This window comes from Pseudomonas sp. RHF3.3-3 (genome assembly GCF_048069595.1).
In the GTDB taxonomy this organism is placed as follows: domain Bacteria; phylum Pseudomonadota; class Gammaproteobacteria; order Pseudomonadales; family Pseudomonadaceae; genus Aquipseudomonas; species Aquipseudomonas fuscovaginae_B.
Genome location: NZ_CP182250.1, coordinates 2,731,137 through 2,787,361, shown reverse-complemented (window position 1 = coordinate 2,787,361; position 56,225 = coordinate 2,731,137). Strand labels below are relative to the sequence as shown.

Genomic DNA, 56,225 nt, shown 5'->3' with positions numbered 1-56,225 from the left:
CTTTCACGTGCCGGGGGGAGGTTTTCCAGGGAGGATTGCGAAGGGTTCTAGCTGCGTCGGAACCGCTCGAACACCGCCATGTCCAGCTCCAGGCCGAGCCCGGTGCCGGCTGGTACCTGCATCAGGCCGTCCTGCAGCAGCCCCTTGATGTCATGCAGCCAGCCGTCGGTCTCGACATAGTGGAACTCCACCAGCGGCACATCCGGCTGGACCGCCGCCAGGTGCAGGGTCGCCAGCAGCCCGGGGCCGAAGTACGGACTGTGCGGCAGCACCAGGGTGCCATGCCGGCTGGCCAGCTCGGCGACGCGCAGGCACTCGCTGATGCCACCGACCTTGGTCACCGAAGGCTGGATCGAGTCCACCGCCCCCTGGCGTATGGCGCTTTCGAACTGCACGGCGGTGCACCAGTTCTCCCCCGCGGAGATCGGCACGCCGTGGCCACGCAGGCTGGCCAACGCCGGGAAATCCTCGGGCGGGAAGATCGGCTCCTCGAGCCAGGCCAGTTCGAGTTCCGCCAGCGCCGGCAGCCACTCGCGCGTGTCGTCCAGGCTCCAGGAGCAGTTGACGTCGGTCGCCAGCGGGATATCGCGGCCAATCGCCCGGCGGCACGCAGCGACTTCCGAGACCGTGTTCTCGTGCAGCTTGATGTGCCTGAAGCCCTCGCGCAGCGCGCGCTCGCACACCGCTGGCGCCAGACCGTCGGTGCCGTAGCGCACCAGGCTGGCGTAGGCGGGAATGGCCGCGCGGCTGGCGTTGCCGAGCAGGCGGTGCAGCGGCAACCCTTCGCGCCTGGCCTGCAGGTCCCACAGCGCCATGTCGACCCCGGAGAGGCCGAACATCGTCACCCCATAGCGACCGAAGATGTGCAGGCGCAGTTGCGCGTCGAGGTTCCAGGCCGGGATGTCGTGGATAGTCTGGCCGACGACCAGCGGCGCGATCAGCCGGTCGATCATCGCGCGCACCGAGTCCGCCACGAAATAGCCGAAGGCCTCGCCCCAGCCGACATTGCCCTGTTCGTCCTCGACGCGGACCAGGACGTTCTCCAGGGTGTGCCAGGTCAGCGGCGTGATGACCTTGGCCGGGCCACCATCGTGAAACGGGATCTCGACGACGAAGGTCTGGAGGCTGGCGACTTTCATGGGCGGGCATCCAGCAGGCTGACCAGCCTGGCTCCGGCGTAGGCGCCACCGACATGGTCGCGGCCGGAGGTAGCCGGGTCCATCGCCTCGTAGGGCAGGTAGCCTGGCGCAAGATGATCGCCCGCATTGTCCTGCGGTTGGTAACCCAGTTCCCGGGCACGACGGTTGTGGAACAACGGATCGGGGCTTTCGGAAACCCCATAGACCACCTCATGGCGCACCTGCGGGTTCTCCAGGCCGATGCGTACCAGTTGCGCCAGGTCGCGGGCACTGGTCCACATCCGCAGCCGGCGGGCATCGGCCACCAGCGGATCGGCGTTGCCGATGCGGATGACGAAGGTCGCCAGGTCGTAGCGCTGGCTGAAGGCGGCACAGGCTGCTTCGCCGAACACCTTGCTCATCGCGTAGTAGCTGTCCGGGGCGGCGGGCGCGTCGTCGAAAGTCTCGGCCACGTCGGTACGGTACTGCCCGACCACATGGTGGCTGCTGGTGAACAGGAAACGCCTGGCCTCATGACGCCGCGCGGCTTCAAGCAGGTACAGGGTGGCGTGGTAGTTCGGCTCCACGGTGCTCTGGAAAGTGATGTCGGTACCGTGGGCGCAAGCCAGGTGCAGGATGCCGAAGACACCCTCGACCGCACGCTCGACCAGCGCTGGATCGGTCAGGTCACCGACGATTTCGCTCTCCCCCGGCTGCAGGTCGCCGACCGGGCGGCGATCGAGCAGGCGCAGTTGATAGTGTTCGCGCAGCAGGGGCCGCAGGGCGGTGCCGACGATGCCGGCCGCGCCGGTGATCAACAGGGTTTGCATGGAATGGATATCCTCGTTCTACGGTCGGCCCTGCCGGTGGACCGGCACGGCCGTTGAATGATCAGGCCGCGATCAGGGCGGGGTTGGCCACGGTCCTTTCGGTGACGAAGATCGCCACGATCAGTGCACCGATGATGCCCAGCAATCCGGCCAGGGCGAAACCACTGGCGAAAGTGCCGGTGTACTGAATGATCAGCCCGGTCACGGTCGGGGCGACGATGCCGGACAGGTTGGCCAGGCCGTGCATGAAGCCGCCGGCGGTGCCGACCTGGTGATCCGGCACGGCGTCCTGGATCATCGACCAGTACGCCGGGGCGGACAGCATCAGGAAGCCGACCGCAATGGTCATCACCGCCACCGCGCCGGCGATGCTCTCCAGTTGTCCGGTCAGACCGACGCAAGTGGCGGCGACCAGCAGGCAGCAGACCAGCACCACCTTGCGCGAGAACAGCCGCCGACCGGTGCGTTTGAACACCCAGTCGATCAGCAGACCGCCGCCGATGAAACCGAAGGTACCGACCAGCCAGGGCAGCGCGGTGACCACGCTCATGGACTTGAGGTCGACGCCCTTGGCATCGATCAGGTAGCTGGGGAACCAGGTCATGAAGAAATAGAGGATGTAGTTGTAGCAGAACAACGACAGCCCCGAGATCAACACTGCGCGCTGGCGGATGACCTCGATCACCGGCGTGGCCGGCAGGTCACTGGCAACCTGCACCGGAGTCTCGCGATCGGCATTGATCAACGCCAGTTCCTCGGCGCTCACTTCGGGGTGTTCCTGTGGCGTCGACGTCGCCAGGCGCCACCAGGCAAGTGCCCAGACGATGCCGACCACGGCGATGACGATGAACGCCACGCGCCAGCCCAGCCAGATCGCCAGGAAGCCGACGATCGGGCCAGCCAATGCGCCACCCAATGGACCGCCAGCCTGGGCGATACCAATGGCGCGGGCCCGCTCGGCAATCGGGAACCAGCTGTTGATGGCCTTGTTCGCCGTGGTACTGACCGGCCCCTCGCCGATGCCGAACAGGGCCCGCACGATCAGCAGCGACCAGAAGTTGAAGGCCAGCGCAGTGGAGCCGCACAGCACCGACCAGAACGACATTGACCAGGTCAGTACCCGCTTGGGGCCGAAACGGTCGGCAAAGTAGCCGCCAACGAAACAGAACAGCGCATAGCCGAAGAAGAAACTGCTGAAAATCAGTCCCTTCTCGGCTGGGGTCAGGTGGTAATCCTGGGTAATGAATGGCATGGCAATGGACAACGCCGCGCGATCGACGTAGTTGATCACCATGGCGATGAACAGCATCGCCAGGATGGTCCAGCGAAAGGACTTCTTGTTCTTCATCGGTGTCTCCGCGCGCCCTCGTTGGGGCGCGTCTGTTGTTATTACGGTTATTGCGGCGAGCGATCAGGCGGTGTAGTCGACCGCCACCCACTCGAAATACTGCTTCAGGTCCTGGACCAACGCCTGGTGGGCCGGGTGAGGCAGGTAGCGCGCTACCGACTCGGCATCGTCGAAGCTGGAATCGAGCAGGTAATCCCAGCAGATCGGACGATCCAGCTCATTGGCCGCCACATGCCAGCCACGGATGAAGTCGATGCGCTGCGGCAGCAGGCGCATGCGTTCGACCAGCTCGGCCTCGAGTTCAGGCTGGGCGGGCACATCCGGCAGGCGGCGAAACATCACAAGATGACGCATCATGCTTTCACCCTCCCCTCATCCCTGGGCCCAGGCCGGCGCATCCTGCAACGCGACCGGACGCAGGAAACGCTCCAGTGCGGCATAGCCGACCGAAGTGGTCTGTGGCGCAGTGGACGATGGCCATGGCCCGCCGTGCTGCTGCGCCGCACAGACCGCAACACCGGTCGGCACACCCTGGAACAGCACGCGACCGGAAACCTGCCCGGCGGCTCGCGCCAGGGAACGGTTGGCCGGCGTGTCGTCACTGGCCCCCCAGAGGGTGGTGGTCAAGGTGCCACCGATCGCCGCCAGCACCTGCTCGACCTGGGCCATATCATCGGCGACCACGACCAGCGCAGCCGGGCCGAACATCTCCTCGCGCAAGGCCGGATTGGCGATGAACGCCGCCGCATCGGTGCGATACAGCCGTGGTGCCGGGCCCGCCGCAGCAGTCCCGGCGAACAGCGTGGTGGCGTGCCCGGCCACCACCGAACTGGCATGCTCGAACCCTTCGCGCATGGTCGGCGTCAGCATCGCATGGGTACGCACCGGTTCAAGCGCCGCGCCCAGTTGTGCGACGAAACGCTCGCTGGCCTCCCCCTTGAGCAGCACGATCACACCCGGACTGGTGCAGAACTGGCCGCAACCCAGGGTGATAGAACCGGCCAGGGTGTTGGCCAGACCCTGGCTATCCGCTTCCAGCGCGGCCGGCAGGGCCACCAGCGGGTTGATCGAACCCAGCTCGCCGAAGAACGGAATCGGTCGCGGCCGCTCGTTGGCTAGCCGCCACAGCGCGGTACCGCCCTGGTACGAACCGGTGAAGGCCACGGCGGCGATTCCCGGATGCTGCACCAGGTAGCCACCGGCACCACGGGAGGCGCCCTCGACCAGGGTCAGCACGCCTTCCGGCAGGCCCTGGGCCAACACCACCTGGCGCGCCAGGTCGAACACCGCCCGGGACAGGCGCGGATGACCGGAGTGGGCCTTGACCACCACCGGGCAACCGGCCGCCAGGGCCGAGGCGGTATCGCCACCGAGTACGGAGAAGGCGAACGGGAAGTTGCTCGCCGAGAACATCGCCACCGGCCCCACCGGGCGCAGGACGCGCACCAGACGCGGACGCCCGGCCGGCGGTGCGCCGGCCACCGCCTCATCCACGACGCTACGGATGGCACCGGATTCCAGTTGCTCGGCAAAGCCACGCAGTTGGAACGCGGTACGTGCCACTTCGCCATTCAGGCGTACGGCACCGAGATGGCTTTCCTCGTCGGCGATCGCCACCAGATCGGCCTGGTGTGCTTCCAGCGCCGCCGCCAGGCCGCGGAGCAAGCCGGCACGTACGGCCACGCTGGCCTCGGCCCAGGCCGCAGCGGCCTGCACCGCCAGGTTGACCGCCTGGTCGATCGGTTGATGCGCGTTATTCCCGGTCATGCCTGGTCTCCACGCGATTGCGGCTCAAGGTGATAACCACGGCCGGCATAGTCGAAATCGACCAGCTCGTTGATCGCGACGTTCTTGTCCGCAGGCGAGGCGTAGAACGCGCGAATCTCGCTGATCAGGCCGCTGTCCTTGTCGAAGATGTACCACTCGTCACCACGCAGGGCGGTTCCCAGCTTGCCTTTCCAGTGGGTCCACTCGATCACCGCCTCATCGCTGTCATGGCTGACCAGGATCTTGTCGATGGTCCACTGCGAGCCCAGGTTCTCGACGCACCAGACCCATTTGCGGGCGATGGTGTCGGCACTGCGCCATGGGACATCCGGCAGGCCGGCCGGGAAGTAGTGCACGGCATCGGGGGTGAAGCAGGACACCAGCTTGTCGTAGTCGCCTTCGTTGCAGGCGGCGAAGTAGCGGCGAATGGTCTGCGCGTGTTTATGCTCTGCCATGATCGGGGTCCTTATCGGGCGATGATCGAAGGGATGGCCGGGCGACCGGAGGCGACCCAGTCCTGGTAGGCGGCGATGGCCTCGGGGCTTGGCGGGTAGACCCCCCACAGCGCCTCGCCGGCGGCGATGCGCATGGCCAGGTAGTGCTCGATGTCGTCCTGTTCCAGGCAGACCTCGGCCAATTCCTCGGCCAGGTGCGCGGGGACCAGGGTCAGGCCATCGGCGTCACCGACGATCACGTCGCCCGGGTAGACGGCGATGCCGGCGCAGCCAATCGGCACTTGCAGGTCAGCCACGTGGTGGTAGGAGATGCGGGTGGTGGCGGTGATTTCGCGGGCATAGGCCGGCAGGCTCATTTCGGCGATCTCGCTGCCGTCGCGCAGTGCGCCGTCGGTGACGATGGCGCGGGCACCACGGGCCAGCAGGCGGGTCACCAGGATGTTGCCGGCGGACGCGGCGGCCGGGTCGTTGCGGCTGTCGATCACCAGCACGTCGCCCGGCTGGATCTGCTCGACACCCTGCCACTGCAGGTTGTCGCCATTGGGCCGGGTGGTCATGGTGCCGTAGGTGTCGATGTCCTCGCGGGCCGGAATGAAGCGCATGGTGAAAGCCCGCCCGGCGAACGGCTTGGCATTGCGGCTCATGGCTTTCAGCCCGACGAACGCCGGCTGGCGAAAGCCGCGCTTGAACAGTTGCGTGGTCAGCGAACCACTGGAGCAACGCGAGAGTTTTTCGAGGGTCGCATCGCTGACCGACACCTTGCGATTGGCGCTGTTGTCGTAGTCTTCGGCGTATTGGTGAATCGCCATTATTGTTCTCCAGGCTGAATGGGACGGCGGGCTCGTCGAGCCGGCAACTGGAGACCGATCCTAGGGGCAAGCCCGGCTGCGACAAAACGTCATCACCCGAGAACCGGGCCGCTTGTCCCACATGGCGAGAATCGCCCCTGGCGACACTGGCGGAAAAAAACCTCGCGAAGGCAGGTGGCGCTAGGCTGCGCGGGACTTTCCACCGGAGCCTTCGGCATGTCCGCCTACCCACTCGATCCCAACCTCGCCGCGTATGTGGCGCACAGCGCGACCTTCACCCCGGAGAACGACAGCCTGGCAGCTCGTCGCGCAGCCTTTGCCAGGGCCTGCCGGCATTTCACTCCGCAGCAGCCGGCGAACATCTGGGTCGAGGACGAACACCTCGACGGCCTGGCCGTGCGCCTCTACACGCCCCTGCAGCCGGCACCGGCAAACGGCTGGCCAACCCTGCTCTACCTGCATGGCGGCGGTTGGAACATGGGCAGCCACACCACCCATGACTGGTTCGCCTTCGCGCTGCTCAAGCGTCTTCCCGTGGCCATCGTCGCGGTGGACTACCGCCTGGCGCCAGAGCATCCGTTCCCGGCCCCGCTGGAGGATGCGCTGACAGTCTGGCACGCCCTGCGCCGCAGGCATTGGCCACAATGGGACTCGGAGCGGTTACTGGTCGCGGGCGACAGCGCCGGCGGTTCGATCGCCGCCGGCCTGTGCGTTGCCCTGCGCCAGCTCGGCTTGCCGCAGCCGCTGCTGCAGGCGCTGGCCTACCCGGTACTGACGGCGGACGAGACACTGGAGTCGATGCAGACCCATGCCCATGCGCCGATGCTGAGCACCGCCGGGCTGCGGGCATCGCTGGCCGGCCATCTACCGGATGCCGAGCAGCGGACCGACCCTCGCGCGCTGGCCCTGGCGATCGATGACGCCACCGGCCTGGCGCCGGCCTTCATTGGTGTCGCCGAGTACGATCCGCTGTTCGACCAGGGCCGGCAATACGCGCAAGCCCTGCAACGCGCCGGGGTTTCCGTCCAATTGCACATCGGCCGGGGCCTGGTGCATGCCAGCCTGCGAGCGGCCGGAGTGGCGGCGGTGGAACAGTTCTACGACGCCCTGGCCGAGGCCCTGGGCAAGGCGCTGGCCCTCTAGCGGCATCGCTTCGATTCCCACAGTGCGGGACGCAACGCCCCTCGGCCAGGCCGGCGCGATTGCAGCCCGCCACCCTTTTCCACACGCTGCGCCGCATTCCACTTCATCCAAAAATAATCAGGGGAATGCAACATGAAAGTCTTCATCACCGGCGCCAGCGGGCGCGTAGGCAGCCAGGTCGCCAAGGCGCTGATGCAGCACGGCCACACGATCAGCACCGTGGTACTGCCGGGCGACCGCAATCTCGCCGCGACCCGGGCCACCGGCATCGACTGCATCACTGGCGACCTGGCCGACCGCAACTGCGTCCGCCAGGCCATGGAGGGCGCCGAGGCGGTGTTCCACCTGGCGGCACTGATCTCCTTCCGCACAGAAGACCGCGACCGCCTCTGGCAAGCGAACGTCACCGGCAGCTACAACGTCTTCGACTGCGCCGCACAGCAATCGACCGAGCGGCCGGTGCGGCTGATCTTCGCCTCCAGCGACCAGGTTTACCCGACACGCTTCGCCCGCTATCGCCCAGTCGACGAACACCACCCGCGCGAGCCCTACAGCTTCTACGGCATGACCAAGCTGCTCGGCCAGGACCTGCTGGACTTCTTCGCCCGCACCCATCCCAACCTGAAAGTCACCACCGCGGTGTTCTCACACATCGAGGCGGCAGCCGAAGTGGTCGACCCGAATGGCGAATACTCGCGCCCGGCGTTCTCCCTGCAAGGGCGCATCGACAGTCTGCGCGCCGCCAGCAGCCACAACGCCAACTCGGCAGCCAGCGACGTGCAGCGCCTGCTGGATATCCTCGAACCGCTGGCGGGTGACGACGACCCGCTGCTGCTCGCTCGCGATGCCAACGGCAATGCCCATACCCAGGAGTTGACCGACGTGCGCGACATCGTCGACGCCCTGCTGCTGATGCTCGACAAGCCGGCGGCCATCGGCGAAACCTTCAACCTGGCGCCACCGAGCCTGGTCGGCCTGGACACCTTCATCCCTTACCTGGCCAAGGCCACCGGCCGGCGCTACGTCGAGGCCAACCTGCCAGCCGAACTCGGCCAGCCCCACAGCACTGCCGCCAAGGCGCGCGCCCTGCTCGGCTGGTCACCCCGCTACAGCCTGTTCGACATGGTCGACGAAGCCATGGCCGCGCAGAAGCGCTGAGGCCCCTCTCCTCCTCCACCTCCTCACGCAGGTCGTCCCGGCCTGCGTGTGCCTGCACAGGCGAACCTTCATGAACAAGAACAAAAGCCAATATCGTTGGTTCATCGTGACCCTGCTGTTCATTGCCATGGTCATCAACTACATGGATCGCGCCGCGCTGTCGGTTGCCATGCCCTTCATCACCCAGAGTTTCGAACTCACGCCCAGCGAAAAGGGCATGGTGTTCAGCGGTTTCTTCATCGGCTATGCCGCCTTCAACTTCATCGGCGGCTACCTGGCAGACCGCTACGGCCCCAAGCGCGTGTTCCTGTGGGCGATGTGCATCTGGTCCGGGCTGTGCGCGCTCACCGCCACGGCCTACAGTTTCTGGTCGCTACTGATCGTGCGCGCGCTGTTCGGCATCGGCGAAGGCCCGGTGCCGACCACGGCAAACAAGGTGGTCAACAACTGGTTCCCGATCCGCGAGCGGGCCCGGGCGGTCGGCATCAACCAGGCCGGAGGCCCGCTCGGCGGCGCGCTGGCCGGGCCGGTGATCGGCGTGCTCGCGCTGTCGCTGGGCTGGCAATGGTCCTTCGTCATCGTCGGGGCCATCGGCATGGTCTGGGCGATCGCCTGGAAACTGATCGCCACCGACCACCCGGCCCAGCACCCACGGGTGAGTGCCGATGAACTGGCCGATATCCAGGCCGGGCGCGACACCGCCACGACGACCGATGACGCCACGAACAAGCCGAGCCTGCTTTCCGTGCTGCTGCGCCCGGCCGTGCTGTGCACCGGGTTCTCGCTGTTCTGCTACAACTACACGCTGTACTTCTTCATGACCTGGTTCCCCAGCTACCTGGTGGACACCCAGGGCGTCAGCCTGCAACAGATGAGCTGGATCACCGCCTTCCCCTGGCTGGTCGGGGCCTGTGGCATGGCGGCCGGTGGCTTCCTGATCGATCGCATCTACCAGAAAACCGCGCGCCAGCTGTTCTCGCGCAAGGTGGTGCTGGTCAGTTGCCTGACCATCGCCGCAGCCTGTATCGGCATGAGCGGCCGCTCCGAGTCCACGCACCTGGTGGTGTTCTTCATGTCCATCGCGATCGGCTTCCTGATGCTCACCGCCTCGGCCTACTGGGCGCTGATCCAGGACACCGTGCCCAGTTGCTACGTCGGCACCGCCGGCGGCCTGATGCACGGCATGGGCAACTGCGCCGGGCTGTTCGCACCAACCCTGACCGGGTTCATCATCCAGATGACCGGCACCTACAGCGCGGCGTTCGTCGTCACCGGCGTGCTGGGCGTGGCCGGGGCGCTGGCGGTCGGCTTGTTCGTCCGTCAGCGCAATGAAGTGCCCAGCCAGCGGACGGTGACCACCGGCTAGGGGGTGTGCGGACGGCCACCGGCAGGCGCACAACGATGCCGTCATCGGTTAGACTCGCCGCCCACATTCGACAACAGGGAAGTCAGCATGAGTGTTCGAGGCAAGGATCGGCAGATCGACAACATCGAGTTCAACGTCAGCGACATCGCGCGCAGCAAGGCCTTCTATGGCGAAGTGTTCGGCTGGAGCTTCGTCGACTATGGCCCCAGCTACACCGAGTTCAGCGACGGCCGCCTGACCGGTGGCTTCACCACCGGAGAGCCGGTGCGGCCGGGTGGGCCGCTGGTGATTCTCTATGGGCAGGATCTCGAGGCGATCCAGCAGAAGATCGAAGCCGCGGGCGCGACCATCAGCCGGGCACGGTTCTCGTTCCCCGGTGGCAGCCGCTTCCACTTCATCGACCCGGATGGCTACGAACTGGCGGTCTGGAGCGACCAGCAGTAACGACTTGGGGCAGTCCAAGCCGGCAGTATTCACAGAATCTCCTTCTGCAAGGCAGCTCCCATATACTGCCGCCCTCTTCCCTCATTCAAGGATGAATCGTGCGTATCATCGTCATCGGCGGCCTGGGCAATTTCGGCGCGCGGATCTGTCGGCGCCTGGCGCTGGAGCCCGGCCTGGAGCCGATTGCCGCCAGCCGCAGCGCCAGCGCGGGCCGGCACCGCTTCGACAATGGGCAGACCGTCGCCACCCTGCGGCTTGATATCGAAGCCGCCGATTTCGAGCAACGCCTTGCCGAGGCCAGGCCGGACCTGGTCATCCACTGCGCCGGGCCCTTCCAGGGCCAGGACTATCGCGTCGCCCTGGCGGCCTGCGCCGCCGGAGCGCACTACATCGACCTGGCCGACGGCCGCCACTTCGTCGACCGTTTCGCCGCCAACGTCGATGCGCAGGCACGGGCGGCCGGCGTACTGGCCGTCTCCGGTGCCAGCAGCGTACCGGGCCTCTCCTCGGCGGTAGTCGACCACCTGGCCCGATCCTTCGCCCGCCTGGACAGCATCAGCACCGCCATCGCCCCCGGCCAGCAGGCGCCTCGCGGCGTGGCGACCATCCAGGCGGTGTTCGGCTACGCCGGCCTGGCTTTTGACCGATGGAACGGTGGCGCCTGGGTGAAAAAGTACGGCTGGCAGGACATTCGCACCTTCCGCTTCGCCGGCATGGGGCGCCGTTGGGGCGCGGCCTGCGACGTGCCGGACCTGGCCTTGTTCCCAGCCCGTTATGCCGGGGTCCGCGATGTCGAATTCCATGCCGCCCTGGAACTGCGCCTGGAGCATGCCGGCCTGTGGCTGGCTGCAGCCTTGCGGCGCCTGGGCATACCGCTGCCGATCAGCCGGTTCGCCGCACAGCTGGATGCCTTGTCGAGAAAGGCCCTGGACCGCTTCGGCAGCGACCTGGGCGCCATGCGCGTGCACCTGCGCGGCCTGCGCCAGGACGGCACACCCGGCAGCCTGACCTGGCAACTGACCGCCCCCGGCGGCAACGGCCCGGAGATTCCCTGCATGGCCACCGTGCTGCTGGCCTGCAAGCTGGCCAAGGGGGAAATCCTCCGGACCGGGGCGATGCCGTGCCTGGGCCTGGTGCAACTGCAGGAGTTCGAACCGGAATTCCAGCGCTGGGGCTTCACCTCGGCAGTTGTCGACGGCGAAACCTGACACGCCATCAATGCCTGTGCGGCTTGAGCAGCGGCGTCAGCACCAGCATCGCCAGCGAGGCCACCACCAGCAGGCCGTAAGACACCTCGAAGGTTCCGGTGTGATCGCGCAGGAAGCCAAAGGCAAACGGACCCAGGGCAGCCACCAGGTAGCCGATGAACAACATGAAGGCGGTCCATTGGCCGGCTTGTTCATGAGTGCGGGTGTTGTCCAGTGGCAAGGTCATCGCCAGGGCGAAGCAGGTGCCCTGCCCCAGGGCAATCGCCACCACTGGCAGTGCGCCAAGCAGGGCCGGGGCCAGCCAGAGCGCCGCCGCACCAGCGGCCGAAAGAACCGCCGACCCGCCCAGCCAGGCACGGCGATCCGGTGTGGAGCGGGTCATGACCCCGGAGACGAAACTGCTGATCGCGATGATGGCGGCGAACAGGCCCAGGTTCAGCCCCGATCCCAGGCTGTTGATCGCCAGTTCCCGACTGCTCTCCCCCACCCAGGCGAAACAGGCATAGCAGACGAACTGGCCCAGGCCGAAGTACACCGCGATCAGCCAGGCCCGGCCGCTGCGAAATGCCGGTTGGCTGACAGGGCTGCAGGCGCTTTGCACAACCTGCGGTCGGGACGGGAACGCCGTCGCCAGACGTTGCCAACTGATCATCGCCAGTACGCAGAGCACCGCCCAGATACCCGCCGCCACACGCCAGCCACTCTCGGCCAGCGCCACGTATTCACTGCCCACCGCGGCCAGGGTGGCGCCGATGCCGAGACCGGCGGCATAGATGCCCATGAGCATGGCCGCGTTGCTGGCGAAGTGGCTCTTGATCCAGCCGCCGATCAGCGGGCCGGAGATGGCAACGCCCACCCCCACCAGGAAGGTCGAAAACAGCAGGCCGGTCGATGACCCGGCGAATGCCCGCAGGACCATCGCTACCCCCAGCAGGGCCAGGGAGAACAGCACCACCCGGTCGTTGCCGAAGCGGCGACCGATGCGCGGAATGAAAATGGCGAACAGGCCCATGCACACATCCGGTATCGCCGTCAGCAGCGCCGCCTGGGCGTGCCGCAGGCCGAATTCGGCCTGTATCGCGCCGATCAGCGGCCCGACCGAGACGATGCCCGGTCGCAGCGACAGCGCCAGGATGAACAGGCCGAGGCCCGCCATCAATTCGATTGCCCGCGTTCTCTGTGCAACGGCGACTGACATGTGCTGCCTCCAGGTATCTATCGCTGAACTGATTTGTGTGGCAAATACTAAGTTCGCCACCGACCTGGACGGTTTTGCATGAATGCCAATATTCGTCGCCAAAGTGACAGCCGCAAAGCCGAGGGGCACAGCGATGATCATCACGACTATCAGGACCTGCCCCGGGTGATCACCGCGTTCTCCCGCGACCAGCCGGCCGGCAGCTACAACGCGCCGCACAGCCATCCGCGGGGGCAGTTTCTCTATGCCAGCAAGGGCCTGATGCGGGTCGCCAGCGAACAGGGCATCTGGTACATCCCGCCCCAGCGCGGGCTGTGGATTCCGGCGGGGGTGGTGCACGACCAGGTGATGCTCAGCGACACGCGGATGCGCACGATCTACGTCGAGCGCAGCCAGGCCGAACGGTTCGGTGAGCGGGTCAAGGTGATCGAGGTCGACACGCTGCTGCGCGAGCTGATCCTGGCCCTGGCCGAGCAGCCGATGCTGTATCCGGACGACCCGCCCAACCGCAGCATCGTCACGCTGATCCTGCACAAGCTGGAACATTCGCGGACGGTGCCGCTGGAGATTCCCTGGCCCCGGGACCGCCGTCTGGTCACGATCTGCCAGCAGATACTGGAGGAGCCGGGCAAGGCACAGACCATCGAGCAATGGTCCGAGGTGGTCGGCGCGAGCAGCCGGACGCTGATCCGGTTATTCATCAGCGAAACCGGCATCACCTACCGGCAGTGGGTACAGCAAGTCCGGGTAGCCCGGGCCTTGACCCTGCTGGAGGCTGGCGAACCGGTCAATCGCATTGCCGACAGCCTGGGGTTCGCCAGCCCGAGCGCCTTTTCGGCGATGTTCAGGCGCCTGCTGGGCGAGTCGCCCAGGGACTATCAGGAGCGGGACTGAAGACCTAGATCGGCTTGATCGAAATCACCTCGAAGTAGCGAAACTTCTTCTTTTTCGCCGCGGCCTTGGCCTCCTGCTCGGCGGTGAAGGTGCTCAGGGTGTTGGCGTCGTACACCAACTCCTCGATCTCGCCTTCGAACTCCTTGGTCGCGTGCAGGATCACCCGCAGCTTTGGCGACAGAGCCTTGGCGACGGGCCGGGGTTTGGCGGGCGCTGCCGGGGTGACGACAAGCTTGGGTTCAGGTACTTGCGGGGAGATCGGTTCAGCACTCGGGCGCAGGGAGCCGAACAGCGCCAGGCGCATCTCCTCTTCGCTCAGGACATTGCTCATTGCGGGTGTCTCGATTACAGGTAGGCAACTGGATATGTAGTAAGCTAACGAACTTTACCAGAGTTGTCTGTCGTCCGCTGCGATCGTTGTCACCGTTTGCTTTCCACCTTGCAGAATCAGGCCCCCTTGGCGATCAACTTGGCAAGAAGCCCCGCCCGGCGCAGGCGATCGGCATTTTCCTTCGCCACGAACTGCGGCAACAGTTCCCGGGCCTGCTGTGCCGTGAGGATAAACACCCCGTCATCGTCACCGATAGCCAGGTCACCCGGCTGGACCTGGACGTCACCGACCCGCACCGGCAGGTTGAGTTCGCCGCTCTGCCCCAGGCTGCGGGTGGTCAGTGCGCTGACGCCTCGGCTGAAGATCGGCAGACGGTGCTCGCGCAGCGCCGCGACGTCGGTCACCGCGCCGGACACCACCACGCCGGCCAACCCCTTGATCAGCGCCGCCAGGGTGCGCAACTCGCCCCAGCAGGCACACTCGCGGTCGCCCTCGCATTCGATCACCAGCACATCACCCGGCTCGCAACACAGCAAGGCATCGCGCAGGATGCTGCCATCGGGTGTGCGCAGCCTGGCCGTCACCACGTTGCCGATCATGTGGATGCCCTCGAACAACGGCCTCAGGCCCCGCAGGTAGCCCGTGTCGAGCACATGGCCGATGGTGGAGCTGGAAATACTCCGGTACTGCAGCAGCAGTGCTGCGTCGACCAGTTGCCGACGCGGTGCGATTCGTGGGTTCAGCGACATTTCTTCGGCCTCAGCAGGGGGCAGGTGGAACAGTATTCGACCGGATGGCTCGCCTCGTAGTAGAAGCAGCAGGTGCGTCGAAAGCGGATGCGCTTGCCTTCGTTTTCAAGGATCGTCGGCGGTCGGCGAAAATGCCGGAGCGGGTTGTAGTCCAGGCCGAACAAGGCCGGCTCGGCCTCGTTCAGCAGCCAGTGGAAATCAGCCTCGCAGCGCTGGCGAATCAAGGGGTCCTCGACCTTGGCCATGCGCTTCTCGTACAGCGAAAAGACCCGCACCGCGGTGTTCTCCCAGAGAATCCTGCGGGAAATGCCGGTGACTCGGTAGAAAGTCTGCCACAGCGGCTGGAACGTTCCGGCGAACAGGCTGGAGACGATGGACTCGCGCCAGGCCTCGCGCTGCCCCGGCGCGTAGCCGAACGCCTGGGGCTGATCCAGCGGCATCGACGAGGTCCACAGGCCATCGTCATGCCCGTACTCGACCCGGCAGTTGTCCAGCGACAGCAGCAGGCCCTTGTCGTACACCGACATCGCGTACAGGCAGGCGCCGGTGCCGAGAAAGGAGAAACGCTTGGCCAGCAGCGAAGCGGTGATCGCCAGGGTCGGCGAACCGATCACCGGACCCAGCGCCTGCAGCAGGTCTTCGCAGGTCGTCTCATCGAGCAGGGCCCGCGCCGGCAGCGAACGCGGGTCGCTCTGCTGTACCGGCTTGAGCCGCAGCGCCCCGGACAGCAGCGCCCACTGTGCGTCGGTGAACAGATGGGCCAGGGTCATTGCGGCAATTCCCGGCCAAACGGGATGCACAGCGGTGTTCCGAAGAACGGGTCGCTGATGATCCGGCAGTTGAGGTTGAACACCTGCTTGACCAGCGCCTCGCTGAGAATGTCCGCCGGGCGCCCCTGGGCGAAGGCCGTGCGCTGGTGCACCGCGACCATGTGGTCGGCGTAGCGGCAGGCCAGGTTCAGGTCGTGCAGGACCATGACGATGGTCTTGCCCTCCTGGCGATTGAGGTCGCGCAGCAGGTCGAGGACTTCGATCTGGTGAGCCAGGTCGAGAAAGGTGGTCGGCTCGTCGAGCAGAACCATCTCGGTGTCCTGGGCCAGGGTCATGGCGATCCACGCCCGCTGCCGCTGGCCGCCGGACAGCGCGTCCACCGGACGCTCGGCCAACTCCAGCGTGCCGGTCTGCTGCAGGGCGCGCTCGACCATCGCCTCGTCCTGCTGCGACCACTGCTGCATCCAGTTCTGGTACGGGTAGCGCCCCAGCGCCACCAGTTGCCGCACACTGATACCCTCGGGCGCGCTCGGCATCTGCGGCAGGATCGCCAGTTCGCGGGCCACCGTCGCCGTCGACTTGCGATGGATGTCGGTGCCGTTGAGGATCACCCGCCCCTGCTGCGGTTTGAGCAGCCGGGCGAAGGATTTGAGCAGGGTGCTCTTGCCGCAGCCGTTGCTGCCGATCAGTACCGACACCTGGCCCTGGGGCAGTTGCAGGTCGAGCCCTTCGATGATTGCCTGGCGCTGGTAACTCAGGGTCAGGCCTTGGGCTGTAATGGATGCCATCTGCAATTCCTCAGTGCCGCTGGTTGATCAGGAGATAGAGAAAGAACGGTGTGCCCAGCACCGCGACGAAAATACCCGCGGGCAGGTCCAGGGGCAGAAACAGCGTGCGCCCGACCAGGTCGGCCAGCATCACCAGGTTCGCGCCGACCAGCGCCGACATCAGCGCCTGCCCGGCAAACCCCGGCGCCACCAGGCGCTTGGCGATATGCGGGGCGACCAGCCCGACGAAGGCGATCGCCCCGCCCCAGGCCACGGCCGCACCGGCCAGGGCCACGCTGACCAGCAATAGCCCGGCGCGCAGCCACTGCACCCGGGCGCCGATGCCCCGGGCCAGGTCGTCGTCCAGTTGCTGCACCCGCACCTGCCGGGCCAGCCAGAGCAGCAACGGCAGGATCGCCAGCAGACAGCCGGCCAGGGCCCGCGGCTCCGGCCAACTGGCGCCGTAGACACTGCCCGTCAGCCAGACATAGGCCGACAGGGTGGTGGTCAACGGGCTGAACACCAGCAGGAAGGTGGTCACCGCCGCCAGCAGCGCCGACACGCCGACGCCGATCAGCACCAGGCGCAGCGGCGACGTGCCCTGCTTCCAGGCCAGCAGGTAGATCGCCAGCGCGGCCAGGCCGGCTCCGGCCATCGCCGCCAGCGGCAGGAACTGCGAACCCAGGGCCAGCGAGAAGAACGACAGGTAGCCCACCGCCGCGGCGCTGGCGCCACTGGTGATGCCCAGCAGGTCCGGCGAGGCCAGCGGGTTGCGGATGATGCTCTGCAGGATCAGCCCGGACACCGCCAGCGCCGCCCCCACCAGAGCCGCCAGCACCAGACGGGGCAGGCGCAGTTGCTCGACGATGAAGGTCAGCCCCGGGTCCGCGCCGCCGGCGAGCACGCGCAACACGGTCAGCGGCGACAGGTTGATCTTGCCCAGCGCCAGCGCGCCGAGCATCACCAGCAGGGTCAGCAGCAACGCCAGCACCAAGCGGCCCAGGCTGGAGAGGTCGAGCTGCCGGGAAAAGACCCCGTTACGTACGGTCACAGGCCTAGCCATGACGAGCCCCCCGTCGAGCCAGGACAATGAAGAACGGCGCCCCGAAGAACGCGGTCATCACCCCCACCGGCACCTCCTGCGGCAGGATCACCACCCGCGCCAGGGTATCGGCCAGCAACAGCAGCGTCGCGCCGAGCACCGCGCAGCCCGGCAGCAGCCAGCGATGATCGACGGACAGGCTCTTGCGCACCATGTGCGGCACCAGCAGACCAATGAAACCGATACTGCCGGCCAGTGCCACCGCACTGCCGGCCAGGCCGACGATCAGCACGCTCATCAGCAGGCGGATCGAGCCGGTACGCTGCCCCAGCCCGGTGGCGATCGCCTCGCCGGCGCTCAGCACATTGACCTGGCCGGCCAGCAGCCAGGCGCCGAACAACGCGAACGACACGCCGACCAGCAGCGGTGCGGCCATCTCCAGGTCACGCTCGGAGAGCGAACCGGCGAGCCAGAACAGCACCGTGTCCAGGCCCTCCTCGTTGACCACCAGCAAGGCCTGACTGAAGGCGGAGAACAGCGCGGTTACCGCCGCCCCGGCCAGCACGATACGCAACGGGCTGAGACTGCTCTCGCCCCGGTTGCCGATCAGCCACACCAGTGCGCCGGCCAGCGCCGCGCCGAGAAAGGCGCACCACAGCCATTGCTGCATCGACGACAGGGCCAACAGCGACGAGCCGAGGATGATCGAAAAGGTCGCACCGGCGTTCACCCCGAACAGCCCCGGCGAGGCCAGCGGGTTGCGCGTCAATGCCTGCATCAGCGCGCCGGCCACGGCCAGGCTGGAGCCGACCGCGATCGCCATCAGGGTCCGCGCCAGGCGGGTGCTGACGATCAGTTGCTCGCCGGCGCTGAGGCTGTCGGCCTGCATCAGGCCACTCAACAGCTGTGCCGGAGAGATCCAGGTGGCACCCGCCGCCAGGCTCAACAGGCAGGACAGCAACATCAGCAGCAGCGCCAGGCTCAGTTTCGAACCACGACTCATGAGGAGGCCACCACCCGGGCGATGTCATCGAGCATCTGGTTGGCCCCGAGGATACCGCCGGAAAAACTCCAGGCGATGCTGTCGACCCGCCAGACCTGACCATCGCGCGGAGCGCGCAGGTGCTGCCAGAACGGGTAATGCAGCAGACGCTCATAGTTGTGCTGCACGGTCTGGCTGTCCGTGCGCTGGAAAACGAAAAACAGGTCGGCATCGACCACAGGCAGGCTCTCTTTACTGGTGAGTTTCATATAGGTGCCATGCGCGCCACGGGCCACCGGATTCCAGTCGAAACCCAGCTCGGTGAGCACGGAGCCGGCGAAGCTGCCCGGCAGGTAGCTGCGCACATGGTCTTCGCGCACATCCAGCACCGAGACGGTCAGCGGCCAGCGCCCGGCGAACTTCGCCTGCAACTGCTCGCGCAGGCGGATGACCCGCTGCTGCCACTGTCCGAGCAGGTCGCTGGCCGCCTGCTGACGGTTGAGCGCCACGCCCATCAGCGCCAGGGTCCGCTTGAACTCGAAAACCTCTTCGAGCATCAGCACCCTGCCCATGCGCTCCAGCAACGGCGCGATACGCTGGTGGCGAAACCGCGAGGCGACGATCACGTCCGGCTTGAGCAGGACGATGTCCTCCAGGCTCGGCTGGGTTTCCAGGCCGACATGGGCGACACCGGCCAATGCCGGACGCAGGTAGCGAAACGTCGGTTTCTCGGTAGGCGAGTCGACCACGCCGACCGGCGTCAGCCCCAGGGCCACGGCGCAGTCGGTGGCGCCCTGGAACAGCGTGACCAGCCGCGGCCCCTCGGCCCGGGCCAGGGTCGGCAGGGCCAGCAGGCCGAGGGACAGGCGCAGCACGCTGCGCCTGGAAGGATGCCAGGAACGCTCAGACTTCACGGCGCAACCTGTGGAACGGGTTGACCACCTCGCCCTTGCCGAACGGCATGCTGCCCGGCCCACCGGCGCGGGCGATCATCGGCGTCAGCAGCAGCTTCTGCGGCCAGCGCGGTACCTCGAACAACTGGAGCTGGATCATCGCCCGGGCCTCGTCGTCGAACTCGATGCTCTGCAACAAGCCTTCGAGCACATCGCGCAACACCGTCCACAAGGCCGTCACCGGCACCGCATAGACCTGCGCCAGGGTGTCGATGATCGCCCGCACGTTGACCTGGATACCCAGGGTCTGCAGCCAGAACAGCAGATCCTCGGGACGCTCGTGGTAAAGGGTGTTGGCATGGCCCTTCTTGATCCGGTAGACCGGGTCGGCCATGCCGTTGCGCTCCAGCCACGGCACGAAGATGCGCAGCGAGTCATGATCGCGCAACAGCAGGCCCTGGGCCTGGCCGGCCTTCAACACCAGCACCGCGTTCTGCCCATGGACCTCGCCGAGCATGCCGATGCGCAGCATGCGCAGGTTGATGTCGAAGAAGCTGTGGCTCAGTTCGCGAAACAGGGTCAGCACCGAAGCCTGGTTGCGCGGCAACTGGCGATACTCCAGCCACTCGTCGAAGAAGTGCCGGTCGCTGTCGGGCAGCGGCGTGCCCAGCGCGGCCATCGGCAGCAGGCGGCACTCGGGATCGTCGAGCAATGCCTTCGGATAGCCCCGCACCATCGCCGACAGGTGCCGCGGCGCCTCGTCGAACAAGGTCGCCTCGGGCGGCATGAACGCCCACCACTTGCCCTCGTCGCACAGATGCAGCGAGCGCGCCAGGGTCTCGTCGCGGGTCAGCGCCTGGCGCAGCAGGTTCTCGCTGAGGCCGCCGTTGATCATCTTCACCGCCGGCAGGTAACGCGAGGCACCGAGGGAGTAGATCGCCATCGGCAACTTGAGGTAGTCGGCACTCGCGAAGCACGGGGTCATGGACCGCAGCGACGACGTGGCGAACACCGGCGCGCCCTGGAAGGCCAGGCGGCGGCAGTCACCGCGCGCGAACGCCGAGCCCAGCTGTGCCTCCAGCACATGTTCGAACTGCCAGGGGTGAACCGGCAGGGCGACGTGGCTGCGCTCGATCCCCAGCCCACGCAGTTCCTGTTCCAGCTCGGCCTGCAGGTTCTCCGGCAGCAGGTAGCGCGCCGGGAAGGACTGTTCGAGGTCCCCGACCCCGTCGCCGCATTGCAGCAGGGTCTTGTCCACCGCGACCCAATGCAGGCTCACCGGCTGGGCGAACTCGGCCTGGTAGCGCCGGTACTCGTCCTCGTCCAGGCCCTGCTTGGCCTTCGCCAGCGGGTGGTACGGACGATCGCGCAGCGACGCCCACTGCTCCATGGTGCGAAAGAAGGTCGCGCCATCCTGTGCCATCAGGTCCTGGTGGTCGATGCGGTGTTCCAGCGACAGCGCGGTCTGCCAGACACTGATGCGCAGCACTTCGAGAAACAGCGCCAGGCCCTTTTCATTGTCCTGCAGGCGCGGCGCCAGGCCGCTGAACACCCGCTGCATGAAGTCCTCGGGCGACAGCCGGGCCCAGCTTTCGCCCTGGCGCGCCAGCACCGGCGTACCTGGCACCTTCTCCCATTGCTGGGTGATGCCGGGACGCAGGGCGATGCTGATGAAGCGCTGCTCCGCCGCATCGCAACACCACTCCCAGATACGCTGCTGCGGGCTCGCCTCGGCCAGCAGCGGCGCCTGCGGATGAGCCAGTTGCCAGTGGGCGGTGTCCACCAGGTTCAGCGGTTCGCTGCCAAAGAAGTCTTCCGCCAGCAGGCAGTCGACCAGATCCTGCATCACCAGATCGGCGGCACGTGAAGTGAAGTTCATCGAGTCATTTTCCTTCTGCAGAAAGGGTGGCCAGGCGCGCTTGCAGCGCCCGGAAGGCAATACCGCGCTCATCGCCGAGAACAAAGGCGCGCACGCCCCGTTCCTGCCAGCAGGCGGCATCACCGGGTTGTCGGGGGATGGTGCAATACGGCACGCCCGCGGCCTGCGCGGCCTGCCAGGTGTCGAGCAATGCCTGCTGCACGGCCGGCTGGTCGATCCGCCAGGGCATGCCCAACGATTGCGACAGGTCGGCGGCGCCTTCGAGGATCATGTCCAGGCCCGGTACCGCGGCGATCTCGGCGGCGCGACGAACGCCTTCGGCGCTCTCGATCATCGCCACCAGCATGATCTGCTCATTGGCCTCGCCGACGTACTGCGCCAGGCTGTGCTTGCCGAACGCGCCGGGGCGCCCGGCGTTGAGGCTGCGCCGCCCCAGCGGGTGGTACTTGCAGGCGGCGATGGCCTCGGCCAGTTGCCCGGGGCTTTCGATCATCGGCAGGACGATGCCCTGGGCTCCGCCATCGAGCAGGCGCAGCAGGGTCTTGGGGTTGAGATCGGCGACCCGCACCAGTGGCGTAAGACCATAGGATTCGGCGGTGCGAATCATGTGCTCGACGGTTTCCGGATTGATCAGCACATGTTCCATGTCGATGATCACGAAGTCGAAACCGGCCTCGGCGATCAGCTCGATGGCCGCCGCCGCCGGGATCGAGCTGATCAGGCCGTAGACCGTCTCGCCCGCCTGCAACTTGCGCTTGAGCTGGTTGGTCCTCAGCATGCTTGCGGCCTGTAGGCGTGCAGCGGGTTGGGTACCGAGCGGAAGCGCCGCTCGCCGTCACCGAGCAGCCGGCGCTTGGTCAACTCCTCGACCTCGTAGCTGGGCGCGAATACGTCGAACAGCGCGAAACGCTCACGGTGCTGCGGATGGGCCGCCTGGTAGGCCAGGATCACCTCGGCGGTCATCTGCCAGAACAGCGCTTCGTCCAACTGGTACTGCTGGCGCAGGAAGATCGCCATTTCGGTCAGGCAGATGAAGAAGAAGCAGTCGCAGGAGAAGTCGCGTACCGCCTCGACATCGTCGGTGATGATGAACGAGTTGCGGTTGAGCCTGGCGTGGCTGGCCGGCAGCGGGACCAGGGTCGGGCACAGTTCCGGGCGCGCCAGATGGGCCGGCGAATAGCGGACACCGTCGTGGAAGTCCTTGAGGGCGATACGCTGCGGCCACCCCTGCTTGACGATCAGCACGATGTTCTGGCCGTGGGACTCCATGCCGATGCCCTCGGCGTAGAGCATGTGGATGATCGGCGGCACGGTGACCTGCAGCAGCTGGCGGGTCCAGGCCTGCAGGCCGTACTGGCGGATCCAGGCATCGATGAACGGCGCCTGCGTGCCCTCGCCGTAACGATTCTCCACATGGCTCAGGCCGTTGAACGGCACCGCCTGCTCGTCGGCCCTGAGGTACGGGTGCAGACTCTCGCGCCAGATCGCCCCGAGGGTGCCGTAGGTCTGCGGCGCACGGGACTCGGGCAGGTGGTCGTAGTCGAAGCTGACCCCGGCGACTTCGCCGAGGATGACGAAATCCAGCGCGCGGGCGGTGGCGTCGCTTGCAATCAGCTGCTGCAGCCAGTCGGTGATGATCGGTCCGTTCATCACCGTATGCCGCGCCAGGATGCGGGTACTGGAGGTGTTGGTCATGCTCATCGCCAGCTTGACGTACGGGCGCTCCCTGACGCTGGCATTGGCCAGCGTGCGGATCGACTGCTGGGCCTTGTAGGTATCGTCGGAGGTGCCCAGGTAGATCAGCTCGCCACTGAGCAGTTCCGGGTAGAACGTCGCGACGATGGTGTTCTCCCACTGCCAGGGGTGCACCGGCAGCAACTGGTAATCGTCGATACTGCGCCCCTGCCCGGCCAGGCTGCTGGCCAGCTGTTCCCAGCGCGCGGCACCGAACTCCTGGCGGATAAACGCCGCGAAGTCGAGGTTGCGCGAGTGGTTGACCGCCGCCCGCGAGTTGGCCACCGCCAGCCAGACCACGGCGATCGGCGTGGCGAACTCCGGCCCGTAGCGGAGGTTGTCCGTCAGGGAGAAACCGATGCGCGACTTGTAGCAGGGGTGATAGCTGTGGGCGTCCATGAAATGCTGCTCCAGGGCATCCACGTCCAGTTCATGGGCCGGCACCGCAGCGGCATAGCCCTGGCTGCGGGCCTGCAGGTCCTTGAGCTGGGTCTGCTCCAGTTCGAGGATGAAACGGGCCAGGTGCGGGCTGTCGCGGAACTCGCCGAGCCATTCGGCCAGGGCCTGGTGCAGGTCCGGGGTACTGCGCTGACCGTTGTCGTCGACCCGCTCCAGGCTGCCATGTTCGAGGCGGATCACCGCGAAGCTGTCGCTGAGCAGGCCCTTGCAGTGGTACTGCACTGCGGCCTGTCGGGCATCACGGCCGTGTACGGTGAAACGATGCAGGCCGTCACCCAGCGGTTGCGCCTCATAGGGCAGTACCGCTTCGTACAGCAGGGTCTGCAGCAGTTGCCCGACCACCCGCTGCTGCACGGTGGCCCGGCAGCGCTTGTCGACCGTGGCCAGCCAGGCGGTGCTGGCCGGGTGGCCGAGTGGCGTTTTCAGCCATTGAGCGGTTGCCAATTCGAAAGTCGTCATGTCCGTACCTTGAAAAAGAGTGTCAAAAGAAGAGTCATCGCTGCTCGACGGCGGCGGGCTGGGCCTCGGCCGTTTCGTCGTGCTGCGGAAAACGCCAGGCGCATGGCAGCGCCAGCAGGATCAGGATGCCGGTGGCGATAAACACCTCGCTGATGGCCGCCGGGCTGGCCGCCTGCCCCGCCGGCCCCATGCGCCACTCCAGCCAGAGCGAGGCGATGACGATGGCCAGGGACGCCACCAGACGCCGGGAGATGTTGTTCATCGCCGCCCCCTGGGTCACCATCGGCTCGGGCAAGGCATTGAGCCCGGCGGTGGTCACCGGCATGTAGGACAGGCCCAGGCCGGCGCCGCGGACCATCATCAGGGCGAACACCACGGCGATCGCCGCGTCGGCCTTGAGCAGGCCCAGGGCCAGGGTCGACAGGCCAGTGAGCAGCAGACCGCAGGCCACCACCGTGCGCGGTCCGTGGCGGTCGAGGATGCGTCCGCCCATCTGCCCGAACAGGCTGGCGAACGCCGCCGTGCACAGCAGCGCCAGGCCGGTCCAGATGGCGCTGTAGCCCAGCACCACCTGCACCAGCAACGGCAACAGCACCAGGCATTCGAACATGCCGACCGACTGCACCACGGCAATCACCACGCTCAGGCGATAACCGCGCAGGGCGAAGATCCGCAGGTTCAGCAGCGGCGCCTGGCGGCTCAACTCCACCCGGACAAACGCCACCAGGCACAGCAGACCGGCCAGCAGCATGCCCAGGTCGAGGGGATCGAGCAGCGTGCTGGCGTGGCGCAGGCCGCTGATGGACACCATCAGCAGACCGATACCGGCCGCGATCAGCAGGTAGCCGGCCAGGTCGAACGGCTGCCGCTCGGCGGGCTCCGAATCCGGCAGCACCACCATCCCCAGCACCAGCGCCAGCAGGCCGATCGGCACGTTCATCAAAAACAGCGAGCGCCAGCTGAACCACTCCAGCAGCAGGCTGCCGCACAGCGGCCCGAGTGCCGGGGCGAGCATCACCGCCGCACTCCACAGGCCGGTGACCCGCCCCCGTTCGGGCTTGGCGTAGACCGAGAAGATGATCGCCAGCGACAGCGGAATCATCAGCCCGCTGGCAATGCCCTGCACCACCCGGGCGGTGATCACCAGGCTGATCGAATTGGCCACGGCGCCGAGCAGCGAGGCGCCGACGAACAGTGCCACGCCCCACAGGTACAGGCGCTTGCGCCCCAGACGCTGGCTGAGGAAGCTGGTCAGCGGCATGGTCATGCCCATGCTGGTCATGAACCCGGCGACGATCCAGGTCGCCAGCAACGGGCCGATCCCGAACACGTTCATGAACATCGGCAACGCCGGGTTCAGCGAACTGTTGCTCAGGCTGACCGTCAGCGTCCCCAACAGGACGTTGAACACCACCCAGCGCCGCGGCACGGCGAACCTCACGCCCACTGGCCGTTGCCCCGCAGCAGTTCGCCCTGGCGCACGAAGAGTTGCGGCGGCCTGGGATGACAGAGGAAGTCGGCATGGGAGATGTTGTAGCCGTAGGCCCCGGCCAGCGGCAGTACCAGCAGGTCACCGACTTCGACCCCCTTGAGCGGCCGGGCGCGGCTGAGCACATCCTTGGGCGTGCACAGCTGGCCAACCACCGTGTACAGCCGTTGCGGCGCATGGGCCGACACTGCCGTGCGCGGCAAGTGCAACACCGGATGATCATGGCTCTGCGCCGCCGGCAGGCGGAACTGGTGGGTCCCGCCACGGCAGACCAGGAAGTTCACGCCGTGGCTGCTCTTGCGGTCCAGCACCTCGATCACGTAGTAGCCACAGAAGGCACTGATGAAGCGCCCGGGCTCGAAGCGCAGCACCGGGGCATCGGCCTGCCCGGCGAGCCGGCGCTCCAGGTAGCGGCACAAGCGCTGCCAGTCGAACTGTGGACCGCCCAGGTAGTCGACACCGATACCACCGCCGACGTTGAAATGCGTCAGTTGCTCGGGATAGGCCGCCAGCGCCCGCCACTGCTCCCAGCGTTGCAGGTAGAAATCCAGCAGTTGCTCATGGCGCTCCACCGACAACTGATGGGACATGGCGTGCACATGGAAGCCCTTGAGACTCAGGTGGCTGGCACTGTCGACCCGTTGCACCGCCAGGGCCAGGTCCGCCTCGTCGATGCCGAACGGCGTGGCGGTACCGGCCATCGCCAGCTTGCTCGACAGGGTCGGTGGCAGTTGCGGGTTGACCCGGATGAACACCGGCTGCACCCGTCCGACCTGGTTGGCCAGCCGTTGCAGGCGCTCGATCTCGTTGAGGCTTTCCACATGGATGGCCTCGACCTGATGCTCCAGTGCCGCACGCAGATCGGAGTCGAGCTTGCCCGGGCCGGAAAACACGTAGGGCTTGCGGGTCGGGCAGGCCATCACCCGCTCGATCTCGCCCCCCGAGGAAATCTCGAAACCGCTCACCAGCGGCGCCAGGGCTTCGAGCATCGGCGCCTCGCTGTTGGCCTTGATCGCGTAGTACAGCTCGACGCCGGCCGGCAGCGCCGCCATCACCTGGCGCACATGCCCGACAAGCGCATCGAGGTCGTGGATGAACACCGCCAGCGGATCGCTGCTCATGGCCCGGGCGTCCCGAATCGCGCCCAGAACGGTTTCAGGCAACTCAGCCATAGCGAACCTCCTCGCTCCAGGGTGAATGCAGGTTGACGTAACCCGCCTGACGGTCAGCCGCGGCCGCCAGCCGCACCTTGAGGTTGGTCTTGCAGGCGATCGGTTGGCCGGCGATCAGCGCGTCGAGCTCCGGCGCCGGGCCGACCAGTTCTTCGCGAATGCTGCGCAGTTGCCGTTCCACCTGCCGCCACATCAGCGGGGCCAGGTGTGCCCGCTCCCAGCTCAGGGCGAGCACCGCCTCGGACAGGTTGTTGATCAGCAGGCAATAGCTGATCCGGCTCCAGCCCTGGGCACGGGAATACAGCAATGACTGCCGGACCCGCGGATGCAGGCCGACCTCGATATGGCCCGCACCCAGCTCCTCGGTCAGCTTGACGCCCTCGAAGTCGCGCAGCAGCAGTTGCCGGGGCTGGCCGGCGTCGTGGATCAGCACGGTGTTCTGCAGGTGCGGCTCCATCACCACACCGTGGTTGAAGAACAGCGCCATCACCGGCCTCAGCAGCAGGGCCTGGTAGCGCTCGAACCAGTCCAGCAACTGGCTGTCTTCCAGCGGCTGGTCATGAAAGCCCTGCAGAAAGCCGTGCACCAGCGGCCGCGAATGAATATCGCGGGCGAACAGCGTGCCGGCCATGACACTGCGATCGGCACCGGCCCGCCGACAGAAGTTCTCCCGCAGGATCGCCCCGGTCTGTTCGCGGAACCAGTGGGCATCGGCTTCGTCGGCCTGCTGCGGTGCCCAGCTCACCGAGCCGGGCTCGGCCACGGTCGACAGGCCACCCAGGGTCTGCGGCGTGCTCTGCTGCAGGCGCTGGAACAACTGGTCGATGATCAGCGTGCTTTCCAGTTCGTACCAGGCGTTCTTGCGCACGCAGTTGGTGATGCGCACATTCAGCGAACCCTTGATGAAATAGTCATGCCCTTCGATGTACCAGGTGCGCATCGAGGCGGTCGGGCTGGCCAATGGACCGGTGGTGCCATGGTCGAAGATCTGGCCCTGTTCCAGCAGGCGCCGGACCCGACGGTCCTGCATGAACAGTTGCCCCTGTACCGGGTGCATGCACAGCATGGCGTGGCCTGGCCGGGCCCGGCGCTGGTCGGCGAAACCGGCCAGCACCTGTTCCTCGCTCAAGCCGTTGGCAGTGATCCGCAGGCCCTGCAGCGGTACCTCGAACAGGTGCAGCGCCGTGCGTGCCTGGAACTCCGGGGCATAGGTTTCCTGGGCCAGATGGGCCGGCCACAGGCGCGCCTTGGGGGCGGGATGGTTGGGATGACCGAACCACAGCCCCTGCTCGCTGGCGAGGTAGTCGCGCAGGGGGTCCGGCCGTTGCTCGTCGAGATTGTGCGCGACGATGGCCGCGGTCAGGTGCTGGCTCTGCAGGACCTGATCGAGCAGTTCGTCGTTGCTGGCGTTGGTCATGTGCTCGCAGGCCGCCAGCAGCTGTTCGACGAATTCGGGGAACGCCAGGCAATGCCAGACACCCGGCCCCTTGCGCGCATAGACGTCGGACAGGTAGCGATGGCTGCCCAGGCGGTCGCGGCGATCCACCAGCACGAAGAACTGTTGCTGGTTCGGCAGGCTGATGGTCAGCGGAATGCCCTTCCAGGCCAGCCCCTCCAGGTAACAGCCGGGAGCGATGCCCTCCATCTGCTGCGGCCATTCATAACGCAGGCAGTTCTCGGGTAGCGCGAATTCCTTGATCAGGCAATTGAGCAACGCGCGAGTGCTCGCCAACTCACTCACCATTTTCGAAATAACAGCACGATCGGGATTATTCATGGTCGCTCCACATTGGCCGCAGCCTCACCGGGGACGTGATATCGCAATGACGACACGTGGCATTCATTGCCAGAAAACAGCCAGTTTCTTTCCATAATAAGCAGATAACTCGAAGTGGATATTCGACAAACTCTGCAACTACCTGAAGTTGCCCCTTGATGACCGGAGCCAGGCAACAGCCAAGTTCACCGCATCAATCATCGCGGTGGGTTTTCAGCATTCATCAATATTGGGCAAACAGTGTCGCGAACAACTTCAGCCGCGTACCTGCAACAGGGCGGCCGCCAGGGCCTTTTCAAACCGCTGGATGACCAGTCCGCATTGTTCGTCATCGATGATCAATGGCGGCAACAGGCGAATCACGTTGCCGTGGCGTCCGCCGCGTTCGAGCAGCAGCCCCTGCCGGAAGCAGTGCTGCTGGATCGCCACCGCCAGTTGCGGATCACCGGGGAAGCTGCCGAGACGGTCGGCCGGCTGGCGCTCGTCGACGATCTCGATACCCAGCATCAGGCCCGGCCCGCGGACCTGGCCGATGGCCGGGTGGCGTGCCTGCAGCAACTGCAGTTGCTCCTTGAGCCAGCGGCCGCGGGTTTCGGCCTGGGCCGCGAGGTCCTGCTCCTGCAGTACGCGCAAGGTCGCCAGACCCGTGGCCATGGCCATCTGGTTACCACGGAAGGTACCGGCGTGGTTGCCCGGCGACCAGGCATCGAATTCGCGCCTGAGCCCCAGCACCGCCAGGGGCAGGCCACCGCCGACCGCCTTGGACATGACGATGATGTCCGGCTCGATCCCGGCGTGCTCGAAGGCGAACATCCGGCCGGTACGGGCGAAGCCGGCCTGCACTTCATCGAGGATCAGCAGGATGCCGTGCTGGCGGGTGACCTCGCGGATCCGGCGCAACCAACTGGCCGGCGCGCTGTTGACCCCGCCCTCGCCCTGCACCGCCTCGACGATCACCGCGGCCGGCAGGGACACGCCGCTTTCGACGTCCTCGATGAACTGGCTGAAGTAATAGCCCAGCGCCTCGACTGCGGCCTCGCCACCGATACCCAGCGGGCAGCGGTATTCATGGGGATACGGCAGGAACTGCACCCCCGGCATCAGCGTGGCGATGGCATTTTTCGGCGCGGTGTTGCCGGTCAGCGCCAGGGCGCCATGGGTCATGCCGTGATAGGCGCCGCTGAAGCTGATCACCGTATTGCGCCCGGTGAAGGTCTTGGCCAGCTTGAGTGCCGCCTCCACCGCATCCGCCCCGGACGGACCGCAGAACTGCAGGCAGTAGTCCCGTCCCTGCCCCGGCAGCAGGCCGAGCAGGGTTTCGCTGAAGGCATCCTTGACCGGCGTGGTCAGGTCGAGGGTGTGCATCGGCAGGCCCGAAGACAGGAAACTGTCCAGGGCACCCATGATCGCCGCATGGTTGTGCCCCAGCGCCAGGGTGCCGGCACCGGCCAGGCAGTCGAGGTAAGTATGGCCTTCGACATCCGTCACCCAGACGCCATGGGCCTTGGCAATCGCCAGCGGCAACTTGCGCGGATAACTGCGCACATTGGATTCGAACTTGCCTTGACGAGCCAGATAATCGGCATTGGTTTGCCGCACAGGATTAGAATGCAATAGGCCATCATTCAACATCTGCTCACCCTCCATAATTCCTGAATGAAAATTATTACCAATGACTGACAAGTGCAACTGTTAGTTCCTGAATATTTAAAAATTCATGAAACTTGCGGAAACTTCGCAAAAAACATCAGACAGCCGGATACCCAAGTCTTATAAACTTGTAATACGCAAAGATGCGCGGCGTGCGTTATGCATCTTCAATATAAAAACAACAGGTGCCGTTATATGTTCAAGGCATTATCCAACTTGCATATCGTCAAATGATTCGCTGCTGTTGCCGAACCGCGGAACGCGCAATGATCCTGCGCAGGCGCCGATCCCTGGCGCACCCGCCCCGAGTCAGAAGCCGACGGTGGCCGAGAGCAGATAGGTCCTGGGGGTCGACAGGGTCAGGCCAGGCTCGCTGTCATCCGAGGCACCGGCCGAACTCCAGTAGCGCTTGTCCATCACGTTCTCGACGCTGGCGCGCAAGGTGATGGACTTGTCGTCGATCTTGAAGGCGTAGCGGGCACCGACGTCGAAACGCTCCCAACTGTCGATTTCCTTGCTGTTGGCCTGATCCAGGTACTGCGAACTGGTGTAGATACCACGGCCGGTCAGGGTCAGCCCCTCGACACCGGGGATGTCCCACTCGGCGCCCAGGTTGACGTTGTACTCGGGGGTGGCCGGCGCGCGGTTGCCGTCGAAGGCGCCGTTGGTGGTGTTGTTCAGCTTGCTGTCGATGTACATCACACCACCGAGCAGGCGAAAGCCCTTGAGCGGTTCGCCGAACACGCTCAGTTCCACACCGCGGTTCTGGCGCTTGCCGTTCGGGCCGAAGACCCGCGAAACGGCATTGGTCTCGTAGGCCGGCTGACGGATCTGGAAGGCCGCGGCGGTCAGGGCGACAGGGCCGAAGTCATACTTGGCACCGACCTCGAGCTGTCGGCTGATGAACGGCGGGAAGATCTCGTCCTCGTTGATCGAGGTCGACGGGGCGATCTTGCCCTGGCTCAAGCCCTCCATGTAGTTGGCGTACAGCGACAGCTCGTCGGTGGCCTTGAACAGGATGCCACCCGATGGCGAGACCTTCTCCTCGTCGTAGGAGGTATCGCCCTTGACGCCGTTGGTCCAGTCGTCGACCTTGACCCGCTGCCAGCGGGCGCCGAGGGTCAGCAGCAGGCGGTCATCGAAGAAGCCCAGGGTATCGGACAGTGCCACGCCAGTGAAGCGGTTCTCGGTATAAACCTTGTCGTCGTAGCGGGTGGGCGTCAGGGGGTCCGGTGTCTGCACCGGGTTGTAGAGGTTGCTTCGGCCCGTCGCGTAACGCGCCCCGCCGTTGGTGAAGTCCATGTAGAAGTCACTGGCCGCCAGGTTCAGCTCATGGCTGACGGAGCCGGTGTGGAACCAGCTGCGCACGCCCGCCGTGGCGGTGCGGACATTCTCGTCCCGGGTGAAATCCCGCGGCGAGACCGTAAAATCTCCGGCATTGTTGGTGATCGACACGGCGTGGCGCAGAAAGTCGTGGTTGCTCTTGCGCAGGCCGACACCGCCGTAGACCATCACCGAATCGCTGAGGTCGTACTCGCCGTTCAGCGTGCCGAAGGTGTCCTTGGTGTGCGCCCAGCTCCAGGCCTGCGCATAGTTCCTGTGCACGTCGTTGGGGTTGGGCACCTTGGCGTTGGCGCCAATCTGTACCCGCTCCTGCGGCGCGTCGGTGTCACGTTCGGTATGGCCGATGTCGGTCGACAGGCGCAGGCGCTCGCCGCGAAAATCCAGGCCCAGCACCGCCATCTCGCGATCGACGCTCTGGTGATCCCAGGTGGTGTCGCCGGACTGCTTCACCCCGTTGAAACGGACACCGAACTGGTTCTCGTCACCGAACCGCCGACCGATATCCACGGCACCGCCAGTCTGGCTGTCGGAAGCGTAGCTGCCGGTGAACTCGGTGATCGGCTTGTCGGTGGCCCGCTTGGGCACCACGTTGATGCCACCGCCGACGCTGCCACGCGGCGAGATACCGTTGATCAACTGGGTCGGCCCCTTGAGGATATCCACCCGATCGGCCATTTCCATGTCGATGGTGTAGGTCGGCAGCACGCCATACAGGCCGTTATAGGACACGTCGCTGTTGAACAGGCTGAAACCGCGGATGGTGAACTGCTCGTAGCGCCCGCCGGCCGGGTTGGTGGCGCGAACCGAGGGGTCGCTGGCGATCAGGTCGCCGAGGGTACGGGCCTGCTGGTTCTTGACCGCCTCGCTGGTGTAGGTGGTCATGCTGAACGGTGTTTCCATGAAGTCCCGCGAGCCGAGCATCCCCTGCGAACCACGGCGCGCGACCTGGCCACCGGCATAGGCCTGGCCACCGGCCGCGCCATCGGCACCGAGGATCGAGGTGGTCGGCAACTGTACGCTGCCGCTGCCCTGCGGGGCCGGCACCAGGGTGTAGGCCTGGTTGCCCACCGGCACCAGTTGCAGCCCCGAACCCTGCAGCAGGCGGGCGAAGCCTTCCTCCACCTCGTACTCGCCGGACAGGCCGTTGCTGTTGTGCCCGCTGACCAGCGCCGGGTCGACCGACAGGTTGACCCCCGCCAGCCCGGCGAAACGGGTCAGGGCCGCGCCGAGACTGCCAGCCGGGACTTCATAGCTACGACGGACACCGTTCTCCGCCCAGGCGGGCGCAACCAGCAACGGTGTGGAACTCAGACTCAGCACGAGGCCGAAACGCAACAGGGGACGCAAACGCAAGGGAGGCACTGCGGACATGGGAGAAAGCTCTCATATTTTGTTCACTTACCTGGAATGACCGGCGAGGTGAAAAAAAGGGACAGCCTTCAGGCAATATTTTTTTCCGCGACTTTTTTACGAGGTACCAGGGTGACCCAATAGCGGGTGCGCATGTGCACATCCACCGGCAGGCTGGCGGTCAACAGCTCGAGGATGCGATCGGTGTTGTCGAGGCGGAAACTGCCGGTCAGGCGCAGCGTTTCCAGGGCCGGCTCCCAGCGCAGCAGGCCGCTGCGATAACGCCCCAGTTCACGCAGGAAGTCGCCCAGCGGCTGGTTCTGCGCCATCAGCACGCCGTCGCGCCAGCCCGGCAGTTGCCCGTCGAAGGCGCCCACCGCGCCCGCGCCGGAGGCACGCAGGCTGATTTCCCGGCCCTCGCCCAACGACAGCGCCGGGCCTTGCAACGGCTGCAACTGCACCGAACCGCTGACCACCGACACCCGGCAATCCTCGGCATTGAGGCGCACGCAGACCTCGCTGCGGCTGACGACGATACGCCCGTACGGCGCCTGGATGGTCAGGGCGTTGCCGCCCGGCACCTTGAGGGCCATTTCGCCACGCACCAGGGTCAGCCGCCGGGCCTTCATGTCGACGTTCACCGCGCTGGCGGTGTTCAGTTGCAGGGTGCTGCCGTCGGCCAGCGGTATGCGCTTGCGCTCGCCGGTGGAGGTCTGCAGGTCGGCCCGCCAGACCTCCAGCGGCAGTTGCCGACCGATCAGCCAGGCGGCCGGTACCAGCGCCGCCACGCCGAGGGCACGCTTGAGCACGGCACGTCGCCCCGGATCCGGACGATCCAGGGTGGCCATGGCCAGCGCCGTGGGCAACCCGGAAAAACGCTGGCGCAACAACTGCGCCTTCTGCCAGGCGGACTCGTGGGCACTGCTGCTTTCGCGCCAATGCTGCAGCTTGCGGCGGTCATCCTCGTTGGCCGCACCCGATTCCATCAGCGCCAGCCATTGCCCCGCGGCGCGGGCCACGGCACGGGCCTCGGGCGTAGCATTGGAATACATCAGAGTTCCACCAGCAGGCAGTGTTCGTAGGCCTGGGCCATGTAGCGCTTGACGGTCCGCTCCGAGACCTGCAGGCGCTCGGCGATCTGGCGATAGCCCAACCCTTCGAGCTGGCTCCAGAGAAAGGCGCGGCGTACCACGGCCGGCATGCCATCGAGCAGTTCGTCCAGGGCCTGCAGGGTTTCGAGCCATACCCAGCGCTGCTCCGGCGACGGCACGCACGCCTCGGGCAACTGGGCCAGGGCTTCCAGATAGGCCTGTTCCAGGCTGCGTCGGGTGTAGAAATTGCTCAGCAGGCGCTTGCCGATCGTCAACAGGAACGCCCGCGGCTCACGCAGCTCGACCAGCGGCTGCGCGCTGGACAACACCCGCAGGAAGGTATCCTGGCTCAGGTCGGCGGCATCCCAGGCGTTGCCCATGCGCCGCCGCAGCCAGCCTTCCAGCCAGCTGCCGTGATCGCGGTACAGGGTATGCAGGGTGTGCTCCGTTGGCGTCGTGGCTTCAATCATGGGAGAGAACCTGAGCGTAAGGGTGTTAATGAGACTGATTCTAATTAGTGTTACATCCATAAACCAAGTCTTTTTGTGAAAATGCTTACAATCAGGAGGGCTGGCGTCTGTCGGGCCCGATCTCTTCACCCCTGAACCGGACCGCCGCCGCCCCACGCGCAGGCTGCTACGCTGCTGTCAATCACCACAACAGCTGGAGCCCGACCATGCGCAACCCCATCCCGGACTTCCGCGCGCGTTACCGCGCCGCCGTTCACCCGCGCTACAACCCTTGGCTGCATGGGGGTTTCGTCCTGGCTTACGGGGCGCTCTGCATCGGCCTGTTGTGGCACTCGCTGCACGCGTTGCAGCCAATGGAATGGCTGGCCCTGCCGCTGTCGCTGCTGTTCTTCAACCTGTGTATCTATGTCGTGCACCGCTGGCTGGGGCACCACCGGCAGCCGTTCGCCCGGCTGTTCTATGCCCGCCATACCGGTGACCATCACAGTTTCTTCGGCCCCGGCTACATGACCTGCGACACGGCACGGGATTGGCGGGTGGTGCTGTTTCCCGCCTGGCTGATCGTGCTCCACAGCCTGGTGTTCGCCCTGCCGCTGTGGCTGGCCCTTCTGCCATTGAATGCCAATGTCGCGGCGCTGTTCGCCAGCGGCACCCTGCTCGGCTACCTGGCCTATGAGGTGTTCCACGCCTGCGAACACCTGCCGGCGAAGCATCCGCTGGCGCGCCTGCCGTGGATCCGCCAGATGCGCCGGCTGCATGAGCTGCACCATCGGCGCGAACTGATGCAGGGGCGCAATTTCAATATTGTGCTGCCATTGATGGACTATCTGTTCGGCACCCTGCACTGGGAACCGCTGGAGGACTGACAGGCCTCAGCCACCCGTCCAGACAGCAGGCACATTGATGGCCCCGCGACCGTTCAGCAACAGCCAGAATCACTTTATTTTCAGGCAGTTAGGTTGAGCATAGATGCGAACGGTATGGACCACGCTGATCTCGTTTTCCCTCGCAGGCGTAGCGCTGTGCGCCGATGGCAAGGAACTGAAGCCCAATGATCGCTACATGTGCAGTTGGGGGGCCGGCACCGCGGCGCGGGCGCAGGAACTGAAGCTGTCGGGGGTTTCGCTGTATGCCGCGCGGCAGAAGATCCAGGCCTACAAATTCAGCAAGGGCTGGATGCGCATGATGGCCCTGGGTATCACCGAACAGACCTACGACAGCCCGTCACGGCTCAAACCCGAGGCCATCCGCCGCGGTTTCTACGAGGATTGCGTCAAGTACAAACTGGCACGCCGCTGACTGGGAACGGCCGCTCAGTTGCTCGCCATCCGTTCCACATTGCCCGAGGTCACCAGCGCCTTGAGCGAGGCATCGAACCGTTTCAGGGCATCGACCTGCAGGTCGCGCTGCTGGTTGATCTGTGCGGCGATCTCCGGCGCGGCCTTGCCCTTGACCCACACCGAAGACAGTTGCTTGCCGGTGGAGCCTTCGGCCTGGCCGATGTATTGCAGGTTCGCGTCATAGAACTTGGCGATGAAGCGGGCCTCGAACTGATTGTTGCGCTTGGTGACCAGGCGGCTGTAGGTATCGAGCATCACCACCACGTCAGGGCGGGCCTGCACCACCGCATCGAGGTTGTCGTAAACGGTCACCGAAGCGAATTGCTTCTGCAACGAACCCTTGAGCCAGTCGATCGCCAATTTCGGGTCCGAGCTGTTGACGAAGGCGCTGCTGATGCGCGAATCGAGGGCATCGTTCTTCGCCCCGTTCAGCGCAACGCTGTGGTAGCGCTCCAGGTACTCGAGCGTATTGACGGTGTTTTCGCTGTACAGCACACCGACCGAGCGGGCCTGCTTCAGGCTGAAGCCGCTGTCGGCCACCGGCAGGAAGTGGCAGGCCTGGTCGCCATTGGCGCTCTCGGCGGCCTGGGCGGGAAAGGTGGTGGCGATACCTGTGCTGAGGACGGCGACAAAAGCCAGCAGGGTTGAAATTTTCATCGCTCGGGTTCCTTCAAAAGCAGGTTCGGTATGTCGCTATCTTCCTCTTTCGCTCAAAAAACAGAACTTGCGTTTCTTGATGGTCACTATCAACCGAACGAATGATGGAAGGCAGCAAGCTGCAAGGGCTGACATTTGCGCCGACCTCGCCCCCCTTCCCTGGCAGTAGGCCGTGCTACTGCTTACGCAACTGCCACACACGTGCTGCAGATACAGGCTCTAGCCTAGCAGAGCGCTGGCACCGGTGTAGGGTTTTTCTGACCCTTTGGACAGCCTGCATTCAACATTCGGCAACGGCCAGGCCAGCGCTATAACCCCCTGTGCTATCGAGTCCACGATCCAGCACTTTTGCGTCTGAACAGCGGCTGATCAGGACGCGGCCTCGATCACCCATTTCACCTTTTTCAGCGCTTCACGCAGCACCGTCATGTCCACCGAACCGAGTGCCAGGCGGATCGCATGGGGCACATGGGCCGAAACGGCAAAGGGCTCGGCGGTCGACACCGAGACGTTCAGGTCCAGCAGCGCCTTGGTGATCCGGTCCGCCCGCGCCTCCTCGGCCAGCGGCAGCCAGAGAAAGTAGGAGGCGGGATGGGTGATGCACGGCAACCCCGCCAGCACCTCGGCGACCAGGGCCTGGCGGGCGCGGGCATCGCGGCGTTTTTCGGTTTCCAGGCGGGCGACCGTGCCATCCTCCAGCCAGGCACAGGCCAGGGCCGTCATCACCCCCGGCGTGTTCCAGGTGGTGGCCCTGATCGCCCGCTGCACCAGCGGCACCTGGGGCAACGGCACGGCGACAAAACCGACCCGCAGGCCGGTGGCGACATTCTTCGACAGCCCCGAAACATAAATCGTCCGCTCGGGCGCCAACGCGATCAGCGGTGCCGGTGGATCTTCGGCCAGGAACGCATAGGCACCGTCCTCGATCAGCCAGAGATCGTGCCGCCGGGCCAGGGCCACCAGGTGCTCGCGCTGCTCGAGATCCAGCACCCAGCCCAACGGGTTGTGCAGCGTCGGGATGGTGTAGAGCGCCCGCACGCGGCGTGTTCGACACAGTTGCTCGAGCGCCGCCAGGTCGGGCCCGTTCGGGAGCACGGGAATCGGCAGGATTTCCAGGTGCAGGGCCTCGGCGATCACCTTGAAACCGGAATAGGTCAAGGCATCGGCGGCGATCACGTCGCCAGGTTGCAGCAGCGCCATCATCGTCACCGCCAGGCCATGCTGGGCGCCGCCGACGATGAGCACCTGCTCGGGCGTGACCGTCACGCCACGCACCCGCAGATGGCGGGCCACGCTGTTGCGCTCGTGCTGGCGGCCCGCGTGGGGCTGGTAGCGCAGCAGGGACTCGAGGTCGCCCGACAGCGCCAGTTGGCGCAGGCCGTTGCGCAGCAGCTCCGACTGGCCTGGCAGCGAGGGATAGTTGAAGTTGAGGTCGGCCACGCCCACGGCGATTTCCGGCTGGTCGATGCCCTGCCCCGGCGGCAGGGTGGTTTCCCGGACGAAGGTGCCGCGCCCGGTCTCGCCGCTGACCAGGCCCATGTTCTCCAGCTCGCCATAGACCCGCGTGGCGGTGACCAGCGCCACCCCGTGGGTTTCGGCCAACTGCCGGTGGGTCGGCAGGCGGCTGCCCGGTGACAGCCTGCCCGAGCGGATATCCGCAGCGAGGGTGTCGACCAGCGTCTTGTAGCGCAGACGTGGCATGTGAAAGCGTATCCATGACAATTTTTTGATTGTCATCATGGTCGACCCTAGCATGCCCTTCATGCAACCCCCACGTGAGCCGAGGAGCCTGCTGCCGAATGGAACAGCTATCGAACCTGCAACAATCGACCACCCGCCAGCGCACGCAAGGATGGCTCAACGGCCTGATCGGCGTGGTGATTTTCAGTGGCTCGCTGCCCACCACACGGCTGGCGGTGCTGGAGTTCGACCCGGTGTTTCTCACGGTGGCCCGCGCCAGCATCGCCGGCTTGCTGGCGCTCGCCCTGCTCTGGATCTTCAGGGAACGGCGACCGGCCCGGGGCCAGTGGCTGTCGTTGCTGGTCGTGGCCCAGGGGGTCGTTGTCGGTTTTCCCTTGCTGACGGCACTGGCCCTGCAGCACGTGACCTCGGCGCACTCCATCGTCTTCGTCGGTTTGCTGCCGCTGGCCACGGCGATCTTTGGCGTGCTGCGCGGCGGTGAGCGGCCACGGCCGGCGTTCTGGTGCTTTTCGGTACTGGGCAGTCTGCTGGTGGTCGGTTATGCGCTGGCCCAGGGACTCAGCGCGTCGCCCGTGGGGGATCTGCTGATGCTGGCGGCGATTGTAGTCTGTGGCCTGGGTTATGCCGAAGGGGCCAGGCTGTCGCGCACCCTCGGCGGTTGGCAGGTGATCTGCTGGGCGCTGGTGCTGTCGTTGCCGGTGATGCTGGTATTGAGCGGGGTTTGCGCGCCGCCGAGCTTTTCGGGCATTACGCCGGCGGCCTGGGCCAGCCTGGGGTATGTGTCGCTGTTCAGTATGCTGATCGGGTTCGTGTTCTGGTACCGGGGGCTGGCTCAGGGAGGGATTGCCGCGGTGGGACAGTTGCAGTTGCTGCAGCCCTTCTTCGGCTTGGCGTTGGCGGCAACCTTGTTGCATGAGCGGGTGAGCGTGGGGATGGTGGGGGTGACGGTGGCGGTGATTTTCTGTGTGGCGGGGGCTCGCAGGTTTTCCCGGTAGAGGCTGGGAGAGCTTCTGAAAATCGAAGCGCGTTGCCGGCGTGATCGACGGCGCCGGAGACCGTCATGGAAAAACCCTATAAAACAATAAGAAAAGCCCTCTCTGAGAACGTCCTGAAGCGGGTCGATGAGGGTCTTTCCGGTCGAGATCCGACTCTCTTGATAGACTCTCTGCAACGTCACCACCCGGAGATCACTGTGCTTCGTACGTTTGAACGATGGCTCGACCCCTTCCCGCCCGACGAGGTGCCACCGCCGCCCATGGGCCTGCTGCGGTTCCTCTGGGCCTGCACCCGCGGCGCCCGCGGCTACATCCTCGCACTGGCACTGCTCAGCGCCGGGGTATCGATCTACGAAGCCTGGCTGTTTTCCTTCCTCGGGCAGGTGGTCGACCTGCTTTCCAGCTGGAAGGCCGGCGGCGCCGCCAGCGGCGAGGAAAGCCGCGTGCTGTGGGGCATCGGCATCGTGCTGCTGACCAGCATCGGCCTGGTGGCACTGCGCACCATGGTCCAGCACCAGGTCCTGGCGATCAACCTGCCGCTGCGGCTGCGCTGGGACTTCCACCGCCTGATGCTGCGGCAAAGCCTCTCGTTCTTTTCCGACGAGTTCTCCGGCCGGGTCACCACCAAGGTGATGCAGACGGCGCTGGCGGTGCGCGAAGTGCTGTTCACCGTCATCGAGATCCTCCCCGGTATCGGCGTGTACTTCATTGCGATCATCGCGCTGGCCGGCGGCTTCGCCCTGAAGCTGATGCTGCCGTTCGTGGCCTGGGTCGCCCTATTCGGGCTGGCCATGCTGTACTTCGTGCCGCGCCTGGGACAAGTCGGCCAGGAACAGGCCCATGCGCGCTCGTCCATGACCGGGCGGGTCTCGGACGCCTACACCAATATCACCACCGTGAAGCTGTTCTCGCATTCCCGGCGCGAGGCACAGTTCGCCCGTGCGGCGATGGAAGACTTCAAGGACACCGGCTTTCGCCAGATGCGCCTGGTCAGCCAGTTCGAGATCGTCAACCAGGCGCTGGTGGTCGGCCTGATCCTGGGGGCCGGCGGTTATGCCCTGTGGCTATGGCACCAGGGTGGGATCGGTACCGGTGCGGTCGCGGCGATCACTGCCATGGCCTTGCGGATCAACGGCATGTCGCACTGGATCATGTGGCAGATGACTTCACTGTTCGAAAACATCGGCACCGTGCAGGATGGCATGGCCACCCTGACCCGCGGCCCCAAGGTGCAGGATGCGCCGAACGCCGGCGAACTGGTGACCTCGGGCGGCGCGGTGAGCTTCGATAACGTGAGCTTCAACTACAACGGTGAGCGCCAGGTGCTCGATGGCCTGAGCCTGCAGATCCGCGCGGGCGAGAAGATCGGCCTGGTGGGGCGTTCCGGCGCCGGCAAGTCCACGCTGATCAATCTGCTGCTGCGCTTCTACGACGTGGACCGCGGCGAGATCCGTATCGATGGGCAGAATATCGCCCAGGTCACCCAGGACAGCCTGCGCAGCGCCATCGGCATGGTCACCCAGGACACGTCCCTGCTGCACCGCTCCATCCGCGACAACATCGCCTACGGCCGCCCCGACGCGAGCGAGGCACAGATTCGGGCCGCCGCGGCGAACGCCCAGGCCGACGGGTTCATCAGCCAACTGAGCGACCGACAGGGCCATACCGGCTACGACACCCTGGTCGGTGAGCGCGGCATCAAGCTGTCGGGCGGGCAGCGCCAGCGCATCGCCATTGCCCGGGTGATGCTCAAGAACGCGCCGATCCTGCTGCTCGACGAGGCCACCAGCGCGCTGGATTCGGAGGTGGAAGTCGCCATCCAGGAAAGTCTCGACGAAATGATGGAGGGCAAGACCGTCATCGCCATCGCCCACCGGCTGTCCACCATCGCGGCCATGGACCGGCTCATCGTCATGGATGACGGGCGCATCATCGAACAGGGCACCCACAGCGAACTGCTGGAGAAGAACGGCACCTACGCCCGGCTCTGGCAGCACCAGAGTGGTGGATTCCTGGGCGAGGACCTGGGCGTGGTGGAAGCAGTGGAGTAGCGAGAGCCCTGCGCGGCGGTTGAGGTGAAAAGGCCCCGGGGAGCCTTTTCGCCTCAACGCATGGGATAGCGCATCCACACCCGGCTGCACGACGGGACGCCTTTGCCGATTGGCTGTTCGCGCAGTTCGAGCAGTGCCTGGCGTCGTTGCACCTGGCCTGTCAGCCAGCAGGCCGTGCAACGGCTGCCAGGCCGCGGCGCCGGACCAGCCAGTACACCGCGGGAATCACGAACAGGGAAAGCAGGGGTGCGGTCAGCATGCCGCCGACCATCGGCACCGCAATACGGCTCATGACTTCACTGCCGGTACCGCTGCTCCAGAGGATCGGCAAGAGCCCGGCGACGATCACCGCCACGGTCATCGCCTTGGGCCGGATACGTTGCACCGCGCCTTCGCCGATCGACGCCAGCAGCGCCGACTGCGTGCACTCGCCGTTGGCCTGTCGCTCGGCCCAGGCATTGTTCAGGTAGATCAGCATGATCACCCCGAACTCCGCCGCCACCCCGGCCAGGGCAATGAAGCCGACACCGGTGGCCACCGACAGGTTGAAGCCCATCAGGTACAGCAGCCACACGCCACCGGTCAGGGCAAAAGGCAAGGTGCCCATGATCAGCAGCGCTTCGCCAAGACGGCCGAAGGTCAGGTAGAGCAGCACGAAGATGATCGCCAGGGTCGCCGGTACCACCCAGGCCAGACGTGCGTTGGCCCGCTCCAGGTACTCGAACTGACCGGAGTAGCTCAGGCTCATGCCGGGCTCGAGCCTGACCTCGCGCTCCACCGCCTGGCGCAGGTCGGCCACCACCGATGAGAGGTCACGACCGCGTACGTCGATGTACACCCAGCCGGAGGGACGGGCGTTCTCGCTTTTGAGCATCGGCGGCCCGTCGGCAAGGCCCACACGCGCCACGCTGCCGAGGGTGATCTGGCTACCCTGCGCGGTATAGATCGGCAGTTGCCGCAGGGTTTCGACAGAGTCGCGCCATTCACGGGGGTAACGCAGGCTGATCGGGTAGCGCGCCAGGCCCTCGACGGTCTCGCCGATATTGTCGCCACCGATGGCTCCGGCGACGATGGCCTGCACGTCGGCAATGTTCAGGCCGTAACGCGCCGCGGCCTGGCGGTCGATATCGAGGTCGATGTAGCGTCCGCCGGTCAAACGCTCGGCCAGGGCCGAGGTCACGCCGGGCACGCCCCTGGCGACACGCTCGATGGCCTGGGTCACGTGGTCGATCCGGGCCAGGTCGTTACCGGCCACCTTGACCCCGATCGGGCTCTTGACCCCGGTGGCGAGCATGTCGATCCGATTGCGGATCGGCGGGATCCAGATATTGGTCAGGCCTGGCACGTGCACGGTACGGTCGAGTTCCTCGACCAGTTTCTCGCTGGTCATGCCCGGGCGCCACTGAGCCTTCGGCTTGAGCCGCACGATGGTCTCGAACATTTCCAGCGGTGCCGGATCGGTGGCCGACTCCGCGCGCCCCGCCTTGCCGAACACGCTGGCCACCTCGGGCACCGTGCGAATCAGCCGGTCGGTGCGCTGCAGCAACTGCGAAGCCTGTTGCGCCGACAGCCCTGGCAGGGCCGAGGGCATGTACAGCAGGTCCCCCTCATCCAGCGGCGGCAGGAATTCCCCGCCCAGGTGGGTCAATGGCCACAGGCTGCTGAGCAGGATCAACAGGGCGCCCAGCAGTGTCATCAGCGGGCGCCGCAGTACAACCGCCAGGGCCGGGCGGTACAGGCGGATCAGCCCCCGATTGAGCGGGTTATGCTGCTCCGCCGGCAGCGGCCCGCGAATCCAGTAGCCCATCAGCACCGGCACCAGGGTCACGGCCAGGCCGGCGGCGGCGGCCATGGCGTAGGTCTTGGTGAAGGCCAGCGGTGCGAACAAGCGTCCCTCCTGGGCCTGCAGGGTGAACACCGGGACGAACGACAGGGTGATGATCATCAGGCTGAAGAACAGCGCCGGCCCCACCTCGATGGCCGCCTCGGTCATGACCTGCCAGTGCTGTTCGCCGTGCAGCAAGCGCCCCGGATTGAGCCTGTGCCAGGCCTCTACCCGCTTGTGCGCATTCTCGATCATCACCACGGCGGCATCGACCATCGCGCCGATGGCGATGGCAATCCCGCCCAGCGACATGATGTTGGCGTTGATGCCCTGGTGACGCATGACGATCAGCGCGACCAGCACCCCCACCGGCAGCGAGATGATCGCCACCAGCGACGAGCGCAGATGCCAGAGGAATGCCGCGCACACCAGGGCGACCACGATGAACTCCTCGATCAGCTTGTGGCCGAGGTTGTCGACGGCGCGGTCGATCAACTGGCTGCGATCATAGGTGGTGACCAGTTCGACGCCGGCGGGCAGGCTCTTCTTCAGCGCCTGGAGCTTGTCCTTGACGCGGGCAATCGCCTCCCGCGCATTCTTGCCACTGCGCAGGATCACCACGCCCCCCACGGCCTCCCCCTGGCCATCCAGCTCGCCAATGCCGCGGCGCGCCTCCGGCCCCCGTTGCACCCTGGCCACATCGCCCAGCGTCACCGGCGCCCCCTGGGCGCTCAGGCGCAGGGGAATGGCACGGAAATCGTCCAGCGTCTTCAGGTAGCCCGAGGCCCGCACCATGAACTCGGCCTCACCCTGTTCGAGCACGCCGCCCCCGGTTTCCTGGTTGGCCTTGCCGATAGCCTGCGCCACTTCTTCCTGGGTGATGCCGAGGCTGGCCATGCGCAACGGATCGAGCACCACCTGGTACTGCCTGACCATGCCACCGATGCTCGCCACCTCGGCGACATCCGGCAGGGTCTTGAGCTCGAAGCGCAGGAACCAGTCCTGCAGGCTGCGCAACTGCGACAGGTCATGCCCGCCGCTGCGATCGACCAGGGCGTACTGGTAGATCCAGCCCACCCCGGTGGCATCCGGGCCGAGCACGGGCCTGGCCGAGGCTGGCAGGCGCGACTGCACCTGGCTCAGGTACTCCAGTACCCGCGAACGCGCCCAGTACAGGTCGGTCCCGTCCTCGAACAGCACATAGACAAAGCTGTCGCCGTACGCCGAATAGCCGCGCACGGTCCTGGCGCCCGGCACCGAAAGCATGGTCGTGGTCAGCGGATAGGTGACCTGGTTTTCGACGATCTGCGGCGCCTGCCCCGGATAGGAGGTGCGGATGATCACTTGCGCGTCCGACAGGTCCGGCAACGCATCGATCGGCAGGCTGCGCAGTGAAAACAGCCCCCACGCCAGCAGAAACAGCGTGATGAGCAGCACCAGGATGCGGTTGCCCACCGACCAGCGAATCAGTTTCTCGATCATGGTCGGCTCTCCCTGGCAGGCGCTGCCGAGGCTGACGGAATGTCCGGTGCCGTCGTGGCCTCGATACCCTTGAGGCTGGCTTCGGAATCGATCAGGAACTGTCCCGAGGCCACCACCTTCTGCCCCGCCTGCAGCCCTTGCAGCACCGCGACCTGGCCGTTGCTCTCCAGCCCCAGCCGCACCTGTACCGGACGGAAACGTCCCTGGTCCTCGGCCAGCATCACCATGTCGCGCTTGCCGCTGCGGATCACCGCTTCGGCCGGCAACAGCAGGCTGTCATCGGCCTGTTCGTCCGGATGCAGGGTGACTTGCGCGGTCATGCCCGGGCGCAGCCGCCCCTCGCGATTGGGCAGTTCGATACGCAGGCGCAAGGTGCGGCTCTGCAGGTCGGCGTCGGCGAGCATGGCGGTCAGCCTGCCCGGGATCACCTCGCCGGGATACGCCGGCAGGCGTGCCTCTATCGCCTGCCCTTCGCGCAGGCCGCCGGCCTGGCCTTCCGGCACCGCGGCCTCAAGCCAGACATTGAGCACGCCATTCATCCGCGCCAGGGTCGCCCCCGGCATCAGCGCCATGCCCGGACGCAGCTCCAGCGCCTGGATCACCCCCGTGCCGGGCGCCACCAGCGTCACCCGGTTCTGCACCTGGCCGCTGCGCGCAACCCGCCCGATCAGCTCGGCGGGCATACCCGCCAGCAACAGACGCTGGCGCGCCGCCGCCTGCAACCCCGCATCCCCCAAGCGACGCAGGGCCAGAAACTCCTCCTGCAACCCGACCCACTCCGGTGCCAGGACATCCGCCAACGGCGCACCCTTGACCACCCTGTCGCCCGTGGCCCGGCCATAGGTACGTTCGACGAAGCCCGCGGTGCGGGCCTGCAGCACGCTGAAGTCCCGCTCATCGTAGGCCAGCACGCCGCTGACCAGCAGCGAACGCTGCAGCCGTCCGGGGGTTGCCGTTGCCAGGCGCACCCCCAGGTTCTGCTGCACCCCCTGGGTGATCTGCACCGCCGGCTGCATCTGTCCGGCATCGGCCTCGGCGTACTTGGCCACCAGTTGCATGTCCATGAACGGTGACTTGCCGGGGGCCGAAAAATGCTGCTGCGGGTACATCGGGTCGTACCAGTACAGCGCCTTCTGCTCGTCGGCAACCGACGCAGGCCCGCCACGGCCCTCCTGCGCCAGCCAATAGCCCGCCGCGACACCCGCGGCCAGTGCAAACACCACGATCAATCCGATAGAGGTCCGCTTCATGCCCGCACCTCTCCATAGACGAAGTGCAGCCGCGCGGCCGTCGCCGCCAGTTGCCCCTGCCAATCGATATCCTGCAACCACGCCTGCACCCGCTGGCGCCGTGCCTCAAGCACCTCTGCCAGGGCCAACTTGCCCGCCCGGTAGTCGGCCAGGGCCAGGCGCACCCGCTCCTCGGCCAACGGCAGCAGTGTCTGGCGACTGCGTGTCACCGCCCGTTGCAGGCGCTGGTACTCGGCCAGGTCCGCTTCCAGCTGCGCGGTGTGCTCACGCAGCAACGCCTCGCGCTCATCTTCGAGCTGCCGCACCTGCGCCTGTCGCGCGGCAATCGTCGGGTCCTGGCGTGATCCGCTGAACAGCGGCAACTGGAAGCTGACCTGCACACTGACCATGTTGCTGAAGTCCGGCCCACGCCGCTGGTAATCCACCTGCCATCCCCAGTCCGATTTCTTCTCGGCCTGCGCCTGATGCACCTGGGCCTGCGCCTCGCGGGTCATGGCCCCATAGGCCGCCAGTTCCGGATGGTCATGCAGGGCATGCAGGTAGTGCGGTGCATCCACGGCCCATTCGGGGAATGCCCGCGCCCGAGGGTCGCTGTCCTGCCCGACCCAGCGTTTGAGCGCCGCTCGCGCCTGGCTCGCCTGGCTCGACAACCGGTCTTTCTGCTCATCCAGTTGCGCCGCCTCCTGTTGCGGCGCCAACGCATCGGCCGTCGCGCCTCCGCCGCCGGCCAGCCGTGCGCGCACGACCGCGGCGAGCAAAGCGTTTTCGCGGTAAAACTCGTCGAATTGCTGCAACTTGCGCTGCACCGTATAGGCCGCGATCCAGGCCTGCGCCGTGGCTGCGCGCACCTTCAGGCGCTCGACCACGGCCTCGGCATCGGCCCGCTCGACAGCCGCCTGGGCCGTCTCGACCCGCGCCTTGCGCTTGTCACGGTTGGGCACCTCCTGCGCCAGGCCGACCACCTGCATGGTCATGAAGTCGCGATTGGCATTCCAGCGGTCGCTACCGTCCACCGGCAGGTTCTGTACCCCCAGGTTCAAACGTGGATCGGGCAGTTCACCGGCCGGCAGCACCGCATGGCGTGCCGCCGACATCTGCTCCTGGCGCGCCTGGAGAGAAGGCGCGTTGCGCTCGGCCAGTTGCAGCGCATCGTCCAGGGAAAGTGAAGCCGCCTGCACCGACAGGGTCGGCAGCAGGATCACCAGGGCGGCCATCGGCGTCAGCCCTGCATGAAGACGTGGGAAAGTCATGAAGAGGATTCCTCGAAAAAACCGGCGCATGCGCGCATGCCATCGTCCGGCCGCGAGGGCGGAACGATGCTCTTGGGTTTACGAAGGAATCAGGCGCGGGGCGGTCGCCACAGGTCGGGCGCAGCCCGGGTCAGCAGGTTCCGCGCATAGCTGTCGGCCAGGCCTGGCGCGGCAAAGGGCATGGCGGGCTCAGCCAGGTTGACCTGGAGCACGCTCGCGGTGCTGCACTCCTGGCCGACCTTGCAGGCCTTGGAGCCATGATGGGAGGACTGTCCCTGGTCCTGACAGCAGTCGTGCTGCATCCCCGCCATCCTGTTCATCCCCGCGGCCTGCATCGGGCAGGGTTCGACGGATGAGTCGATCCCCGCCATCCCGTTGAAGGGAAGCGCGAGAACAAGCATCAGGAGGGTGAGCCGTCGCAGCAGGTCGATCATGCCGGTGAGTGTAAGTGAGTTCCGTTAGCTCGACATTAACAACCTTCACACTCGTGCCCCGCAGGAACGACGTTCCAGCGCTTGGCGTTCACCCTCGGCCTCATTCAGGCCCCTGAACCTGTCAGGGCCGCCAGTGCGCTGCGCAGCGATGCCTGCTCGGTGAGCTGGTAAAGCTGCAACTCATCCAGCGTCTCCCGGCCCAGTGCGCGCTGGAAGGCGTCGCGGTTGGCCAGTTCCGCGTAATGGGCCTGGGCATGGTCACCGAGGTTGGACTGGAAGATCCCCGCCGCACTGACCGGCAGGAAGTCTTCGTAGACCAGAGGCTCATAGGCCAGTTCCCCACTGGCCAGTAGCGCCTCGACGTCCCGGGACACCCCACCGGCCGCCAGGCCCTTGTCCGTCGCCCGGTAGCGGAAGAACGCCAGTTGCTCGCGGCGCAAGGTCTCGTAGTCATCCGGGAAGGCCTTGAACGCCTCGGCCAGCAGTTCACTGTAACGCTGCGCATTGGCTTCCGAGGGGAATCCCCCCAGCGCCTCGCGGGCCTGCCCCAGCAAGGCGTCGTACAGTGCACGGCCTTTCGGGGTCAACGCCACGCCACGCTGCTCGATCTCGCCGAAACGCGCCGAGTGACTGCCCTGCTCCGGGCCCTGCGGGCCGACGAAGTCGATGGCCTCGTTGAGGGCCTTGAAGCTGGTCTGACGCAGCAGGATCGGGCAGCGACGACGTGGCGGCCCCTCGATCACCGCCTTGGGCGTGATACCACGGCCGGGCATGTCGGCCTGCACCTGGTCGATGTCCAGGGTGCGCGGCGTCAGGTGGTTGATGTGCGGCCCCTTGAACGCGACCACATCGGCGATCAGGCGATGGGCACCGTCCAGGCGCTGGTAATCGGCCAGGCTGACGGTGGCCTGGCCGTGCCAGCGGAAGGTTTCCAGCGCCTGGGTGACGAACTCGTCAGCCGCTGCGGCATCGAGACCGCCGTCGCGCTCGGCCTGGGCGATCAGTTCCAGCACCCGTGGGGTGAAGATCTGCCGCGCCGCCAGGGTGCGCTCGGCGAAGGTCCGCAGCGCGGTGTCCTGGATCAGTTCCAGGCGCAACAGCGAGGTGAATACCCGGAACGGGCTGGCGCGCAAGGCGCTTTCGTCCACCGCGCGAAAAGCCGTGGAATGCACCGGTACACCGGCCGGGGTCAGGTCGTAGTAACCCACCGGCTGCATGCCCATGACCGCGAACAGCCGGCCCATGGTCGCCAGCTCCGCGGCGGTGCCGACGCGGATCGCGCCGTGGCGCTCCAGGTCCAGCCGCTCCAGCTCGCCGGTATGGGCCAGCGCCTGTGCCACGGCCGGCTGCGCCGCCAGGGTATGGCGGTTGGTGTCGGCCACCAGTTGCATCAGGTCGCCATACAGCGGCACCTCCTGCTGGTACATGGCGCTCATGGCCCGGGAAAAGTCGGCACGAATACGATCAGGCGAAACAAGGGTGCTCATCAGGCAGGTCTCCGCTCAGGCCAGTTGCGCCAGGCATTGTTCGAGGATGTTCAGGCCATCTTCCAGAATGGCCGGTTCGATGGTCAACGGTGGCAGCAGCCGGATGATATGCCGCGCCTTGCCGCTCGGCATCAGCAGCAGGCCGGCTTCGCGGGCGCTGGCCAGCACGGCGGCCAGATGCTGCGGCGCCGGGCTGCCATCGGCATTGACCAGTTCCAGGCCACGCATCGCGCCGACCCCGGTCAGGCGGCCGACGCAGGCAAAGCGTTCTTTCCAGGCGGCGTGATACCGGGCGATCAGCGTGCCCTGCCCTTCGCCCCAGCGCGAAAGGTTGTCATCGCTCATCTGCCCCAGCGTCGCCAGGCCGGCGGCGCAGGCCAGCGGGTTGCCGGAATAGGTGCCGCCCAACCCGCCTTTGGGCAGGGCGTCGAGCAGTTCACGGCGGCCGACCACCGCCCCCAGCGGCACCCCGCCGGCCATGCTCTTGCCGAGCAGCAGCAGGTCCGGTTCGATGCCCAGCCGGGTAAAGGCAAAACGCTCGCCGGTGCGGCCGAAGCCCGACTGCACCTCATCGATCACCAGCACGATGCCGTGGCGGTCGCAGAAGGCCCGCAACGGCTTGGCGAAATCCGCATCCAGGGCCAGGAAGCCCCCCTCGCCCTGCACCGCCTCGATGAAGATCGCGCCGATGTCCTCGACCGCAATTTCCACGCTGACCAGGCGCTCCAGTGCCTTGAGCGCCTGCTCGGCGGTGACGCCGGTGTCGGCACTGGGGTACGGCAGGTGAAACACCGGCCCCGGCAGGCTGCCGACCTTCTGCTTGTACGGCGCCACCTTGCCGTTGAGATTCAAGGTGGCCAGGGTGCGGCCATGAAAGCCGCCATCGAAGGCCACCACGCCACTGCGCCCGGTAGTACCGCGAACGATCTTCAGGGCGTTTTCCGCCGCCTCCGCGCCGCTGTTGGTGAGCATGCCCGACAGCGCATAGCTGACCGGCACGAACGCGGCCAATGCCCGCAGGTAGGCGCCATATTGGTCGTGGGGTACGGCATTGAACGCGGCGTGGGTCATGCGCCCGGCCTGCTCGCGAATGGCCGCCACCACCGCCTCGTTGCAGTGCCCGAGGTTGAGGACGCCGATACCGCCGATGAAATCGATGTAGCGCTTGCCGGCGCTGTCCCAGACGAGTGCGTTGCGTCCGTGGGTCAGCTCCACAGGGTGAACGATGTTGATCGATTGGCTGATGCAATCCTGATTCATGGCCCGCTGCCGTTCCTGGTGAAAGTGCCTCCATTCAAGCGAGCAGGTACGGGCAAGACAAACGATAAATAGTCGCGGGTTCATTCCTTTCAGTCATGAAGTCGCGCTATCACCCCAAGAACCCCACCCTACATCCCTGCCATAGACGGATAAAACTGAAAAACCCGTCCTGAACTCACACGCTCTCTGCCCATTGAATTCCAGGAAGGAATGATATTTGGAATTTTGCTCGTTTGTTCGACCAGGCTCTCGGCGCCGATACTGCCCCCTGTCAATTGTGCCTGTCGTCACGCCAAAGGAGTCCGAATCATGATCAGTCAACTGCTGCAACGCCTGGGGGTGCCCGCCCACGCTTATAGCGAAGGCACCTACGCGGTCCATACCCCCATCGATGGCAGCCGTATCGGCTCGGTCAAGCTTGAGGATCGCGAACAGGTGCTGTCGCGCATCGCCACCGCCCAGCGTGCCTTCCAGGCCTGGCGCCAGGTGCCGGCGCCGCGTCGTGGCGAGCTGGTGCGGGTGTTCGGCGAAGTGCTGCGCGAGCACAAGGCCGACCTCGGCGAGCTGGTGTCCATCGAGGCCGGCAAGATCACCCAGGAAGGCCTGGGTGAAGTGCAGGAAATGATCGATATCTGCGACTTCGCGGTGGGCCTGTCGCGCCAGCTGTACGGCCTGACCATCGCCTCCGAGCGTCCTGGCCACCACATGCGCGAGACCTGGCATCCGCTGGGCGTGGTCGGGGTGATCAGCGCCTTCAACTTCCCGGTCGCGGTCTGGGCCTGGAACACCGCCCTGGCGCTGGTCTGCGGCAACGCGGTGATCTGGAAACCGTCGGAAAAGACCCCGCTGACCGCCCTGGCCAGCCAGGCGCTGCTGGAGAAGGCCCTGGCCCGTTTCGGCGAGGCCCCTGAAGGCCTGGCGCAACTGATCATCGGCGACCGCCAGGCCGGCGAAGTACTGGTGGACGACACCCGCGTCGCCCTGGTCAGCGCCACCGGCAGCACCCGCATGGGCCGCGAAGTGGGCCCACGGGTCGCCGCACGCTTCGGCCGCAGCATCCTGGAACTGGGCGGCAACAACGCCATGATCCTGGCCCCGAGTGCCGACCTGGACCTGGCGGTACGCGCCGTGCTGTTCAGCGCCGTCGGCACCGCCGGCCAGCGTTGCACCACCCTGCGTCGCCTGTTCGTGCACAACTCGGTCAAGGCCGAGGTGGTGGCCCGGGTCAAATCCGCCTACGGCAAGGTGCGGATCGGCGACCCGCGGGAAGGCAACCTGATCGGCCCGCTGATCGACCAGCAGAGCTTCAACGCCATGCAGAACGCCCTGACCCAGGCGCGCGACGAAGGCGGCCAGGTGTTCGGCGGTGAACGCCAGCTCGCCGACCGGTACCCGAACGCCTACTACGTCAGCCCGGCGCTGGTGGAAATGCCGGGCCAGTCCGCCGTGGTACGCCACGAAACCTTCGCGCCGATTCTCTACGTCATCGGCTATGACGATTTCGACGAGGCGCTGCGCCTGAACAACGAAGTGCCCCAGGGCCTGTCGTCGTGCATTTTCACCACCGACGTGCGCGAGGCCGAAGCCTTCCAGAGCGCAACCGGCAGCGACTGCGGCATCGCCAACGTCAACATCGGCACCAGCGGCGCGGAAATCGGCGGTGCGTTCGGCGGCGAGAAGGAGACCGGCGGCGGCCGCGAATCCGGCTCCGATGCCTGGAAAGGCTACATGCGACGCCAGACCAACACCGTGAACTACTCCCGCGAGCTGCCGCTGGCCCAGGGCATCGTGTTCGACTGACCGCTATCCGGGGTCATCGCCGGTCGGTGACCCCGCTCTCTTCAGGTTGTCGAAATGCGGCGTCATTTCGACACCGCCGCGCGGGACGCCAGCCGACCCTACCGCCGATAAGCCTTGCCGAAGTGCCGTTCCAGTCGCGACTGCACCAGCTCCAGCAGGATCGACAGCAACCAGTAGATAACCGCCGCGGTGGTCAGCATCTCCATGTAGCGATAGCTGGAGCGGCCGTAGGACTGCGCCAGGAACATCACTTCCCACACCCCCATCACCGAGATCAGCGACGAGTCCTTGAGCATGGAGATGAACTGGTTGGCGGTGGGTGGAATGATCACCCGCATGGCCTGGGGCAGGATGACGTGCCGGAAGATCTGCCGCGAGCGCATGCCCAACGCCAGTGCCGCCTCCCGCTGCCCCCGGGCAACGCCCAGGATGCCGGCGCGGAAGATCTCGCTCAGGTAAGCCCCGTAGTTGAGCGACAAGGCAATGATGCCGGCACTGATTGCCCCTGGCACCATGCCCAGTTGCGGCAGCCCCAGGTAGATCAACAGGATCTGGATCAGCAGCGGCGTACCGCGGAAGAACGAGGTATAGAAGCTGGCAATCCCCACCAGGACCGCGCTGTTCGACAACCGCGCCAGGGCGGCGGCGAAACCGAACAACACCGAGACCACCATCGAGCACAGGCACAGGAACAGGGTCAGCGCCGCACCCTGCAGGAAGCCGTTCGGCCCCAGTTTGAAACCGGCCAGGTTCGGGAACTTCTCCAGGATGATCGAGAATTTCAGGTCAAAGCTCAGGAAGAACGCGACGAACAGAACGAACAGCGCCAGCCAGGTCAGGTACAGGCGCGTGCGAAAACCCAACAGGCGCGTGCCCGCGGCCTTGGCCACGGGCTTCGGGGAAGGTTCGAAGGCACTCATTTACTGATGTCGGCGCCGATCCATTTCTGCGACAGACGAGCCAGGGTGCCGTCGCTCTTGAGTTCGGCGAACACCTGGCGCACCTTCGCCTCCCACTCGGGGTCGCCCTTCTCAATGGCGACCGAGTTGGGCTCCTCATACAGCGGGGCACCGGCCAGCTTGAAACGCTTGTCCTGGTTCAGGCGCGGTTGCGCGGTCACCAGGTTGGTCAGGATGGCATCCAGACGGACCCCGGCGCCCAGTCCCAGGTCCTGGAAGGCCACGTTGTCGGTGTCGTAGGGCGCGATCTGGACGAAGTCGAAGGGATAATCGATCTTCTGGTCTTCGGCACCTTCGATCACCAGGTTCTTGTTCAGGTAGCTCTCGTAGCTGGAGGCGCTGGTCAGGCCCACCTTGCGACCGTCCAGGTCCTTGGCCGAATGAATGCGGTCATCCTGGGCGTTGACCACGATCACCGCCGGCGAGGCGTAGTACTCGACCGGGAAATCGAAGACTTCGGCCCGCGCCTTGCTCGGTGTCATCGAGCAGATGCACAGGTCATAGCGGCCGCTCCAGCGACCGGCGGCGATCACGTCCCAGGAAGGTGTTTCCAGGCGCAGCTTGACGCCCAGCTTCTGCGCGACCGCCTTGGCCACGTCCACGTCGAAGCCATCGAGCTGGTTCTGTTCGTTCAGGAAGGAAAACGGCGGATAGCTTTCCATCAGCACATTGACCAGTTCCTTGCGTGACTCGACCCGATCCAGCGTGACACCGGCAACAGCCTGTGAAGCAGCGGCAAGGGCGAGCAGCCCTGCGCCCAGCAAGCAAGGAAAACGCATATAAGTACCTGAAAAGTTGGCTGAAAACGAATTTCAGCTATTTAATAGCTATAAGCGCACTGAACATAGTGAATTTTCTTCATAAGCACATCCAGGAAGGTTATATGAAACAACGATCGATGGTGGTTCTAGACGGTGGCATGGGGCGCGAACTGCAACGCAGCGGTGCTCCGTTCCGCCAGCCGGAGTGGTCCGCACTGGCGCTCAGCGAGGCCCCCGAGGCGGTCGTGGGCGTGCATGCCTCGTTCATCGCCGCCGGAGCCCAGGTCATCACCAGCAACAGCTACGCCGTGGTGCCCTTCCATATCGGTGAGGAGCGCTTTGCCCGGGAAGGACGTCAACTGGCCGAAACCGCCGGCAAGCTGGCCCGCACCGCCGCCGACGCCAGCGCGCAGCCGGTGCAGGTGGCGGGCTCCCTGCCACCGCTGTTCGGTTCCTATCGGCCCGACCTGTTCCAGCCTGAGCGCGTGGCCGAAGTGCTCACGCCGCTGCTCGAAGGCCTGGCGCCGCACGTCGACCTCTGGCTGGCCGAAACCCAGAGTTCGATTGCCGAGGTCCGGGCGATCCACGCCCACCTGCCGGCCGATGGCAAATCGTTCTGGGTGTCGTTCACCCTGCAGGACGAAGACATCGACGATACACCACGCCTGCGCTCCGGCGAGCCGGTGGCCGAAGCCATCAAGGTCGTTGCCGGCCTGGGCGTGAGCGCCGTGCTGTTCAACTGCAGCCAGCCGGAAGTCATTGGTGCGGCCGTGGACGTGGCGCGCTCGGTGATCGAAGGGCTGAACGTCGATATCGCCATCGGTGCCTACGCCAACGCTTTCCCGCCGCAACCCAAAGAGGCCACCGCCAACGATGGCCTGGACGAACTGCGCGAAGACCTCGACCCACCCGGCTACCTGGCCTGGGCCCGGGATTGGCGGCAACGCGGTGCCAGCCTGATCGGTGGCTGCTGCGGCATCGGCCCGGAACATATCGCCGAATTGAAGCGCAACCTGGCTTGAGCCTCTGATGAAACAGGCTCGCGCCGGGATCGAGCAGCCGCTGCATCACGCCGCGTTCGGACTGACGTTCGTGGCCCTCGACCCCGATGGTCACCGGTTGCGCGTCTGCCTGCCCTGTCCGGCGTCTCTGATACCGGCGGCCGCGTGGCGATATGTGGTCGCCTGAAAACCTGTCAAACGGTCCTGTGCAGCAAAGGCATGCGGCTTGATCCAGTTTTCCGGCTGCGATTGCCAGGGGGACTGGGGAGGATTCGAGGCTTCTCTTTCAGGAGCCCCGCCATGTCCCACCCTCGCCACACGCCCCCTGCGCTCGCCCCCACTGGCCTGATGAAGCCTTTCAGGCGCCTGGGCCTGATAGTCCTGGTACCCCTGCTGCTCGCCCTGCTCAGCCTGCTCGTGGGCAGCCTGGTGAGCATCAGCGGGCTTTCGCTCATGCGCTTCGCTCAGTGGCAAGCGTGGCAGGTCCACCATTACGGGTACTTCCTGCTCGCCCGCCTCCTCCTCTTCAGCCTCGCCGCGTGGGGATGGGTGTGGTTCCGTCGCAGGGCCCTGCCGGTTCAGCCGGGCGTTCCCGACAGCCTGAAAAGGGCCGAGGTCATTGCCGCCCTCGGCATCCTGCTGATCGAGCTGGTGCGGGCCCTGGCACTGTGGGAGGGCCTGGCATGACGCTCTATGCCAACGATTACCTGGAGTACTACCTGACCCTGGTGGGCTGGCTGGTCAGCAACGGGATCTGGAACGTGATGATGGACTCGGGCTTCTTCGCGCTGCCCTTCCTGGTCATCCTGCTGCAGGAGTGGTTCAAGGCCCGGGAGGAAGGCGGTGGCGCCGAGCTGGCGTTTGCGGCCAGCGCCAGCATCGAGCACCGCTTGTGGCTGGCGACCGCGGTGATCCTGTTCGCCGGAGTGCCCGTCATGACCGTGAGCCTGAGTACCCTGGAGTTCGACCAGAGTCGTTCGGAACAGTGTCAGCATCAAGCCCCCCTGCCCCAGAACACCGGCTGGTCAAAGTCCTTCACCACCCTGAACGGCCAGAGTGCGAAGGTGCCGTTCTGGTGGTTCTTCGTGCACTCGGCGTCCAAGGCCGTGAGCGGCGCCGCGGTAGCGGCCATTCCCTGCGGGACGGATCTGCGGCAGATGCGCATGGAGGTGAACAACACCCGCCTGACAAACCCACTGCTGGCTCAGGAGGTGGCCGACTTCGTCGACGACTGCTACGGCTACTCCCGCGCCAAGCTGTTCATGAAGCAACCTGACCTGACCGAGGAACAGACCAACGACATCAACTGGATCGGCTCGCGGTATTTCCTGGAGAACAAGGGGTTCTACGACACCTATCATTCCAAGACTCCACGCGACGCATGGCCTTACGATCCTGAGCGGGACGCGGGCCTGGCGAAAGTACCCGGCGGTGGCGGCTACCCGACGTGCAAGCAGTGGTGGGATGACGAAAAGGAGGGCTTGAAAAGCCGGGTGCTCGCCGAAGTGGACAGCTCGCTACTGGAGCGTTTCACCAAGTGGGCCACGTTTACCAGCAAGGACAAGGTGGACGAAGCGCTCATCCGGCAGGTGGTTTCACCGAGAAATCAGCAAATGACCCAGGGCAAGGTCTATACCGACTACGGTGGCCGGATTGGCCCTTCGATTCCTGACGTTGCGGCCCGGGTGACCGGCGCGGTGGGCACGACCATGGGCACGCTGACGAACCTGCCGGCGATGGACGTCGTGCGCCAGGCGCTGCCGATGGTGATGGCCCTGCTGAAGATGGCGCTGGTGATCTGCATTCCACTGGTGCTGGTGCTCGGC

49 protein-coding genes and 1 pseudogene (1 of these 50 only partly in view) are annotated in these 56,225 nt (G+C 65.9%); 15 read left to right on the top strand and 35 right to left on the bottom strand.

All coding sequences use genetic code 11. The annotated features are described in order from the left end of the window. Positions 1 to 47: 47 nt before the first annotated feature. From ACMGT0_RS12840 to ACMGT0_RS12810, 7 genes are all read right to left on the bottom strand, one after another. The gene (locus tag ACMGT0_RS12840; RefSeq protein ID WP_416772885.1) at positions 48 to 1,139 is read right to left on the bottom strand and encodes a mandelate racemase/muconate lactonizing enzyme family protein; all 1,092 of its coding nucleotides are present in this window, start codon (positions 1,137 to 1,139) and stop codon (positions 48 to 50) included. Beyond that, positions 1,136 to 1,948: an NAD-dependent epimerase/dehydratase family protein gene (locus tag ACMGT0_RS12835; protein ID WP_416772883.1), complete on the bottom strand. Its 813-nt coding sequence runs from the start codon at positions 1,946 to 1,948 to the stop codon at positions 1,136 to 1,138. The genes ACMGT0_RS12840 and ACMGT0_RS12835 overlap by 4 nt, the downstream gene beginning before the upstream one ends. A 61-nt stretch (positions 1,949 to 2,009) precedes the next feature. Then, complete coding sequence (locus ACMGT0_RS12830; protein WP_416772881.1) at positions 2,010 to 3,296, bottom strand: MFS transporter; 1,287 nt, start codon at positions 3,294 to 3,296, stop codon at positions 2,010 to 2,012. A 63-nt stretch (positions 3,297 to 3,359) separates the two neighbouring features. Further along, positions 3,360 to 3,653, bottom strand: coding sequence for a Dabb family protein (locus ACMGT0_RS12825; protein ID WP_186680404.1), 294 nt, complete (start codon positions 3,651 to 3,653; stop codon positions 3,360 to 3,362). A 15-nt stretch (positions 3,654 to 3,668) separates the two neighbouring features. Further along, on the bottom strand, positions 3,669 to 5,063 hold the full coding sequence (locus tag ACMGT0_RS12820; protein WP_416772879.1) for an aldehyde dehydrogenase (NADP(+)): 1,395 nt from the start codon (positions 5,061 to 5,063) through the stop codon (positions 3,669 to 3,671). After that, on the bottom strand, positions 5,060 to 5,518 hold the full coding sequence (locus ACMGT0_RS12815; protein ID WP_416772878.1) for a nuclear transport factor 2 family protein: 459 nt from the start codon (positions 5,516 to 5,518) through the stop codon (positions 5,060 to 5,062). Before ACMGT0_RS12815 ends, ACMGT0_RS12820 begins: the two co-directional genes overlap by 4 nt. A gap of 11 nt (positions 5,519 to 5,529) precedes the next feature. Next, the gene (locus ACMGT0_RS12810; protein WP_416772877.1) at positions 5,530 to 6,327 is read right to left on the bottom strand and encodes a ribonuclease activity regulator RraA; all 798 of its coding nucleotides are present in this window, start codon (positions 6,325 to 6,327) and stop codon (positions 5,530 to 5,532) included. 216 nt (positions 6,328 to 6,543) lie between these two features. On the opposite strand from ACMGT0_RS12810, the gene ACMGT0_RS12805 reads away from it, so the two are divergent. The 5 genes from ACMGT0_RS12805 to ACMGT0_RS12785 all read left to right on the top strand — a co-directional run bounded on the left by ACMGT0_RS12805 (position 6,544) and on the right by ACMGT0_RS12785 (position 11,646). After that, on the top strand, positions 6,544 to 7,470 hold the full coding sequence (locus ACMGT0_RS12805; protein WP_416772875.1) for an alpha/beta hydrolase: 927 nt from the start codon (positions 6,544 to 6,546) through the stop codon (positions 7,468 to 7,470). A 132-nt stretch (positions 7,471 to 7,602) separates the two neighbouring features. Then, a complete protein-coding gene (locus ACMGT0_RS12800) occupies positions 7,603 to 8,628 on the top strand; it encodes an NAD-dependent epimerase/dehydratase family protein (RefSeq protein WP_416772873.1) in 1,026 nt (341 codons plus the stop codon). Between the two features lie 70 nt (positions 8,629 to 8,698). After that, positions 8,699 to 9,994 carry an MFS transporter gene (locus ACMGT0_RS12795; protein WP_416772871.1) on the top strand — a complete coding sequence of 432 codons (1,296 nt, stop codon included), beginning with the start codon at positions 8,699 to 8,701 and terminating at the stop codon, positions 9,992 to 9,994. An 87-nt stretch (positions 9,995 to 10,081) separates the two neighbouring features. Beyond that, a complete protein-coding gene (locus tag ACMGT0_RS12790; RefSeq protein ID WP_416772869.1) occupies positions 10,082 to 10,438 on the top strand; it encodes a VOC family protein in 357 nt (118 codons plus the stop codon). Between the two features lie 98 nt (positions 10,439 to 10,536). Further along, complete coding sequence (locus ACMGT0_RS12785) at positions 10,537 to 11,646, top strand: saccharopine dehydrogenase family protein (RefSeq protein WP_416772868.1); 1,110 nt, start codon at positions 10,537 to 10,539, stop codon at positions 11,644 to 11,646. 7 nt (positions 11,647 to 11,653) lie between these two features. Here the strand turns inward: ACMGT0_RS12785 and ACMGT0_RS12780 are convergent, their stop codons facing one another. Beyond that, positions 11,654 to 12,844 (bottom strand): CynX/NimT family MFS transporter, encoded by a 1,191-nt coding sequence (locus tag ACMGT0_RS12780; protein ID WP_416772866.1) that lies wholly within the window; start codon positions 12,842 to 12,844, stop codon positions 11,654 to 11,656. A 78-nt stretch (positions 12,845 to 12,922) separates the two neighbouring features. Here ACMGT0_RS12780 and ACMGT0_RS12775 point away from each other — a divergent pair, with 78 nt between their 5' ends. Then, the gene (locus tag ACMGT0_RS12775) at positions 12,923 to 13,738 is read left to right on the top strand and encodes an AraC family transcriptional regulator (RefSeq protein ID WP_054059382.1); all 816 of its coding nucleotides are present in this window, start codon (positions 12,923 to 12,925) and stop codon (positions 13,736 to 13,738) included. A 4-nt stretch (positions 13,739 to 13,742) separates the two neighbouring features. Here the strand turns inward: ACMGT0_RS12775 and ACMGT0_RS12770 are convergent, their stop codons facing one another. The 17 genes from ACMGT0_RS12770 to ACMGT0_RS12690 form a co-directional block, all read right to left on the bottom strand. Further along, a complete protein-coding gene (locus ACMGT0_RS12770) occupies positions 13,743 to 14,069 on the bottom strand; it encodes a hypothetical protein (protein WP_054059381.1) in 327 nt (108 codons plus the stop codon). A gap of 116 nt (positions 14,070 to 14,185) precedes the next feature. Continuing rightward, positions 14,186 to 14,818, bottom strand: a complete 633-nt coding sequence (locus tag ACMGT0_RS12765; protein ID WP_054059380.1) for an RraA family protein — start codon at positions 14,816 to 14,818, stop codon at positions 14,186 to 14,188. Next, a complete protein-coding gene (locus ACMGT0_RS12760) occupies positions 14,809 to 15,588 on the bottom strand; it encodes an IucA/IucC family C-terminal-domain containing protein (RefSeq protein ID WP_416772865.1) in 780 nt (259 codons plus the stop codon). Before ACMGT0_RS12760 ends, ACMGT0_RS12765 begins: the two co-directional genes overlap by 10 nt. Next, positions 15,585 to 16,376, bottom strand: coding sequence for an ABC transporter ATP-binding protein (locus tag ACMGT0_RS12755; protein WP_273825614.1), 792 nt, complete (start codon positions 16,374 to 16,376; stop codon positions 15,585 to 15,587). Before ACMGT0_RS12755 ends, ACMGT0_RS12760 begins: the two co-directional genes overlap by 4 nt. Positions 16,377 to 16,386: 10 nt before the next feature. Further along, entirely contained in the window at positions 16,387 to 17,418 is a 1,032-nt protein-coding gene (locus tag ACMGT0_RS12750) for a FecCD family ABC transporter permease (protein WP_054062677.1), read from the bottom strand. Then, the gene (locus tag ACMGT0_RS12745) at positions 17,411 to 18,400 is read right to left on the bottom strand and encodes a FecCD family ABC transporter permease (RefSeq protein WP_416772864.1); all 990 of its coding nucleotides are present in this window, start codon (positions 18,398 to 18,400) and stop codon (positions 17,411 to 17,413) included. The genes ACMGT0_RS12750 and ACMGT0_RS12745 overlap by 8 nt, the downstream gene beginning before the upstream one ends. Further along, on the bottom strand, positions 18,397 to 19,293 hold the full coding sequence (locus ACMGT0_RS12740) for an ABC transporter substrate-binding protein (RefSeq protein ID WP_054062679.1): 897 nt from the start codon (positions 19,291 to 19,293) through the stop codon (positions 18,397 to 18,399). Before ACMGT0_RS12740 ends, ACMGT0_RS12745 begins: the two co-directional genes overlap by 4 nt. Then, a complete protein-coding gene (locus ACMGT0_RS12735; protein ID WP_416772863.1) occupies positions 19,283 to 21,151 on the bottom strand; it encodes an IucA/IucC family protein in 1,869 nt (622 codons plus the stop codon). The genes ACMGT0_RS12740 and ACMGT0_RS12735 overlap by 11 nt, the downstream gene beginning before the upstream one ends. A 4-nt stretch (positions 21,152 to 21,155) precedes the next feature. After that, positions 21,156 to 21,929 carry an HpcH/HpaI aldolase family protein gene (locus tag ACMGT0_RS12730; protein WP_416772862.1) on the bottom strand — a complete coding sequence of 258 codons (774 nt, stop codon included), beginning with the start codon at positions 21,927 to 21,929 and terminating at the stop codon, positions 21,156 to 21,158. After that, the gene (locus ACMGT0_RS12725) at positions 21,923 to 23,803 is read right to left on the bottom strand and encodes an IucA/IucC family protein (protein ID WP_416772861.1); all 1,881 of its coding nucleotides are present in this window, start codon (positions 23,801 to 23,803) and stop codon (positions 21,923 to 21,925) included. Before ACMGT0_RS12725 ends, ACMGT0_RS12730 begins: the two co-directional genes overlap by 7 nt. Positions 23,804 to 23,837: 34 nt before the next feature. Further along, positions 23,838 to 25,244, bottom strand: a complete 1,407-nt coding sequence (locus ACMGT0_RS12720; RefSeq protein ID WP_416772860.1) for a DHA2 family efflux MFS transporter permease subunit — start codon at positions 25,242 to 25,244, stop codon at positions 23,838 to 23,840. Then, positions 25,241 to 26,464 carry a type III PLP-dependent enzyme gene (locus tag ACMGT0_RS12715; RefSeq protein ID WP_273825620.1) on the bottom strand — a complete coding sequence of 408 codons (1,224 nt, stop codon included), beginning with the start codon at positions 26,462 to 26,464 and terminating at the stop codon, positions 25,241 to 25,243. Before ACMGT0_RS12715 ends, ACMGT0_RS12720 begins: the two co-directional genes overlap by 4 nt. Beyond that, positions 26,457 to 28,241, bottom strand: coding sequence for an IucA/IucC family protein (locus ACMGT0_RS12710; RefSeq protein WP_416772859.1), 1,785 nt, complete (start codon positions 28,239 to 28,241; stop codon positions 26,457 to 26,459). Before ACMGT0_RS12710 ends, ACMGT0_RS12715 begins: the two co-directional genes overlap by 8 nt. A gap of 255 nt (positions 28,242 to 28,496) precedes the next feature. Then, entirely contained in the window at positions 28,497 to 29,873 is a 1,377-nt protein-coding gene (locus ACMGT0_RS12705; protein ID WP_054061085.1) for a diaminobutyrate--2-oxoglutarate transaminase, read from the bottom strand. A 327-nt stretch (positions 29,874 to 30,200) separates the two neighbouring features. Beyond that, the gene (locus tag ACMGT0_RS12700; RefSeq protein WP_416772858.1) at positions 30,201 to 32,606 is read right to left on the bottom strand and encodes a TonB-dependent siderophore receptor; all 2,406 of its coding nucleotides are present in this window, start codon (positions 32,604 to 32,606) and stop codon (positions 30,201 to 30,203) included. Between the two features lie 68 nt (positions 32,607 to 32,674). Next, positions 32,675 to 33,637 carry a FecR domain-containing protein gene (locus tag ACMGT0_RS12695; RefSeq protein ID WP_416772857.1) on the bottom strand — a complete coding sequence of 321 codons (963 nt, stop codon included), beginning with the start codon at positions 33,635 to 33,637 and terminating at the stop codon, positions 32,675 to 32,677. After that, positions 33,637 to 34,146, bottom strand: coding sequence for a sigma-70 family RNA polymerase sigma factor (locus ACMGT0_RS12690; protein WP_054057388.1), 510 nt, complete (start codon positions 34,144 to 34,146; stop codon positions 33,637 to 33,639). The genes ACMGT0_RS12695 and ACMGT0_RS12690 overlap by 1 nt, the downstream gene beginning before the upstream one ends. A gap of 206 nt (positions 34,147 to 34,352) precedes the next feature. Between ACMGT0_RS12690 and ACMGT0_RS12685 the strand changes: the two are divergent. Both ACMGT0_RS12685 and ACMGT0_RS12680 read left to right on the top strand, forming a co-directional pair. Then, positions 34,353 to 35,000, top strand: a pseudogene (locus ACMGT0_RS12685) (sterol desaturase family protein); the annotation flags it as partial. A gap of 115 nt (positions 35,001 to 35,115) precedes the next feature. Beyond that, positions 35,116 to 35,445, top strand: coding sequence for a hypothetical protein (locus ACMGT0_RS12680; protein ID WP_054057386.1), 330 nt, complete (start codon positions 35,116 to 35,118; stop codon positions 35,443 to 35,445). Positions 35,446 to 35,459: 14 nt separating this feature from the next. Here the strand turns inward: ACMGT0_RS12680 and ACMGT0_RS12675 are convergent, their stop codons facing one another. Together ACMGT0_RS12675 and ACMGT0_RS12670 are read right to left on the bottom strand one after the other, a co-directional pair. After that, positions 35,460 to 36,143 carry a hypothetical protein gene (locus tag ACMGT0_RS12675; RefSeq protein WP_054062732.1) on the bottom strand — a complete coding sequence of 228 codons (684 nt, stop codon included), beginning with the start codon at positions 36,141 to 36,143 and terminating at the stop codon, positions 35,460 to 35,462. Between the two features lie 369 nt (positions 36,144 to 36,512). Continuing rightward, entirely contained in the window at positions 36,513 to 37,844 is a 1,332-nt protein-coding gene (locus ACMGT0_RS12670; RefSeq protein ID WP_416772854.1) for a PLP-dependent aminotransferase family protein, read from the bottom strand. A 98-nt stretch (positions 37,845 to 37,942) separates the two neighbouring features. Between ACMGT0_RS12670 and ACMGT0_RS12665 the strand changes: the two genes are divergently transcribed. Both ACMGT0_RS12665 and ACMGT0_RS12660 read left to right on the top strand, forming a co-directional pair. After that, the gene (locus ACMGT0_RS12665) at positions 37,943 to 38,839 is read left to right on the top strand and encodes a DMT family transporter (RefSeq protein WP_416772852.1); all 897 of its coding nucleotides are present in this window, start codon (positions 37,943 to 37,945) and stop codon (positions 38,837 to 38,839) included. 197 nt (positions 38,840 to 39,036) lie between these two features. Then, a complete protein-coding gene (locus ACMGT0_RS12660) occupies positions 39,037 to 40,890 on the top strand; it encodes an ABC transporter ATP-binding protein (RefSeq protein WP_416772850.1) in 1,854 nt (617 codons plus the stop codon). A 160-nt stretch (positions 40,891 to 41,050) separates the two neighbouring features. Here ACMGT0_RS12660 and ACMGT0_RS12655 read toward each other — a convergent pair whose 3' ends face one another. From ACMGT0_RS12655 to ACMGT0_RS12630, 6 genes are all read right to left on the bottom strand, one after another. Continuing rightward, positions 41,051 to 44,197: an efflux RND transporter permease subunit gene (locus ACMGT0_RS12655; RefSeq protein WP_416772848.1), complete on the bottom strand. Its 3,147-nt coding sequence runs from the start codon at positions 44,195 to 44,197 to the stop codon at positions 41,051 to 41,053. Then, on the bottom strand, positions 44,194 to 45,447 hold the full coding sequence (locus ACMGT0_RS12650; protein WP_416772847.1) for an efflux RND transporter periplasmic adaptor subunit: 1,254 nt from the start codon (positions 45,445 to 45,447) through the stop codon (positions 44,194 to 44,196). The genes ACMGT0_RS12655 and ACMGT0_RS12650 overlap by 4 nt, the downstream gene beginning before the upstream one ends. Then, positions 45,444 to 46,697 carry a TolC family protein gene (locus ACMGT0_RS12645; protein ID WP_416772845.1) on the bottom strand — a complete coding sequence of 418 codons (1,254 nt, stop codon included), beginning with the start codon at positions 46,695 to 46,697 and terminating at the stop codon, positions 45,444 to 45,446. Before ACMGT0_RS12645 ends, ACMGT0_RS12650 begins: the two co-directional genes overlap by 4 nt. 89 nt (positions 46,698 to 46,786) lie before the next feature. After that, on the bottom strand, positions 46,787 to 47,131 hold the full coding sequence (locus ACMGT0_RS12640; protein ID WP_416772843.1) for a hypothetical protein: 345 nt from the start codon (positions 47,129 to 47,131) through the stop codon (positions 46,787 to 46,789). A 104-nt stretch (positions 47,132 to 47,235) separates the two neighbouring features. After that, entirely contained in the window at positions 47,236 to 48,618 is a 1,383-nt protein-coding gene (locus ACMGT0_RS12635) for a VOC family protein (protein WP_054062737.1), read from the bottom strand. A 15-nt stretch (positions 48,619 to 48,633) separates the two neighbouring features. Next, a complete protein-coding gene (locus tag ACMGT0_RS12630) occupies positions 48,634 to 49,878 on the bottom strand; it encodes an aspartate aminotransferase family protein (RefSeq protein WP_054062738.1) in 1,245 nt (414 codons plus the stop codon). Positions 49,879 to 50,187: 309 nt separating this feature from the next. Between ACMGT0_RS12630 and ACMGT0_RS12625 the strand changes: the two genes are divergently transcribed. Continuing rightward, on the top strand, positions 50,188 to 51,678 hold the full coding sequence (locus tag ACMGT0_RS12625) for an aldehyde dehydrogenase family protein (RefSeq protein WP_273825644.1): 1,491 nt from the start codon (positions 50,188 to 50,190) through the stop codon (positions 51,676 to 51,678). Between the two features lie 98 nt (positions 51,679 to 51,776). Here the strand turns inward: ACMGT0_RS12625 and ACMGT0_RS12620 are convergent, their stop codons facing one another. After that, positions 51,777 to 52,598 (bottom strand): amino acid ABC transporter permease, encoded by an 822-nt coding sequence (locus ACMGT0_RS12620; RefSeq protein WP_054060789.1) that lies wholly within the window; start codon positions 52,596 to 52,598, stop codon positions 51,777 to 51,779. Further along, on the bottom strand, positions 52,595 to 53,416 hold the full coding sequence (locus ACMGT0_RS12615; RefSeq protein ID WP_054060788.1) for an ABC transporter substrate-binding protein: 822 nt from the start codon (positions 53,414 to 53,416) through the stop codon (positions 52,595 to 52,597). Before ACMGT0_RS12615 ends, ACMGT0_RS12620 begins: the two co-directional genes overlap by 4 nt. Before the next feature lie 119 nt (positions 53,417 to 53,535). On the opposite strand from ACMGT0_RS12615, the gene ACMGT0_RS12610 reads away from it, so the two are divergent. The 4 genes from ACMGT0_RS12610 to ACMGT0_RS12595 form a co-directional block, all read left to right on the top strand. After that, positions 53,536 to 54,420: a homocysteine S-methyltransferase family protein gene (locus ACMGT0_RS12610; protein ID WP_273825654.1), complete on the top strand. Its 885-nt coding sequence runs from the start codon at positions 53,536 to 53,538 to the stop codon at positions 54,418 to 54,420. A 7-nt stretch (positions 54,421 to 54,427) separates the two neighbouring features. Then, positions 54,428 to 54,586, top strand: coding sequence for a hypothetical protein (locus ACMGT0_RS12605; protein WP_416772840.1), 159 nt, complete (start codon positions 54,428 to 54,430; stop codon positions 54,584 to 54,586). A gap of 113 nt (positions 54,587 to 54,699) precedes the next feature. Beyond that, a complete protein-coding gene (locus tag ACMGT0_RS12600) occupies positions 54,700 to 55,086 on the top strand; it encodes a hypothetical protein (RefSeq protein ID WP_416772838.1) in 387 nt (128 codons plus the stop codon). Further along, positions 55,083 to 56,225: the 5' portion of a conjugal transfer protein TraG N-terminal domain-containing protein gene (locus ACMGT0_RS12595; protein ID WP_416772837.1), read on the top strand. Its footprint extends 387 nt past the window's final position; only the first 1,143 of its 1,530 coding nucleotides appear in the window; its start codon is at positions 55,083 to 55,085; its stop codon lies off the right edge, out of view. Before ACMGT0_RS12600 ends, ACMGT0_RS12595 begins: the two co-directional genes overlap by 4 nt.

Excerpts from the sequence above, each read along its gene's own strand:
- ACMGT0_RS12840 (WP_416772885.1), bottom strand. The coding sequence starts at position 1,139 with ATGAAAGTCGCCAGCCTCCAGACCTTCGTCGTCGAGATCCCGTTTCAC.
- ACMGT0_RS12835 (WP_416772883.1), bottom strand. The coding sequence starts at position 1,948 with ATGCAAACCCTGTTGATCACCGGCGCGGCCGGCATCGTCGGCACCGCC.
- ACMGT0_RS12830 (WP_416772881.1), bottom strand. The coding sequence starts at position 3,296 with ATGAAGAACAAGAAGTCCTTTCGCTGGACCATCCTGGCGATGCTGTTC.
- ACMGT0_RS12825 (WP_186680404.1), bottom strand. The coding sequence starts at position 3,653 with ATGATGCGTCATCTTGTGATGTTTCGCCGCCTGCCGGATGTGCCCGCC.
- ACMGT0_RS12820 (WP_416772879.1), bottom strand. The coding sequence starts at position 5,063 with ATGACCGGGAATAACGCGCATCAACCGATCGACCAGGCGGTCAACCTG.
- ACMGT0_RS12815 (WP_416772878.1), bottom strand. The coding sequence starts at position 5,518 with ATGGCAGAGCATAAACACGCGCAGACCATTCGCCGCTACTTCGCCGCC.
- ACMGT0_RS12810 (WP_416772877.1), bottom strand. The coding sequence starts at position 6,327 with ATGGCGATTCACCAATACGCCGAAGACTACGACAACAGCGCCAATCGC.
- ACMGT0_RS12805 (WP_416772875.1), top strand. The coding sequence starts at position 6,544 with ATGTCCGCCTACCCACTCGATCCCAACCTCGCCGCGTATGTGGCGCAC.
- ACMGT0_RS12800 (WP_416772873.1), top strand. The coding sequence starts at position 7,603 with ATGAAAGTCTTCATCACCGGCGCCAGCGGGCGCGTAGGCAGCCAGGTC.
- ACMGT0_RS12795 (WP_416772871.1), top strand. The coding sequence starts at position 8,699 with ATGAACAAGAACAAAAGCCAATATCGTTGGTTCATCGTGACCCTGCTG.
- ACMGT0_RS12790 (WP_416772869.1), top strand. The coding sequence starts at position 10,082 with ATGAGTGTTCGAGGCAAGGATCGGCAGATCGACAACATCGAGTTCAAC.
- ACMGT0_RS12780 (WP_416772866.1), bottom strand. The coding sequence starts at position 12,844 with ATGTCAGTCGCCGTTGCACAGAGAACGCGGGCAATCGAATTGATGGCG.
- ACMGT0_RS12775 (WP_054059382.1), top strand. The coding sequence starts at position 12,923 with ATGAATGCCAATATTCGTCGCCAAAGTGACAGCCGCAAAGCCGAGGGG.
- ACMGT0_RS12770 (WP_054059381.1), bottom strand. The coding sequence starts at position 14,069 with ATGAGCAATGTCCTGAGCGAAGAGGAGATGCGCCTGGCGCTGTTCGGC.
- ACMGT0_RS12765 (WP_054059380.1), bottom strand. The coding sequence starts at position 14,818 with ATGTCGCTGAACCCACGAATCGCACCGCGTCGGCAACTGGTCGACGCA.
- ACMGT0_RS12760 (WP_416772865.1), bottom strand. The coding sequence starts at position 15,588 with ATGACCCTGGCCCATCTGTTCACCGACGCACAGTGGGCGCTGCTGTCC.
- ACMGT0_RS12755 (WP_273825614.1), bottom strand. The coding sequence starts at position 16,376 with ATGGCATCCATTACAGCCCAAGGCCTGACCCTGAGTTACCAGCGCCAG.
- ACMGT0_RS12750 (WP_054062677.1), bottom strand. The coding sequence starts at position 17,418 with ATGGCTAGGCCTGTGACCGTACGTAACGGGGTCTTTTCCCGGCAGCTC.
- ACMGT0_RS12745 (WP_416772864.1), bottom strand. The coding sequence starts at position 18,400 with ATGAGTCGTGGTTCGAAACTGAGCCTGGCGCTGCTGCTGATGTTGCTG.
- ACMGT0_RS12735 (WP_416772863.1), bottom strand. The coding sequence starts at position 21,151 with ATGAACTTCACTTCACGTGCCGCCGATCTGGTGATGCAGGATCTGGTC.
- ACMGT0_RS12730 (WP_416772862.1), bottom strand. The coding sequence starts at position 21,929 with ATGCTGAGGACCAACCAGCTCAAGCGCAAGTTGCAGGCGGGCGAGACG.
- ACMGT0_RS12725 (WP_416772861.1), bottom strand. The coding sequence starts at position 23,803 with ATGACGACTTTCGAATTGGCAACCGCTCAATGGCTGAAAACGCCACTC.
- ACMGT0_RS12715 (WP_273825620.1), bottom strand. The coding sequence starts at position 26,464 with ATGGCTGAGTTGCCTGAAACCGTTCTGGGCGCGATTCGGGACGCCCGG.
- ACMGT0_RS12710 (WP_416772859.1), bottom strand. The coding sequence starts at position 28,241 with ATGAATAATCCCGATCGTGCTGTTATTTCGAAAATGGTGAGTGAGTTG.
- ACMGT0_RS12705 (WP_054061085.1), bottom strand. The coding sequence starts at position 29,873 with ATGTTGAATGATGGCCTATTGCATTCTAATCCTGTGCGGCAAACCAAT.
- ACMGT0_RS12700 (WP_416772858.1), bottom strand. The coding sequence starts at position 32,606 with ATGTCCGCAGTGCCTCCCTTGCGTTTGCGTCCCCTGTTGCGTTTCGGC.
- ACMGT0_RS12695 (WP_416772857.1), bottom strand. The coding sequence starts at position 33,637 with ATGTATTCCAATGCTACGCCCGAGGCCCGTGCCGTGGCCCGCGCCGCG.
- ACMGT0_RS12690 (WP_054057388.1), bottom strand. The coding sequence starts at position 34,146 with ATGATTGAAGCCACGACGCCAACGGAGCACACCCTGCATACCCTGTAC.
- ACMGT0_RS12680 (WP_054057386.1), top strand. The coding sequence starts at position 35,116 with ATGCGAACGGTATGGACCACGCTGATCTCGTTTTCCCTCGCAGGCGTA.
- ACMGT0_RS12675 (WP_054062732.1), bottom strand. The coding sequence starts at position 36,143 with ATGAAAATTTCAACCCTGCTGGCTTTTGTCGCCGTCCTCAGCACAGGT.
- ACMGT0_RS12670 (WP_416772854.1), bottom strand. The coding sequence starts at position 37,844 with ATGCCACGTCTGCGCTACAAGACGCTGGTCGACACCCTCGCTGCGGAT.
- ACMGT0_RS12665 (WP_416772852.1), top strand. The coding sequence starts at position 37,943 with ATGGAACAGCTATCGAACCTGCAACAATCGACCACCCGCCAGCGCACG.
- ACMGT0_RS12655 (WP_416772848.1), bottom strand. The coding sequence starts at position 44,197 with ATGATCGAGAAACTGATTCGCTGGTCGGTGGGCAACCGCATCCTGGTG.
- ACMGT0_RS12650 (WP_416772847.1), bottom strand. The coding sequence starts at position 45,447 with ATGAAGCGGACCTCTATCGGATTGATCGTGGTGTTTGCACTGGCCGCG.
- ACMGT0_RS12645 (WP_416772845.1), bottom strand. The coding sequence starts at position 46,697 with ATGACTTTCCCACGTCTTCATGCAGGGCTGACGCCGATGGCCGCCCTG.
- ACMGT0_RS12640 (WP_416772843.1), bottom strand. The coding sequence starts at position 47,131 with ATGATCGACCTGCTGCGACGGCTCACCCTCCTGATGCTTGTTCTCGCG.
- ACMGT0_RS12635 (WP_054062737.1), bottom strand. The coding sequence starts at position 48,618 with ATGAGCACCCTTGTTTCGCCTGATCGTATTCGTGCCGACTTTTCCCGG.
- ACMGT0_RS12630 (WP_054062738.1), bottom strand. The coding sequence starts at position 49,878 with ATGAATCAGGATTGCATCAGCCAATCGATCAACATCGTTCACCCTGTG.
- ACMGT0_RS12625 (WP_273825644.1), top strand. The coding sequence starts at position 50,188 with ATGATCAGTCAACTGCTGCAACGCCTGGGGGTGCCCGCCCACGCTTAT.
- ACMGT0_RS12620 (WP_054060789.1), bottom strand. The coding sequence starts at position 52,598 with ATGAGTGCCTTCGAACCTTCCCCGAAGCCCGTGGCCAAGGCCGCGGGC.
- ACMGT0_RS12615 (WP_054060788.1), bottom strand. The coding sequence starts at position 53,416 with ATGCGTTTTCCTTGCTTGCTGGGCGCAGGGCTGCTCGCCCTTGCCGCT.
- ACMGT0_RS12610 (WP_273825654.1), top strand. The coding sequence starts at position 53,536 with ATGGTGGTTCTAGACGGTGGCATGGGGCGCGAACTGCAACGCAGCGGT.
- ACMGT0_RS12605 (WP_416772840.1), top strand. The coding sequence starts at position 54,428 with ATGAAACAGGCTCGCGCCGGGATCGAGCAGCCGCTGCATCACGCCGCG.
- ACMGT0_RS12600 (WP_416772838.1), top strand. The coding sequence starts at position 54,700 with ATGTCCCACCCTCGCCACACGCCCCCTGCGCTCGCCCCCACTGGCCTG.